We start from the raw sequence: 54,782 nt of genomic DNA, 5'->3' as shown, positions 1-54,782 counted from the left end.
CGGCGGACTGATGGAGCTTCTTGTCCTTTTCGGCGCGCTTTTTGTTCTCCTGTTCATCGGGGTGCCGGTGGCGTTCTCGCTGCTGACCGCGTCGCTTGCCTGTTTCGCCGTCATGGGCATCCCCCCCATCGTCGCGGTTCAACGGGTCGCATCCGGCATCAGCGTCTTTACGCTGATGGCGATCCCCTTTTTCATCTTTGCGGGCGATCTGATGTATCGCGCGGGCATCGCGGACAGGCTCGTTCGCGTCGCGGATGCGGCGATCGGCCGGGTGACGGGCGGGCTTGGCATCGTCAATGTCGGTGCCTCGATGATGTTCGGTGCCGTGTCGGGGTCTGCCATCGCGAGCGCATCCGCAATCGGTTCCAGCATGGTACCCTTGATGAAGGACAAGGGTTATCCCGGCGATTACGCCGTGAATGTCACCGTGACCGCCGCGATCGTCGGCCTGCTCATTCCGCCGTCGCACAACATGATCATCTATTCGGCGGCATCGGGCATCGGCGTGTCGATCGGCGAACTTTTCCTCGCCGGGGTCGTGCCGGGGGTTCTGACCGGGCTGATGCTGATGCTCGTCGCCTGGATTGTGGCGAAACGGCGCAAGCTGCCGACGGGGCGCTTTCCCGGATGGCGCGAATTCATCCGCGCGGCCGCATTCGCCATCCCGGGGCTGATGACCGCGATCATCATCATGGGCGGGATATTGAGCGGGTTTTTCACCCCGACCGAAAGTTCGGCCATTGCGGTCATCTATACGATGCTGATCGGGACATTGGTCTATCGCGGCCTGGGGTGGCGCGGGACGTGGGACGCGGCGCAGAAATCGGTGCGCACCGCCGCCATGGTGCTTTTCATTATCGCGGCGGCGACCGCATTCGGTTTCGCGCTCGCATTGCTGGAGGTGCCGGCCGCGCTTGCCGCGCTTATCGGCGTGCTGACGCAGGATCCCATCGTCACCTTGCTGATCATCAACGTGATGCTGCTCGCGCTGGGCACGTTCATGGACATGGCGCCGTTGATCGTCATCACGACGCCCATCTTCCTGCCGGTTGCGATGGGCATGGGCGTCGACCCCGTCCATTTCGGCATCATCATGATGCTGAATCTCGGGATCGGGCTGGTGACACCCCCTGTCGGTTCGGTGCTGTTCGTCGGTTCGGCGGTGGGGAAGATACCGGTGACGACGCTCGTAAAGACGATCTGGCCGTTCTATCTGACCTTGCTGGGTGCCTTGTTGCTGACGACCTATGTGCCGGCGCTTTCGCTGTGGTTGCCGGCGGTCTGGTCCTGATCCGTCAAAGCGTGACGCCGCGTTTCCATATCGCGATGACCCGCTGACCGGAATGTTCGGCGCGTGTTTGCTGTCCGCTTGCGACCTTCAGCAGATAATCTGCGAAATCATGCGTCGTCGTCTCGTCGCCCGCGTTCAGCATGCGGCTGGCGTCGAAATCGATCCAGCCCGATTTTTCACGGGCAAGCCGCGCATTGGACGCGACCTTGACCGTAGGGACCGGAAAGCCAAGCGGCGTCCCCCGTCCGGTGGTAAAGAGGATGAGCGTGGCACCAGCCGCGGCAAGGGCGGTCGACGACACCGCATCGTTCCCCGGTGCCTCCAACAGGGTCAGGCCCGGCAACGTCGCCTGCCCACCATAATCGATCACATCGACAAGAGGTACATCCCCACCTTTCTGCACCGCGCCGAGCGATTTTTCCTCCAGCGTGGTGATCCCGCCTGCGATATTTCCGGGCGAGGGATTTTCGGACACGGGCTGACCTTGATCGAGGAAATATCGTTTGAAACGGTTGAGCAGGCCGGTCGCGCGTGCGTGGACGTCCACGGTCACGGCGCGTGCAATAAGCGCGTTTTCCGCACCGAAAATTTCGGGAATTTCGGTAAGGATAAGCTTTCCGCCACTTTGCCCGAGCCGGTCGCTGAACCGGCCGAGGAGCGGGTTTGCCGTCAATCCCGAAAGCGCGTCCGATCCGCCGCATTTCAATCCGACGGTAAGCGCGCTCGCAGGCGCTTTCGTTCGGGACGATGGCGCAAGCTCTTCGGCCAGTTCGCCGATCAACCCCATCAGACATTCGCGTTCATCACCTGGATCCTGCGCCAGCATCGCGCGTAACTTGTACCGGCTGCGTTCCGGAACCCGGTCGATCAACGCGTCGAGCTGATTGCTCTCACACCCAAGCCCGACCAGAACCACGCCGCCGGCATTGGGATTGTCGCACAGCGCCGCAAGAAGATCGCGCGTCCCATCGAGATCGTCACCCAGTTGCGAGCAGCCGTGCGGATGTCCGAACCCCACGACCGCATCCACGGCATTGCGATGCAGATCGTTCGCCTCGCGTGCGACCATCTCGACCAGCGGCGTAACGCAGCCGACCGTAGGCAGTATCCAGATTTCGTTGCGGGTTGCGAACCGTCCGTCCGGCCGGGCATATCCGTACCAGCTGTCGAGCGATGCGAGTGCGTCCTGCCCCGCGATATGCTCGTAATCGCCATAGTCGACTTCGCCACGCAGCGCGGTCGACAAATTGTGCGAATGGACATGTGCGCCGGCGCGAATCGCCTCGCTGGCAAACCCGATCCTTTCGCCATAACGAAGCACTGCGTCGCCCGCGCAATGGTCGCGCAGCGCGAATTTATGGCCGGCGGCGATTGGTTCCCGCAATCGCAAGCAGGTCTTGCCGACGGTGATTTCCTCATGCGCGGCAAGATCGCGAAGAGCCACGGCCACGGTATCCCGCGGATGGGATGCCCATGCGGGAGGCAGTGCCGCGGCATTGTCCGGTTGGGAAATTGCTTTCATGCAGATGTCATCCTGGCTCATCGCTGCCGCAGGGTTCACCCGCCTGAACAAGTGACCGGGGGTTATGACACCGGTTACCATATGGCGCTTGCGACGGGCAAGCATGTCGCGGCGAAAGAAGGGGGATGACCAAGCCGTCGATGCTGCACGAAGGCCGTCCTCTTTTTGTCCGATTGCGAGCATCGCCAGGGGGGAAGCGAAGGTCACGTGGGGCGAGACAGCGTTCGTTTGAGGCGGGTGAAAAGAGCGTGTGGTTGTGAGCCGTTCTTCCGACATAATGCCGAAGCGTCCCGCGGGGCTCGAAACATTCGCCCGTCATCGGGAATGATAAGGGCCAACAATCCCTATTATGAAACGAACGATCGGACGTTTAAGGATTTGGGCTCCGTCGATCGCGGGGCGGATCCGCACGGGGCATTCCGCTTCTCGTTTCATCCGATCGGGCATGTCGGCGCGTTCGGCGCCTTGCGATGGGGCCGGGCCATGTTGCCCTTTGCTGCGGCCCTGCTAGACAGCGCGGCACGCATTTTTGCCGATGATGATGAAAGATACGATGCCCGATATTGATCAGCTGCGCGCCGATGCAATGGCGCAGATTGCCGCGTCCCGGACTCTCGACACGCTGGACGGTGTACGGGTTGCGTTTCTGGGCAAGCAGGGCAGCATCTCGCTGCTGATGAAGACGCTGGGCAAGATGACGCCCGAGGAACGGCAGGTCGAAGGGCCGAAACTGAACGGCCTGCGCGCAGAGGTGACTGACGCGGTCGCGGCGCGCAAGGCCGCGTTGGAGCAGGAGGCGCTCGACGCGAAGCTTGCGGGCGAGACGATCGATCTGTCGCTGCCTGCCGCCGATGCGCCCGCCGGTTCGGTTCACCCGGTCAGCCAGGCGATGGACGAGCTGGCCGAGATTTTCGCCGACCTTGGCTTTGCCGTCGCGACCGGTCCGGAGATCGAGGACGACTGGCACAATTTCACCGCGCTCAACATGCCGGACACGCACCCCGCCCGCGCGATGCATGACACGTTCTATTTCCCGGACAAGGATGACGAAGGGCGCGCGATGCTGCTGCGCACCCATACCTCGCCGGTGCAGATCCGGTCCATGGTCGAAGGCGGCGCACCGGTGCGCATCATCGCGCCGGGCCGCACCTATCGGTCGGACAGCGATGCCACCCACACGCCCATGTTCCATCAGGTCGAGGGGCTGGTCATCGACCGGAACATTCACATGGGGCATTTGAAATGGACGCTGGAAACCTTTCTGAAAGCGTTTTTCGAACGGGACGATATCGTGCTGCGCCTGCGGCCGAGCTATTTTCCCTTCACCGAACCGTCGGCGGAGGTCGATGTCGGCTATAGCCACGAAAAGGGCCGCCGCATCATCGGCGGGTCGGGCGACGAGCCGGGTCATGGCTGGATGGAAGTGTTGGGCAGCGGGATGGTCAATCGCCGGGTGATTGCGGCCTGCGGGCTGGACCCAGACGAATGGCAGGGGTTCGCATTCGGCTGCGGAATCGACCGGCTGGCGATGCTGAAATACGGGATGGATGATTTGCGCGCGTTTTTCGATGGCGATCTGCGCTGGCTGAAGCATTACGGATTCGCGGCGCTCGACGTGCCGACGCTGTCCGGCGGCGTGGGAGTGGCGGCATGAAGTTCTCGCTTTCCTGGTTGAAGGATCACCTCGACACCGATGCGACCGTCGATGAAATCGCGGCGAAGCTGACCGCGATCGGGCTGGAGATCGAAGGCGTGGAAAACCCGGCCGAGGATCTGGCCGGCTTTCGCGTGGCGCGTGTTCTGACGGCGGAAAAACATCCCGATGCGGACAAGCTGCAGGTGCTTTCGGTCGACAGCGGCGATGGCCAGCCGCTCACCGTGGTCTGCGGCGCGCCGAACGCGCGGGCGGGGCTGGTCGGCGTGCTGGGTTTGCCCGGCGCCGTGGTGCCGTCGAACGGCATGGAAATGCGCAAGGCTGCGATTCGCGGCGTCGAATCGAACGGCATGATGTGTTCGGCGCGCGAACTCGACATGGGGCAGGATCACGACGGCATCATCGAATTGCCGTCCGACGCGCCCGTCGGCACGGACTATGCCGATTATGCGGGGCTCGACGATCCGGTCTTCGACGTGGCGATCACGCCCAACCGGCCCGACTGCATGGGCGTTTACGGCATCGCGCGCGACCTGGCCGCGGCGGGGCTGGGCACGTTGAAGCGGCTCGATGCCGCGCCGGTTGCGGGCGACGGGCCGTGTCCGGTGGACATCCGGATCGAGGATCGCGACGGCTGCCCCGCGTTTTACGCGCGTGCGATTCGCGGTGTAACCAATGGCGCCAGCCCGGACTGGATGCAGGCGCGGCTCAAATCCGCAGGGCAGCGGCCGATTTCGGCGCTGGTCGACATTACCAATTACGTGATGCTGACCTATGGCCGGCCCAGCCACGCCTATGATCTGGCGAAACTGTCGGGTGCGGTCACGGCGCGGCGGGCGAGGGATGGGGAAACCGTCACCGCGCTCAATGAAAAGGAATACACGCTCGACGATACGATGCTGGTCATCGCGGACGAGGCCGGCGTGCACGATATCGCGGGCATCATGGGGGGCGAGCATTCGTCCTGCACCGATGCGACGACGGACATATTGCTGGAGGTTGCCTATTTCGATCCGGTGTGCATCGCGCTCACGGGCCGCAAGCTCAATCTCAGCAGCGATGCGCGCAGCCGGTTCGAGCGCGGTATCGACCCTGGTTTCGTGAATGACGGGCTGGAGCTTCTGACCCGGCTGATCCTCGACATTTGTGGGGGGGAGGCGAGCGAGGTGCGCCATGTGGGGGCACCGCCCGCCGCGGACAAGACGGTCGCTTTCGATCCCGCACTGACCCGTTCGCTGGGCGGGATGGATGTTCCGGAACCGACACAACGGGACATTCTGGAGCGGCTGGGCTTTGTGGTGACCGAGACGCAGGACCACTGGATCGTGGCAGTGCCGGGATGGCGCCCCGACGTCGATGGAGCCCCCGATCTGGTCGAGGAGGTCATTCGCATTCACGGGCTGGACGCGATTCCCTCGGTCGCGCTCGACCGGGCCGAAGGCGTCGCGCAGCCCACGGTCACGCCCGAGCAGGCGCGCGAACGGCGCGTCCGGCGCGCGGCGGCGGCGCGAGGAAACCACGAAGCGGTGACCTGGTCCTTCCTCCCCATTCCGGCGGCGCAAGCCTTCGGGGACGGGGAACCGTGGATGCTCGCCAATCCGATCAGCGAGGACATGAAAGCGATGCGCCCCTCGCTCATCCCCGGCCTGTTGATGGCGGCGCAGCGGAACATGGCGCGCGGCGCGGACAGCGTGCGGCTGTTCGAGATCGGTCGCCGCTATCTTCGCGGCAAGGGCGGGGCGAGCGACGAACGGCTGACGCTCGGCCTCGTCATGGCGGGGGAGAAATCCCCGCGCGGCTGGCAAGCGGGCAAGGCGCAGCCGTTCGATGCCTTCGATGCAAAGGCGGAGGCGGTGGCCCTGCTCGACGCGGCGGGCGCGCCGGTCGAAAACCTGCAGGTCATGGGCGAGGCGGGCGAGCAATTCCATCCCGGGCAGTCGGCGACGCTGCGGCTCGGGCCGAAGAACGTGCTCGCCCGGTTCGGAACGCTGCATCCGCGGATTGCGAAGCAGTTCGATATGGGCGGTGCGGTCATGGCGGTGGAAATCTTCCTCGATGCGATCCCGGCGAAGAAGGGGGAGCGCCGCTTCACCCGCGCGTCCTATGCCCCGCCCGCGCTGCAATCGGTGATGCGCGATTTCGCGTTCCTGGTACCGGACGATGTCGCCGCCGGCGATCTGGTCAAGGCGGTCAGGGGGGCGGACAAGAGGCATATCGTCGATGCCCGCATTTTCGACGAATTTCGCGGGGCCGGAGTTGCCGAGGGACACAAATCGATCGCGGTCGAGGTCGTACTCCAGCCGCAACGCAGCAGTTTCACCGAAGACGATTTGAAAGCGATCAGCGATGCCATTGTTGCGGCGGCGGCAAAGCGCAGCGCGATATTGAGAGGCTGAGATGACGAAAACGGTTTTGATTACGGGTACGACGGCGGGCATCGGCGAGGCTGCGGCCCGAACCTTTGTCGGCGCAGGTTGGCAGGTCATCGCCACCGGGCGGCGGCAGGATCGGCTCGATGCGCTGGCCCGCGATCTGGGAGAGGCTGTTTTGCCGCTGGCCTTCGACATTCGCGATGCCAAGGCACGCGATGCGGCGATTGCCGGCTTGCCCGAACGGTTCGCAGGGGTCGATCTGCTCATCAACAATGCCGGGCTGGCGCTTGGGTCCGGACCGGCGGTCGAGGCGGATCTGTCCGACTGGCACACGATGATCGAGACGAACGTGACTGCGCTGGTCGGGTTGACGCATCGGTTGCTGCCGCTGCTGATCGAACGCAAGGGGGCGATCATCAACCTGTCGAGCGTGGCGGGCAATTATCCCTATCCCGGCGGCAACGTATATGGCGGGACGAAGGCGTTCGTGACGCAATTCTCGCTGGGTCTGCGGGCCGATCTGCACGGGACCGGGGTGCGCGTCACCAATATCGAGCCTGGCATGGTCGACACCGAATTCACTTTCGTGCGCAACGGCGGCGACAAGGAAGCGGCCGATGCATTCTATCGCGGTGCGGATCCGATGACCGGCGGCGATATTGCCGAAACCATGTTGTGGGTGGCGCAGTTGCCGCCGCATCTCAACATCAACCGGCTCGAACTGATGCCGGTCACGCAAAGCTTCAACGGTTTCAACATCGCCCGCGACGAAGGCTGAGACCCGCAAGCGCGATACGCGATATTGCTACCATGCGCCCGCGCCCCTAAGGCGCGGGGCATGACAGCCATTCCGCAGCGGCGCACATTCGCCATCATCTCCCACCCCGACGCGGGCAAGACCACGCTTACCGAAAAGCTGCTGCTCACTGGCGGCGCGATCCACTTGGCCGGTGAGGTCAAGGCGCGCGGGCAGGCACGGCGCGCCCGCTCCGACTGGATGAAGATCGAGCAGCAGCGCGGCATCTCCGTGACGAGCTCTGTCATGACGTTCGAGCGGAAGGATGCAGACGGCAACGTCATCACCTTCAACCTGCTCGACACGCCGGGGCACGAAGATTTTTCCGAGGATACCTATCGCACGCTGACCGCCGTCGATTCCGCCATCATGGTGATCGACGCCGCCAAGGGTATCGAGCCGCAGACCCGCAAGCTGTTCGAGGTGTGCCGGCTTCGATCGGTGCCCATCATCACCTTCGTCAACAAGGTCGATCGCGAAGGGCGCGAACCGTTCGAACTGCTCGATGAGGTGGCGGACATGCTCGCGCTCGACGTGTGTCCGATGAGCTGGCCCATCGGCACCGGCGGCCGGTTCGAGGGCGTGCTGGATTTCGCGAGCGGGGAAGCGGCGCGCCCCGAAGGACCGTCGAAGGAATTCCTCGGCAAGCGCGACGCCGATCCCGAAATGCCCGAGGAATTCGCAGAGCAGGCGGAGCTGGCGCAGATCGGCTATCCCGAATTCGATATCGACGCCTATCGCGGCGGCGACCTGACGCCGGTCTATTTCGGATCGGCGCTCAAGAATTTCGGCGTGACCGAACTGATCGAGGCGATCAGTGCCTTCGCCCCGCCGCCCCGGCCCCAGCCGACCGACGCGGGCGAGGTGGCCCCCACCCGCGACGAGGTTTCGGGCTTCATCTTCAAGGTGCAGGCGAACATGGATCCGCAGCATCGCGATCGCATCGCCTTCATGCGGATGGTGTCGGGCACGTTCAAACGCGGCATGAAACTGACGCCGAGCGGGCTGGGCAAGCCGATCGCGGTGCATTCGCCGATCATGTTCTTTGCGCAGGATCGCGAAATTGCCGATGCCGCCTTTCCCGGCGACATCATCGGCATTCCCAATCACGGCACGTTGCGCGTGGGCGATACGCTGTCGGAGAAGAACGACATCCGTTTTACCGGCCTGCCCAATTTCGCGCCCGAAATCCTGCGCCGCGTGATCCTGAAGGATCCGACCAAGACGAAGCAATTGCGAAAGGCGCTCGACGATCTGTCGGAGGAAGGCGTGATCCAGGTGTTCTACCCGGAGCTTGGCGGTCAGTGGATCATCGGCGTGGTCGGGCAATTGCAGCTCGAGGTGCTCGTGTCCCGGCTGGAGGCGGAATACAAGGTCGAGGCAATGCTGGAACCGGCGCCGTTCGACACCGCACGCTGGATCCGCGGCGATGAAAAGGCGCTCGACGAGTTTGAAAAATACAACCGCGCCAATCTGGCGAAGGACCGCGATGGCGACTTCGTGTTCATGGCGAAATCGGCATGGGATGTCGGCTATCAGCAGGAACGCAATCCAGATCTGACCTTTTCCGCTACGAAGGAGCGTTAGGCCAGCCGTGCAGTTGAAATTCGCCAGCTATAACATTCACAAGGCGGTCGGGCTGGATCGGCGCCGCGATCCGGATCGCATTCTGGCAGTGCTGCACGAAATCGACGCGGACATCGTCGCGCTTCAGGAATGCGACCGGCGTTTCGGCACGCGGGAGAGCGTTCTGCCGCGCGCGCGGGTGGAGGATTCGCCCTATCGCACGGTCCCGCTCGACACCCGGCCGCTGTCGATGGGCTGGCACGGGAATGGCTTTCTCGTGCGGAAGGGCGTGGAGGTGATAGAGGCGGCCACGATCGCGCTTCCCACGCTGGAGCCGCGCGGTGCGATCCGGCTCGATGCGGTGATCGACGGGCAGCGCGTTCGGGTGGTGGGCATGCATCTCGACCTGTCGGGCCTGCGCCGGAGGCATCAGGCAGAAGCGGTGCTCGCCCATCTCGGCGGGTGTGAGGAATGCCCGACCGTGTTGATGGGCGATACCAATGAATGGGCCGGGCGCGGCGGTGTATTCCGTGTGTTCGACGGCGACTGGACCGTGCTCGACAGCGGGCGCAGCTTTCCCGCGCGCCGCCCGCTTGCCCGGCTCGACCGGATCATCACCTCGCCCGAATGGGAGTGCGTGGAAACAGGGGTGCATCATTCCGCGCTCGCCTCGCGCGCGTCGGATCATCTGCCCGTATGGGCGCGACTGAATTGCAGGGATGACGCCAGCCCTGCCTAAAATCTGGGCAGGTGAGGCGCCATGCTCAAATGAGAGGCGCCTGATTTAACCATTCTTTTACCGCCGTTTCGCGCAACACCCTGTTTTCTCGGCATAGTCCGTTACTGGCACGCGCCTTGCTATGTGGAGGGGAGCCGGCGACGGGCCGGTCGAGCAATCGAGGGGGATAGGCGTGAAATTCATCATTGCCATCATCAAGCCGTTCAAGCTGGATGAGGTGCGCGAGGCGCTGAGCGGCATCGGCGTCGCCGGCATGACCGTGTCGGAGGTAAAGGGATTCGGCCGCCAGAAAGGGCAGACCGAAATTTACCGCGGTGCGGAATATTCGACCAACATGCTTCCGAAGGTGAAGCTGGAAATCGCGGCCGCCGATACGCTCGCGCCGCAGATCGTCGAAACGATTCAGCAGGTCGCAAGCACCGATTCCATCGGCGATGGCAAACTCTTCGTCCTCGATCTTGCCGCCGCCACGCGCATCCGCACGGGCGAATCCGGCGACACCGCGCTTTGAAACAGGGGGTTTCGAACATGTATCGGATCTATGCAAAACTGGGCGCAGCCGGGATCGCTGCGGCCGCCGTGGCCGCGCCGCTCGCCGCTTTCGCCCAACAGGGCAGCGCCGAGGCGGCCGAAGCCGTCGCCGTGGGCGGGGGCACCGCCTACATCCTCAACACCTTGCTGTTCCTGATTGGCGGGTTCCTCGTCATGTGGATGGCGGCGGGTTTCGCGATGCTGGAGGCCGGGCTCGTCCGCACGAAGAACGTGTCGATGCAGTGCCTCAAGAATATCGCGCTCTATGCCATTGCCGGGATCATGTTCTGGTTCATCGGTTACAACATCGCCTATCCGGGGGATTTCAACGGCTATTTCGGCCTTTCGGGGATTATCTATCCCATGCAGGGCGTCGGTGACGCCGATGTCGAAACAGGTTACTCGGTCGCGTCCGACTGGTTTTTCCAGATGGTGTTCTGCGCCACGACCGCCTCAATCGTTTCGGGCACGCTGGCCGAACGAATCAAGCTGTGGCCGTTCTTGCTGTTCACCGTAATCCTGACCGGGATCATCTATCCCACCGTCGTGAGCTGGGAATGGGGGGCAGGCTTCCTCGATCAGATGGGCTTCTCCGATTTCGCCGGCTCGACGCTGGTGCACTCAACCGGGGGCTGGGCGGCATTGACCGGGGCGTTGATCCTGGGTGCGCGGCTTGGCCGATATGGCGCTGATGGCAGGGTCATGGTCTTCCCCGGCACGAACATCCCGCTCGCCACGCTCGGCACTTTCATCCTCTGGCTCGGCTGGTTCGGTTTCAACGGCGCGTCGCAGCTTGCCATGGGAACGGTCGGCGACGTATCCGACGTGTCGAAAATCTTCGTGAACACCAACATGTCGGCCTGTGCCGGTGTGGTCACCGCGATTATCCTCACACAGGTACTGTACAAGAAAGTCGATGTGACCATGGCGCTCAACGGTGCGTTGGCCGGTCTGGTGTCGATTACGGCCGAGCCGCTCACGCCGAGCGTGCCAGCCGCGCTCTTCATCGGTGCCATTGGCGGCGCGCTCGTGGTGGCGGTGGTTCCGCTTCTCGACAAGCTGAAGATCGACGATGTCGTCGGTGCCATTCCCGTCCACCTGTGTGCGGGCATCTGGGGCACGCTGATCGTGCCGCTGACCAATGGCGATGTGCCGTTCATGGCGCAGCTCATCGGGGTGGCCGCCACCGGCGTGTTCGTCTCGATTGCCAGCGCCATCGTGTGGTTCGCGCTGAAGTTCACGGTTGGCCTGCGCCCGACCGAAGAGGAAGAGATGCTCGGCCTCGACCGTGTCGAGGTGGGCGTCGATGCCTATCCGGAATTCGTCAATCGCTAAGGCGCTGACATCCTTCTTGGCGGGGCGGGGCTTTCTCCTCTCCTCACCCCTCTCCGCCTCCACGCGTTCCTCCTGTGAACGCAACTCGGGCCGGAAGCATTGCGCTTCCGGCCTCTTTTTTGCACATCGTGCAGGGCTTGCGATATTGTCGCCGCGCGGTCAGAACCGGTGTCCCGCATCCAAGGCCAGGCAAAAGGCGCAGACCATGAAATATATCATCGCCATCATAAAGCCGCACAAGCTGGAGGAGGTGCGGTCCGCGCTTGCCGACCTGGGCATCGCGGGCATGACCGTGAGTGAGGTTAAGGGCTTCGGCAGGCAGAAGGGCCAGACCGAAATCTATCGCGGGGCGGAATATGCGGTGAACATGGTGCCAAAGGTCAAGCTTGAGATCGCGACCGACGATATGCTTGGCGAGCGGGTGGTCGAGACGATACAGTCCGTCGCCAGCACGCAGGCGATCGGAGACGGCAAAATCTTTGTCCTCGATCTGGCTGAGGCAGTTCGGATCCGTACGAACGAGACTGGCAGCAACGCCCTTTAGATCAGGTCACCCTTCTGTACGACCGGCGGAGAGCATGTCGATCATCTGACGGATTGGCGACACGTCATAGCCGGCCTGTGCGGCCTTCGATGCGATTACCGCCGGCGGATCGCCGCGTTTCGCGGCGGCAAGCGCCCACAGCATCGTCGAACGCGTGCCCGACCGACAATAGGCCAGCACCGGCCCCTCGGCATCCGCGAGAGCGGTCAGCATGGCATCCACCTGACCCTGTCCGATGCCCGCATGCGTGACGGGGATCGCGACATAGTTCAGACCGCTGGAGCGGGCTTCGCTGGCGATGGCATCGCCTTCGGGCTGATCAGCATCCTCGCCGTCGGGGCGGTTGTTGACGATGGTGGTGATGCCAAGTTTTGCGGCAGCGGCGATTTCGTCCGCCGCAATCTGCGGACTGGCGTAGAAATTGTCGTCGATCTTGCGAAACTGATTCATGCGATTTCCTGTTCAGCGGTGCCGTTTTTGAGGCGGCGATTGCGTTGGACCATGTTCAGCACCTCGACCGCGACGGAAAAGCCCATGGCCGCATAGATATATCCCTTGGGCACATGAAACCCGAAACCATCGGCGATGAGCACCAACCCGATCATCACGAGGAAGGACAAGGCGAGCATCACAAGGGTCGGATTGTTCTCGATAAAGCGCGCGAGCGGATCTGCCGCGACCAGCATGATGCCGACGGTGATGACGACAGCTGTCACCATGATGGGGATTTCATCGGTCATGCCGACCGCGGTAAGGATCGAATCGATGGAAAACACCAAGTCGAGGGCAATGATTTGAACGATGGCGGCGGTGAAAGTGAGCTCCGCCGCGCCCTTCGTCTTGTCCAGCAGATCGCCCGAATTGTCTTCGGGCTCCATGTTGTGGTGAATTTCCTTGGTCGCTTTCCAGAGGAGGAAAAGCCCACCTGTCAGCAGGATAAGATCGCGGCCCGAGAACGCGGTTTCGAAGGTCGGCTGTCCATGCGGGCCGGGGGTGCCGCGCAGGCCGAGATCGAACAGCGGGGTTTGCAAGGTCACGAGCCAGCCGATGAGCATCAGCAAACCGATTCGCATGACCAGCGCCAGAATAAGGCCGATGCGGCGGGCCTTTTGCTGTTGTCCGGCCGGCAACTTATTGGACAGGATCGCGATGAAAACGAGGTTGTCGATACCGAGCACGACCTCGAGCACGACGAGCGTCAGCAGCGCGGCCCAGGCAGACGGATCGGAGAGAAGAGAAATAATATCCACTGCTTGTCCCTGCCAATATGCGATAATTTGCGCAAGGCGACGATGGCATGCGCGCATTGAAAATTTCGCGGGCGATCGCCGTGCTGCACAAGGATTGCCGATCTTATGCGCAAATCATTCGCTATTGGTTCCAAAATGCTTTATAAAAAGAAAGTCAGTGGAAATCCCTCATCAACGATGCGGGGTCCGATCGCATGGCGTGCCCCGTCCGCTCGTCATGCGATAATAGGCGTAGGGCGCGATTTGGGAATGTTTTCGGTTTATGGGTTTTGATAAAGGTCGGCGCGGCAGGGGTCGCGACAAGCGCGAAGGTTTTGGCGAAGACAGCTACGACCCGTTCTCGCAGGGCGGCGGTTTCGGGGGAGACCGCGGCGGCTTTGGCCATGATCGCGGGGGCGGTTTCGGTCAGGATCGCGGCTATGGCGATCGCGGCGGCTTTGGCAATGACCGCGGCGGCTTTGGCAATGACCGCGGGGGATTCGGCAATGACCGCGGCGGCGGCGGCGGCGGCGGCGGCGGCTTCCGCGGCGGTGGCGGCGGCGGCCGTATGCCCGCGCAAGTGGTCGGCACGGGCCGTGGCACCGTCAAGTTCTTCAATTCCCAGAAAGGTTTTGGCTTCATCCAGCGCGACGATGGCGGCGAAGATGTGTTCATCCACATCAGCGCGGTCGAGCGTGCCGGCCTCGAAGGGCTTGGCGAAGGGCAGGAGCTGGAATTCAACCTTGTCGATCGCGGCGGCAAGGTTTCGGCAGCCGATATTCAGGTCGTCGGCGACATCGTGCCTCCCAGTGCGGGCGGTCCTGCCAAGCGTGAAGCGCCGCAGCGCGAGCTGACCGGCGAAAAGGCGACGGGCACGGTCAAGTTCTTCAACTCGATGAAGGGCTTCGGCTTCATCACCCGCGACGATGGCGCGGCCGATGCTTTCGTTCACATCAGCGCAGTGGAGCGCTCGGGTCTTCGCGAACTGAACGAAGGTGATCGGGTGGAATTCGACCTCGAAGTCGACCGCCGCGGCAAGCATTCGGCCGTGAATCTGGTCCCCGTTCAGGGTTGATCGAAAGCGCTCGCGTGCAGGGTTTGACCCCGCGCTTGCGACAATCTAGAGAATTGCAAATGGCGGCGCCGGTAGGTGTCGCCATTTGTCGTTTCTGAAATTGCCGGGCCCGACGCGGGTCCCGGCATCGGAATACAAGCCAGAAGTGTCATACAAGGAAGCCAAGTCATGTCGATCACCCCGTTGATGCCCGTCTACCCGCGCTGTGACGTGCGTCCGGTACGTGGTGACAATTGCCATCTGGTTTCGGAGGATGGGCGGCGCTTCCTTGATTTCGCCAGCGGGATCGCCGTGAACCTGCTCGGTCACTCACACCCCGGACTGATCGGCGCGATTCAGAAGCAGGCCGATACCTTGATGCACGTGTCCAACCTGTATGGCAGCCCGCAGGGTGAACGCCTTGCAAAGCAGCTGGTCGACGCGACCTTTGCAGATACGGTGTTCTTCACCAATTCGGGTGCGGAGGCGGTCGAGACGGCCATGAAGACGGCACGCGCCTATCACCAGTCGGAAGGTTCCGCCGAAAAGTTCGAGATCGTTACTTTCAACATGGCGTTCCACGGGCGAACGATGGCCACGATCAGTGCGTCGAACCAGGAAAAGATGCACAATGGGTTTCATCCCCTCCTGCCCGGTTTCCGCTATGTCGAATTCAACGATCTCGATGCGGCCAGGGCGGCAGTCGGGCCGCATACTGCCGGTTTCCTGGTCGAGCCGGTGCAGGGAGAAGGCGGCATTCGCGTTGCCGACCAGGCGTTCCTGAAAGGGCTTCGCGACATTGCGGATGAGAACGACCTGATGCTCATTCTCGACGAGGTGCAGTGCGGCGTCGCGCGGACCGGATCGATGTATGCTTACGAGCAATTCGGTATCGAGCCGGACATCCTCGCCACCGCGAAAGGTATTGGCGGCGGTTTCCCTCTGGGCGCATGTCTCGCGACAGAGAAGGCAGCCCGCGGGATGGTCTTCGGCACGCACGGCAGCACCTATGGCGGCAATCCGCTTGCCATGGCGGCGGGAAGCGCGGTGATGGATGCCGTGACTGACGACGCATTTCTTGGCCACGTTCGCGAGATGGGCCAAAAGCTACGCGGACGGTTGGAGCAGTTCATCGGCAATTACCCCGAGCTGTTCTGCGAAGTGCGCGGTCTGGGTCTTATGCTCGGTGTGCGCATGACGGTCGAGAGCCGTCCGTTCGTCGCGCATCTACGCGACAATCACGGCTTGCTGACCGTGGCGGCGGGAGAGAACGTCGTTCGGATCTTGCCTCCGCTGGTGATCGAAGACGCGCATATCAATGAATTCATGGATAAGCTGTCTGCTGGCGCTTCGGATTACAAGCCATGAGCGTTCGGCATTTTCTCGATCTTTCCGACGCCGGGGCGGACGCGATCAAACGTATGATCGACGAGGCGAGGGCAAGGAAATCCGCCCGGACCGATTGGCCAAAGGGGCGTCCCGACGCGGATGCTCCTTTGGCCGGGCACACGCTCGCCATGATTTTCGAAAAGAATTCGACCCGGACCCGCGTTTCCTTCGATATGGCGATGCGCCAGCTTGGCGGCACATCGCTGATCATGGAGGCAGGAAGCATGCAATTGGGCCGCGGCGAAAGTATCGCCGATACGGCACGCGTATTGTCGCGAATGGTCGATGCAATCATGATCCGCACCGATGATCATGCAAAGGTCGAGGAAATGGCGCGGCACGCCACGGTGCCGGTGATCAACGGCCTCACGGATCGTTCGCACCCGTGCCAGATCGTCGCGGATCTGCTTACCATCATGGAGCATGGAAAACCGCTGGAAGGGTTGGAGCTCGCCTGGTTCGGAGACGGCAACAACGTGTTGCACTCCATTCTCGAAGCGGCGGGGCTTATGCGCTTCAATGTTCGGTGCGCCGTTCCGGAGGGGTTCGCACCGTCGGATGAGTTCCTCGCCTTCGCCAGGGAACATGGTGCGCGTATCGATGTCGTGACGGATGCCCGCGCCGCGGCTCAGGATGCAGATATTCTCGTCACGGACACCTGGGTATCCATGGGACAGACAGAGGCCGATGAAAAGATCGCGGCGATGCAGCCCTATCAGGTCAATGCCGGACTCATCGCCTACGCAAAAAGCGACGCGGGTTTCCTGCACTGTTTGCCCGCACATGTCGGAGACGAGGTGACCAAGGACATTTTCGAAAGCGAGCAGTCCTGGGTATGGGACGAGGCCGAAAACAGACTTCACGCCCAGAAGTCGATCTTGTTGTGGGCGCTGGGGCAGCTGTGACCAAGGTTGATATGCCGGAATCCGTTTTCGATTCGCTCGTCGCGTTTTCGATTCCCGATCGCGACGCCCGCGGGCGTTGTGTTCGGATGGGCCCGGTCCTCGACACTATCCTGTCGGCGCACGACTATCCGCCGCCAATTCGCCACCTTCTTGCAGAAGCACTCGTGCTGACGGCCCTCATGGGCTCGCTTCTGAAAGGGGAAGGTGGACAGCTGACCATGCAGGCGCAGTCGGCTTCGGGACTGATCGACCTGCTGGTATGCGATTACCGTGATGGTGCCGTGCGTGGCTACGTCAAATACGATGCGGAGCGGCTCGTGGCGCATGGGTCGAACACGTCACTTTGCGATCTTTTCGGCGAGGGCGCGCATCTGGCGATGACGTTCGACTTGGCCGAAAAGAAGCAGCGCTACCAGGGTATCGTACCGCTGGACGGCTCCGACCTTGCCCAGGCGTGCGAGAGCTATTTTCGTCAGTCCGAGCAAGTGCCGACGATCTTGCGCGTGGCGGTCCGTTTCGATGGTACGCATTGTTTTGCCGGCGGACTGCTGATTCAGCATTTGCCGCAGGGCGAAGAAGGCCGCGAGAGACTCCATGTGAAGATGGACCATCCGGACTGGGAGCATATCGCCGTCATGGGCGGGAGCGTTCGGCATTTCGAACTCGTCGATCCATCGCTGACGATCGAGCAGATATTATGGCGTCTGTTCCACGAAGAAAACGAGATACGCATCGAGCCTATGCCTGCTCTGATGCGCGGATGCCGATGCACGGCCGAACACTACATCGACGTGCTCTCTCGCTTCCCCCCCGAAGAACGGATCGAGATGCGGGCCGACGATGGCCTGGTCCACGTCGATTGCGCGTTTTGTTCGAAGGTGTTCCGGATCGAAGTTTGACGCCCCCGCTTGCATGCGGTGGTGCCGAACGGTAGCGATTCGGAATGACTGAAAACAATCAAAGCCAGAAGCCGGCGGTCGTCCTGCTATCAGGCGGGCTAGATTCCATGGTGTCGGCGGGCATCGCGAAAGAGCATGGCTATACCATCAATGCTCTCACTATAGACTATAATCAACGGCACAGGCGCGAACTGCAAAGTGCTGCCCGGATTGCCCAGGCACTGGGCGCGACGCGCCATTGTATCCTGCCATTGGATTTAAGTGTTTTCGGCGGCTCAGCGCTCACCGATGACATTGCGGTGCCGAAGGGTGGATTGGGCGATACGATCCCCGTGACCTATGTGCCCGCGCGAAACCTTGTCTTCCTGTCGCTTACCCTTGCCTGGGCAGAAACGATTGGAGCGGAGGATATTTTCATCGGGGTGAACGCACTCGATTATTCCGGATATCCTGATTGTCGTCCGGAATTCGTCGCTGCTTTTCAGAACATAGCCAATCTCGCGACGAAGGCTGGCGCGCAGGGCAGCCGTTTTCGTATCCGAGCGCCGCTTCAGCATATGGGAAAGGATGAGATCGCAGCGGAAGCGCTGCGCCTCGGGCTCGACCCGGCGATGAGTTGGTCCTGTTATGATCCGCGTCCCGATGGTCGGCCTTGTGGGCTATGCGACAGCTGTCGGTTGCGGAGAGATGGGTTTCGCAAAATAGGAGAAAACGACCCTCTCGATTATCCTGACTAAAGACACAAAAAAGGGGCCGGATTTCTCCGGCCCCTTTCTCTTACCGATGGTGATCGGCTGCTTACATGCCCGAACCCGGACCGTAGGTGATTTCCACCCGACGGTTCTGCAGTTCGCGAACACCGTCCGCAGTCGGAACACGCGGGTTGGCCTCACCAAACGCCTGGCTGGTGATGGCGGTACCCGGAATGCTGCGAGCCGTAAGGTACGAGCGAACCGACTGGTTACGACGCTCGGACAGGCCTTGGTTATACTGCACCGTACCCGAACGGTCGGTGTAGCCAGCCAGCATGATCGGAACGCGGTTGCAATTGCCGTAGGCATTGATCGCGCTGTCTAGAATGGTTGCTGCTTCCGGCGTAACCTCGGCCGAATCCCAATCGAAGAACACGATATAGGGGCCGGTGTTGCATTCCGCGACCGGAGCCGGCGGCGGCGGGGGCGGCGGGGGCGGCGGGGGCGGCGGGGGCGGCGGCGGTGCGACCGGAGCCGGCGGCGGTGCCATGCCGAAGTTGAAGGTCAACGTACCGAGCAGCGAGTGCGAGGTGAAATCACCCGAAGCGTCGCGGCCGACGCTGTCGATGAAATCAGCGCCATCCAGGTTAAAGTAACGATACTTCAGGCCAACGTCGACCGTGTCGGTCAACGCTGCACGCACGCCGGCAATCGCCTGCCACGCAAAACGGGTGTCGGAATCGTCGAGGAAGCCGGGGCCGTTGCTGTTGAGAGTGGTGTCCACATCCAGACGACCCACGCCAGCACCGCCGCCGACGAAGCCCTGAATGCCATCGTCATCGCCGAAATCGACCATGCCGTTCAGCATGAAGGAAAGCACGTCAACCGAACCGTTGGCGTCGAAAACGCCATTCACGAAATCGTCATTGCCAAAGCTCGGGATCGAGGAATTCGATTCCAGCTCGTCGATGTCGGCCTTCTTGTAGGCACCTTCTGCTTCGAGACGGAACATGCCGAAGTCGTAACCGACCGCACCACCGAAATCACCGCCATATTCGAAGTCGGCGCTTGCCGCGTTGCCGACGGCGTCAACGTCAAAGTCCATGTCTTCGACGATCATCGGACCGGCATTCAGTTCGACATACCATGCATTGTCGCGGGCAAAAGCCGGCGAGGCGATGACTGTCGAGGCCATTGCCATGCCTATTACGAGTTTACGCATAAGCGTTTCCCCTTATTATCCAAACTATTGATAGAGGCCACGGTGCAGCTTCTACCGTCCATTATAAACGCACGCAAGCGCCGAAGAATTGTAATGCGTTGCATTTGCGCATCACCAAATTCTCAGAGCGGTCACTTCGACAATAGGCTTAAATTCTACCCTCACGTTACCGGGCAAAACCAACGATCTGTCGCTTCGTTCCCGTCACGATGCAATTTCTTCCCCGCCCGCGAAAATGCCCGCGCGGACCAATGCTTCGCGAAGCGCGGCGACGGCGGCCCTGGCCTCGGTGTCGATGTTGGAGCCTCCGGCCGGGAGTTCGACTTCCTGCGCATAAACCCTTCGCCATCGAACCGACGCTGCTTGCCAAGTGTGCGATCGAACACGAGCATTGAAGGCTTCGGCGCGGCGAAAAGCCACTGCCCCTGCTGACGGCATGCGATCTTGTTGTCCTGTCCGTGAAACGCTCCGCTTGCTGCATTGGCTACGATCCAGTTCTGACCGTTCTGGGGGTTAACGGGTTCGCTGGACGCAATCCCCTCCACAACGCATTGAATCAATGCATCGATACGAGAAAGCGCTTCGTTGACGAAATATTCTTTCTGCGCTTGCGCGGCATAGAGCATGGGCAAGGCAAAGCTTGGCGTGCTGTCGTCGAACGTCACCGGTGCGGTCATGGGATATTCCTTTCAAATCTAATGGGCGGCGGGCAGCGTGAGAACGAGAGGTAGCGACAGGGAAACGCGCCCGCGCTGTCGAATTTCGACCTTTGCAAGGGGCGCAAGCCGCGCAGCGTCGACCGGCGAGATCAGAAGGCTGGAGGTGCTGGTTTCCCAGAAAAGGGTTTCGCCATCTGTCGTTCGCGCCGAAATTTCGTAGGCCTCGCTCGCTTCGTTCAAGGGTGTTTCGACCTGATTGAGCCATTGCCATCCGCCGCGCGACCGGCGGACCCAATTCACCGAGATCGATCCATCAGCTAGTGTTTGGACGCGGCCATGAACAGGGACGAGCGACCGCAACGACAGGCCCGCGCTTTCGAACAGGGCTGCCACCGGCTCCGGATCCGCATTGCCAAGCGCTACGATGGTGTCTGGTACCGGGTTGTCTATTGCCGCTGGCGGAAGCGGGGTGAGCCGGTCATCGAGAAGCACGAATTGGGTCCCTGGTTCATGATCGGCAATGTCAGCTTCCGTACCGCCGCGACCCCGAAGAAGCTGTTCGATCCGCCAACGCCCATCGCCAAGAGCGATAGCGTTTGCGAACTGGACGATTTCCGAACCGATCCGGGCTCGATTCGTACCGTTGGCAAGCGACGCCATATCGCAGTCGACAAGTGCCTGGTCGCTCGGCAGCAATTCGATGATGACGCTGCCGTCTCGGTCGATGATGTGGGGAGAGGCGGCGCGAAGCCGCGTCGTTAGCGTTCCAATGACCGCACGGGTGCGTAGCGCCGGCCGGATGTATGCAAGCCCGCCATCACCCGTTTTTTTATAGAGTGCAGCGCCGGTCCACCCAGCCGCATCGGACGATACCGCAGCGTATCCAGTCGGTACGTCGGACGGTCCCACCCCGTCCCAGGGCAGTTCGAAGGCGGCCAGGGCCGTCGATCCTCCAATCCGGTCGACTGGCGGATTTCCCTGTCCGGTCGCGCCCGTCGGCATATGTCCAATCTGCCCGAGCGAGCGGAGAGCTTCAAGCTCCAGTTCGATGCCGCTCTCCCGCCATTCCCATGACAGAACCTGCCAGAGCCCACGCTCACCCGGCACGATGACATGCGCGCCGGGACGAATGTCGGGATGTATCGTCGCAATGCTGTAGGCCATCGCATCGCGGCGTGCATCGCTGCGCGCCGCGATGCGATCGGCAAGCCTTCGCGCATCGTCTGCGTGCATCGTGGCGGGAAATTCGATGGTTTGCGGCCCCTGGACCACTGCTCGGCCTCCGCTGCGTTGCAGGCCCGGCTGGTAATCGCGGTCCTTGTCGTAATAGCGAAGAGCGATTTCGGTCCGGTCCGACTTTGCAGCACGCTGACGCGAGATACCGGTGCGCCCCCCGAAATCGTCGCCCGCGCCCATAGCGGTCGGCGGCAGAACAACCGGCGTTCGTACCGCATCGGGCGTCGCGTCCACGAGAGCGAGCGTTTCATTGCGGCTATCGCAGGCGAGGGGGTAGGCGGTCGATAGTTCCTCAAGAAGTGCCGCGTAGGAGCCAGCTTCGTGGCTAAACCCGCGCAATCCCGGCAATGCCACGTCCACCTCAGCCGAAGCGCCGTCGATCATGTCAATCAGCCGGATGTCGCCGTCACGTTCGATGATTTCGAACGTAAGGGCCGGAATACGGTTTCCGAATTCGGAAAGGTCGAGATCCTCGAACACGACATAGGCCACATCGCGAAAGCCTGGCGTTCGATCACTTCCTCGGTCGCTCGCGATAAGCGGGTCGAGCGGCTGATCCCCAAATCCGCGATAGAGTCGCATCCTGCCGCCGACTTTCAGATCGCCCGCGCTGCCGCGTAGAAGATTGCCGTCTGCCCAGATCCGGCCGATCGCTTTGATCGGCGCGCTCGACAGGGCGACGGCGAGAGATACCGAGTAGGAATAGCTCGTGACCCCCGGTTGGCCCTTGCTGCCGCCGGTGCTTTCCTTGCGTTCGACGAGGTCGGTCGCCCATATGATCGTTCCTGCGGTGCGCACCGTGCCGAAAATGCGCGACAGCGGCTGCCCATAGCTCGACATCGTAACCGACAGGTCCTTGAGCCGCGGCCCTTCTCGCGAAGGCGTGCCGATGATCGCCTGATCGACGGACCGTCCGGCCAATGCCCCAAGCGCCCCACCGAGCGGACCGCCAAGAGCCGTGCCGACGGCCGTCAGTACCAATGTAGCCATCTTTCGTTCTCCTTCGTTATAGGGAAAGGCGCCAACGATGGGCTATGCTCCACCCCCGATCGATCGGCCCGGCAACGATCTTGCGCAAACCTGCATGTGCGTGAATGAAATCGGGGCCGAAGCCGCGGATTGCCAGGTGGGGCTGCATGCGATGAACCCAGGCCACAACGACGTCGCCCGGCGCGTCTCCATCTGCGGGCCATAGTCCGCATTTCTGCGCATAGCCGAGATAGCGTTCGACATCGTCGTTTCTCAGCCTGTAACCCACCGGCAGTTGCGCCACCCTTCCGATTTTCGAGAGCGAGGCATGGAGCAGGCCAATACAATCAAGGCCGGTGGCCGGATCGCGGCCGTGAATACGAAACGGGGCTTCCAAGAACTGCATCGCGGCATGCGCAAGCTGTTCGCCGATCACGATCCGGGGACCGGATAGCGCGTGAGCAGATCGTTACCCGGAAGAAACGGCTCGCCTCGAAAATTGATGGCGTTGCTAAATCTTTCCGCGCAGGTTCGAAGCCGGTGATCGCACCCTTCGCGCAAAAGCGCGCGCGCACCTGGACCGATGTCTTCCGGGATGTCAGGATCAAGTAGAAGCCTCGCGCCGTCGACGGCGATGACACGATGAACCGCTCCGGCGGCATCGCCATCGAGCCATCGCAGCGTGCCATCGAGAAAGTCCGTGGCGGCCATCTGGCCGGATATGGAAACGGAGTTCTGACTGCTGTCGACCGCGACGATCTTCGTTTCATGGCTATGGCGCGCACTCGAAAGATTGCATCCAGGACCGCAGAAGAGCGCACGACACGTCGGACTTGTCCGCGGGATGGGATCAATCGACAAGCTAACCTTGCTCGATGTCAGTTCGGCCTCGAACGCCTCCCCATCGCGGGCAACCCGCCCGATCGTCCCGGAAAAGAGAATCTCGTTTTCCAGATTTTCCCAATCGACAATCCCGATTTCGACCCTGGCATCATCGTAACGGCCAGCGACGAGATCGTCGCCAGTGATCGCTTCGTGATTGAGTGCACCTTGGACTTCGGCACTGTCCGGGTCGAGTTGGGCGGTCATTCGGATCGCCGACGGCACCATGCCGGGGGCGCTGCGATGTCGAATATCGTCGATAAGAAGATCCCGGTCATGCGAGGTAAAGCCAAGCGTCACCCCGTCACGACGGTAGACACGCCAGTAGCTCGCAACTGTTTCCAGTTCGCCGGAAAACCAGTGGCGGGTCATACGGCCTCCCGCAATTCGATGAGCGGTACGCTTGGTGCTTCGCCGGCTGCGAAGACCGCGCTATTTACCTCTATGCGATCTTCGGCGAACCGAACCGGAACGTCGAAGAGAAAGCCGGCACGGACATCCGCATTCCGCGGCGCGGGCCTGTTCAGGTGTATGACGCCCAGATGATCGAGCGTCCACGCATCGGTCTCGACCCCGTCCACGCTGACCATGACAGTGCCCGGCTCCGGCCTGGTGATACGGCGGATCTGCGCATCACTTCCCACACCGTAATGCTTCACCAGTTCGAAACGCGTGCGAACGCCATCGCCAATTCCCAGAAGCTGATCATACGGTGTCGGCGCACCCGACATTGCCATGGAGCTGAAATCATTGGGATCGCGCAGGCGAAATCCGCGCGCGGCACCGCGCCGCGCCCGGAAGAACGAAAGCAGGACGCCGAGTTCATCTTCGGAGCGAATGCCCGGACCCACATCGAATTTCAAACGCGCATCTGACCACAATGTATTGCGGTGCTCGTGTCCCGAAGCGGTCACGACGATGCTGGTCGAAAACTCCGGCATCACCGCCGTGCCGTTGCCCAGTGCGAGCGGGTACGGAATATCGTCGAAGGCTTTCATGTCATTATCCCCTTCGTCATCGTGAGGCCCGCTCTTTGGCAGGCGAACGTAACCATCGCGCATCACTTGCGGCGATGCCCATACGAAGCGGCGCGGCACGCCGCGTTTGGCCGCCTCGTCCAGCCCCTCGTCGATGAGAGGCCACATGCGCGACGCATCGCGTGCGAGGAGGACGAAGCCCGACAGGTAATCCTGCAAGGCCTTCGGATATTTCAGGCGTGCATCCGTTTCGGCGTATGCTACTTCCCGCAAATTGGCACGGCCGGCGGTGAGCCAGTCGTAATCCTCAAGCTGGAGCCGGTCGAAGGCCGGGTAGGCCCACCCGACGGGGAGGTTCGCGCGGCGGGCTTCGGGCATTGCGGGGTCCAGCACGGTCGGCAAGAACGCCAGAAGGCGCAGATCCACTACGCCCCCCGCCTCGTCGCTTACGGCCTCTCCCAACGCTTTCGTGGATGCGGAAAGCAGTGCACCAGCGGTGTCGAGAAGCTGTTTCTGCGCTTGATTCAGCGGGGCCGTCAGCGTGTCGATGCGGGGGGGATTCCCCCCGAAACGAGCCACCGCCGCATCATCATATAGGCAAATGCGTCCGTCCGAAAACATCCACCACCACGGTTCGCCGATCTGAAATCGCACGGGAACTCTGGCCCGGTTCATCAAAGCTGCAGCCGCGCGGCCGACCCGCTGAAGATAGTTCATCGCCTCTTCGTTTGCTGGCGACAAAAGCGATGATGGGGGATCCCACCCGGTCTGCGCAGGATTGCCATCCGCGTCGCGCTGCTGCCATTCCGGCGGGCAATGCATGGCCAGAAGTTCGTAAGACAGCGATGCGATAGGTTCAAAGCCGGTCCGCCGGCATTCGGAGAAAAAAGCAAGATGCCAGACGGCGGCCGCGTTGTTGAGCGCCGGAGCCTGATCATCCACCCGATATTGCTCATTTCCGATCGCAACGAGCCGGAAATAATGGCTCATTCCCATATAGTGAACGATTTCCCCGCGGTAGCCGAGAGCCCTGATATTCCGGATCAGACGTGCCGGCGTCTGCGTGCCGCTATCGTCAAAGGCGGTGCACATGCCGATGCCATGCGGCGGGACCATCACATCGCCAATCTCCAGAACGGCGTTCGCGCCATCCACGGCAATATCGCTGATTTCGACAAAGCTCTCGACCGCGGCGGGCAGATCACCGCCAACGGGATCGTATTCGGGCGGAACCAGCGAAAGAAACAACCTGTCGATATCGGCGCAATGTACCGGATCCGCCTCCTCAGGAAGCAGAAAACCTCCGTCCAGATCGGAAAAATCAAGCGTGATGCGCGCGTCCTGCGGCGTGCCCTGCGCATAGTTCCAGAGGCGCACATACCAGGCACGGGGCCGGCCATCGGCATCGCGCCCTTCAATGGTCAGCGTCGGCCCGTTTATCGCGTCCAGCGGCATGATCCCTGTCGAGCGCCAGCGAAACGAAAGTTTCAGCCGCCGGTAATCCCGGTTCGTGGCATAGGCGGTCAGCGGATGATCAATCGTGTCCAGACTGTCCCAGATCAGCCCGGCAAGGTCGTCGGCCCGGTAGAAAGTGCAATCCACGCGCAGGGCGTCCACAGCGGTCGTCGTTACCGCCGCCATCATCGGGCGCGGAAAGTTTACCGTCCAGAAACGGGGATCGAAACGCTGAATATAGTCGGTTTCCTGCCCTTTGCGGTTCTTCGCGAGCCAATAAGCCACGATGGCCCCCTTTCTTTCATTGTGTCAGCAAAGCCCGGCGCACTGCGCTTGCGACCTGGCGGCTGGAGCGCTGCAGGCTTTGTGCAGAGTTACTTCCGGGCGGCGTCACGAGATTGATCGATACGCGCACATCTCGCGCCGGCGCGGAGACAGGCCCGGTTTCAACCCGCCCTGCGTTGGTGGGTACGAAGAGTTCCGGACCGCGCTCGCCCACGAGATAAGGCATGTTGGGCGACACGTTGCCCCCTGTCGCCCGCCCCGGCAGGCCGAGCACGGCACCCAGAAGGCCCGTGCCGATCCCGAGCAATCCGCCGGCGCCACCGCTTGAGATCTGGTCGAGCCCTGTCCGCAGTGCACGCCCGGCAATCTCGTCGAGAACCCGCATCGCGGTACGCTTCAGATCCTCAAAACCGAGATTGCCGGTCCGTATCGCACCCAGAAGGCTACGTTCGAGCACGCTGCCTGCCCGATCGAAACCTGCGGTCAGCGTGTTGTCGAAATCGGCGCGCATCTTGGCAATGTCGCTGGCGAAACCTTGCGTGCTGGCCCGCACGTCGATCAGCATCGTGTCGAGTTCTTCATCCATTGTCGCGCTCCATCATTCGCTGCATCTCACCGCGGGCGAGCGGTGCTACCGCGCCCGTCTCGGGGCTGCGCATCGCCGTCAGGATGCAGGCCAGTTCGGCCGGCGTCGTTTCCCAGAATTCCTCCGGTCGCCATCCGAGCAACATGGCCGAATGACCGCACAGGCGTTCGGCGACCGAGGTGAATGTCCCCTCCCGCGCGCTGCTCATCCGCTGCCCTGGAGGATCTGGGCGAGTATCGCGCGAAGCGGCGCGGCGCTCGCGGCCAGCCCCTGCGCGGCGATCGCCTCGCCGACGTCCTCGCGCCCGATATCGCCGCGATCGGCGAGGCAATGCCAGAACAAGGCGGTCATCTCGGTCAGCTTGAGCCGGCCATCGCCAGCACGTTCGACCAGTTCGAACAGCGGGCCAAGCTCGTCCTCGGCTGCGACAAGAGCGCTGAAGCTGGGGCGCAGGCGACGTTTGCGACCGGCTATCGCGATCGCTGCCTCACCGCGTGCGGGATTGGCCGTATCGCCGGGCATCATGCCGGCACCGCGACAACGGGTCCGCTGCTTTCGAGCGAGACGGTATAGTTACGTTCACCATTGAAATCGCCGGCGTAATCGAGCCGCTGGACAAGGAACCGGCCCTGCATGCGCGCGCCATCCTCGAAGCTCAATTCATAATCGTCGATGGTACCGGCGAGAACGTGGTCGCGCATGGCGTTTTCCGCCTCGCTTCCCAGGAAGATGCCGGCGGCGCTGACGGAAACCTGCCGCACCCCTGCACCCGAAAGCAATTCGCGCCATCCGCCGGACAGCTTGCTGGTGATGACAACTGCGTCGCTGGTGATCGACATCTGCGTCGTGCGCAGGCCGGCGACGGTACGATAGCTTCCCGGACTTTCGGCATTGCGGATCTTGAGCAGGAATGCGCTGCCTTTTTGTGCGGTCATGGGGTGTTCTCCGTTGGGAAAGGGTCAGTGCGCCAGAAGGCGGAAACGATATTCGAACAGAATGGCGCGGACAGCGGGGCGACGCTGCTCCGTTCGGGCGCGAAGGAAATGCGCGCTCACGATGGTGAAGCCGTCCTGTTCTTCGGAAAGATCCTCGATCGCCTTTTCGATGCGCCGGACGAGCAGCGCCGCCGTCGCGGGATCGTCGCCGCGACATTGCAATTCGACGGCGACGCGAACCTCGCGGCCGCGCCCGGTCTTGTGACTCCAGTCGGTGCTGGCGCTCGTCGTGATAGCGAGCCAGGGAAGGCTTGCGCGTGCCGGCGCCTCTTCCGTGATCGCGTTCAGCTCACTCGACAGAACCGGATTGTCGGCAAAGGCGTTGAGCATCACGCTGCGCAATTCAATTTCCATCGGATTTCTCCCGATCATGGAACGCAAGGTCCGGCCACAACCAGTCAGCGCGGCGCCAGCGCTCCTCAGGCGGCACGTGGCGGCCCGTCTTGCGGCGCACGCGCGCCCGGTTGAGGCCCGCCGAAACAAGGCGCGCCGTCTCGAAGATGACGTCGGCGCGGATCATATGAGGCGCATCCGGCGCCACGGTTGCCACAAAGCGGTCACCGCCATTGGCGGAGCCGGCGTCCCGTCGCCTGTGTCGCGGGCGCGATGGTGATGCGCCGCGAGCCGCAACACACCCTGACGCAGTGCATCCGGAAGTGCGTTCCACCCCGGGGCCATCCCGGCGGTGAAATGCACGGCCACCCTGCGCGCGCCATGAGGATTGATGATACGGAAACGCCCTGTTCCGTCGGCATCCAGCTCCATGGCGAAGGAATCGGATGGAAGAAGGGCGCGAACCCCGTCGGGAGAGACGGTCTCGATGGATGCAATCCGCTGCACCGGCCGGGTGGACAATGTTTGCCACTGTCCGGGCGCGGTTTCTGTTCGGGTCGGCCAGATTTCTTCGCAATAGGCCTCAATCGGGCGCAAGCCGGTGTAGCTTTCGCAAATATCGAGCGCAGAATGGAGCAGGGCGGTCAGCAGCGCATCCTCGCGCGTGGTGTTGATGCCCAGCCATTGCTTCAGTTCGGCAAGGGCCGAGGCCGGCAATGGCACGGGCGCGATGATGGCGCGCTTCATGATGGGCAGCCTTTCGTGTCGGTTGGGGCAAAAAAATGCGCCCGTGCATCGGCGTTAGGGCCATGCACGGGCGCATCAGTTCGGAATGCGCGAAGGGGACACACACGCATCCCTGCAGAAGCGAAAGCTTCCGAAAGGTTCCGGATCAGGCCTCGATGCGAAGCAGCTTGATCGCTTCGGAATCGAGTACCTGCCCGCCGATCCGCTTCGTCGCGTAGAAGTGGACGAAGGGCTTGTGCGTGAACGGGTCTCGCAGGATCGCGGTCGCCGAGCGTTCGGCGATCAGATATCCGGCGCGGAAATTTCCGAACGCGATCGGGCATTCACCGGTCGTGATATCGGGCATGTCTTCTGCTTCCACGATCGGATAGCCCAGCAGACGATCCGGCTGGCCTTCGACCATGCCGGGCTGCCACAGGAATGCGCCATCGGTCGTCTTCAGCTTGCGCACCGCCGCCAAGGTCGACGAATTCATGACCCAGCTCGCCCCCTGGCGATGCGAAGCCTTGAGCGTATGCACGAGATCGATGAGCCGTGCTTCGGGCTCCGAATCGAACCCGATCTCGTCACCCGATCCGATATATTGCAGCGCGCCGAACCCACGCGCCGCATCGTCGAGCGTGGAGAGCGGAGAGTTGAGGAAGCCCGAAGGCTGATCGACGCCGGTGCCCGAAACGAAGGCGCTGCCCTCGGCCCGTGCGAATTCCGCGGCGATCTCGCCTGCAAGCCACATTTCGAGGTCGAACCCTGCATCGTCCAGCATTGCCTGGCTCGCGGCAGGGTTGGCGAAAAGCTCGCCGGTCGGTGGGGCGATTTCGTGGAACGCAGGGGTCGAAGTTTCGGGCCGGGCCGCTGTTTCGCTGACCCAGCCGGAGGCGGTGCCGCCCGCCGTGATCAGCTTGCGATAGCCGGCGGTGCCGGTCTGTACGACCTGTGCGATCTGACGGATCGGGCTGATGTTGGAGAGCGTGCGGGCGATCATGGCGTCGATTTCGCGCGGAACGGCATAGCCGCCATCGCCTGGCACCATGCCCGACATGCTTTTGAGCTCGGTTTCGCGGCCGCTGCGCAGATAGCCGTCCACGAACCCTTCGACCTCTGCGGTCCGGGTGGGCTGGCCGCCGTCGAGCACAGGGCGTGCCGCCGCCCGGCTGACCTTGTCGAGCCTGTTGCGGATTTCGTCGACATCGCCGCGCAATGCCTTGATCTTGTCATCGGCGGCATCCTGACGGGCAACGATGTCGAAGGAAGCGTCGAGGCTCTCCGTCTTGTATTCCATATCCATGGGGAAAATAACCTTTCGCACGTGAAAAAGGCCGCCTTTTGGGGGCGGCCGTTCGGGGTGCCGCTCGCAGGCGGGCGGCATGGGCATCGCTTGCTTGGCGAAGCGAATGGGAAAAAGCGGGCTGCGTTCGCAGCGGTTTGTCAGGTCACGAAATGGGCGCGGGCGCCATGCTGCATGGGCCGGGTGACGAGGCTGACTTCGAAAAGGTCGACCACCTGCAACTCGCGTCCTTCACCGCCGTCCTCGAGCCGCGTGGACGATGAAGCACCGGTCCGATAACCGAAGGACAGCCCCGAAAGGGAACCCTTTCGAAGGAGTTTGGCCGCCATGCTGTTGGGATGGTCGATGCGCGCCACGATCCTCAGGCCGCGATCATCCTCGGTAATCCTTTCGACCCAGCCGATACGCTGATCGGGCCGATGCTGCCAAAGCAGGGGCACGGCCTCGCCGCTCAGCCTTCGCTGCGCCAGACTGCGCGCAAAGGCACCTTTCCGGATGACATCACGCCCGGCGTCGGGCGTATCGAACAACGCGGCATAGCCGGCAAAGCGAATCGCGCCGAAATCATCCGTCGGCATGCGGGTCAGCGCCGGCGGGAGCGCCGAGCCATCGATCGTGGTTTCCAGTCTCATCGAAAAATCCCCCCCGCGCCGAGGCGCATCGCAATGGCGAACAGCAGCAGGGCAAGAATACCGCGCACCGTCCAATCGATCACGGCCTTCCACGCGCTGCGCTTCGCATCGCGCCAGGCCCGCAGCAATTCACGCAATTCGGCAAGGTCGCCATGCGCGGTCGCATCGTCGAGACCCATGCGGGTCAACACGCGCGCCGCGCCAAGCTCGCTCGCTTCTTCCACCACAGCGCGCATGGTCACCAGATCGCCGCCCGTGTCCTCTGCCTGCGCGATGAGCCGGGCAAGCATGTCTTCACGGTTCATTTGGTACCGTCCTTTCCGGGCGTGCCCCTCTCTTCCGCCGATGCGCGCGGCGGCAGGCCCAGCATCGCGCGCTTTTCATCCTCGCTCAGGAAATCGGCGTCGTTGACCTGGCTCCACAGCTTCTCCCGATCTTCGGAAAGCGCCGGCACCCGGTCGAGATCGACCCGGAGCGAAACGTCCGGCCACCAGGCGACCAGGGCCTCGTTCAAGGCATCGAGAATCTTCTTCGCCAGCGGCAACAGGGTCAGCCGCCATAGCGCGCGATTGGCCTCGCGATAGTTGGAGTATGTGTTGTCCCCCGGAAGCCCAAGCAGCATCGGAGGCACGCCGAATGCCAGCGCAATGTCGCGCGCGGCCGAAGATTTCAGCGTGGCGAAATCCATGTCCGCGGGCGACATCGACAGGCTCTGCCATTTCAGCCCGCCTTCGAGCAGCATGGGCCGTCCGGCATTGCCGCTGCCCTGGAATGCACTGGCGAGTTCCGCCTTCAACCGCTCGAACTGTTCCGAGGTCAGCGTCGACCCGTCTCCCGCATCGTACACCATCGCCCCGGACGGCCTTGCCGCGTTTTCGAGCAGCATCCGGTTCCAGCGTGCCGCCGCATTGTGAATGGCAACCGATTGATGCGCCGCCGAAAGGCTGCCTGCGCCGTAATGATCGTCGCCGGGGTGGAACGTGCGGATATGCACGACATTGGGATGCTGCGTGTCATCCTCCACCGGGAGCGTCACGAGGTTTTCGCCGACCCGATAGCGCCACGACCGCGGCCAGCCATCCGGGCCGGGATCGACCGTCATGCGTTCGGGGCGCAACGCGAACAGTTCGCAAGGCGTGCCGGTGGCATCCTTGATGATCTGCACGTAGCCATTGCCATGCAGCAGAACCTGCGCCGCCAGCGTTTCGAGCAGGGACTGCCCCGCGCTGGTCGCGGCGACGAGTTTCATCACCGTCTCGTCTGTCTGCACCAGCGGGGTGCTCGCGACACCTTCGGCCACCATGCGCACGGCGCGCTGCGCGACCGGATTGTCCAGAAACGCCGAGCTTACCGAGTTGCGGTATTCGTAGGGCGCGGCCCCCGGACCCGCATCGGCAAAAAGCCAAGGCGAGGCGAAGGGCGGCGCCAATGGCGGACGCGCGGCCGGGGCGGCCTTGAAGGCCGCGCCCAGCGTTTCGAGAAATGACATAAAAGGCTCCTATTGCACCCAGATCCGCGGGCGTCCGGATGGATTCAGCATCAATTCGGTCAGCGCCCAGACCAACGCATCCGCCCTGTCGGGCGACCGGCCCGGGCCGTGATATTCGCCCCCGGACACCAGCGCGCACATTTCGTCTTCGACTTCGGCGAACACGCCCTGGTGCCGGACCCGCCCCGCTTCGTAGAGCGCGGCAACAGGTTCGGCGCGGGCGACCTTGCCGCGGCTGGCATGGACCAGCTTGATCGGCAGGTTCACATCGGCGGCGCGCATGACGCTTTCCACCATCGCGCCGCCCTGATTGGCTTCGGCGACGACGCGGTCCGCGTTCCACATGCGCGCCGCCCCCGCCGCCGCCCGCGCCCATTGTTCGGGCGTGGGCTTGACGACGGAACAATCGGCCAGGATGCGTGCGATGCCGTCGGTGCCCAATCCGGCAACGACAATACCGCACGCATCGCCTTTCGCACTCGCCGGCGGATCGACGCCGACGACCACGCGCTCCATGGCGGCTCCCGCCGTCTCGCGGCAGTTTTCGAGCATGTCGCGGGTCCACAAGGCGCCCTCGACATCCTCGAGCAACACACCTTCGAGCTCTTGCCGCCCGATGGCGCTGCGCCCGAAATCGGCGCGAATATCCTTGAGAAAGCGGGCCGGAAGATTGGCCGCGTTCTCATAGCTCGTGCCCCGCGTGACGATGGTTTCGCCCGTCGTCTCGCCGGCCATCAAGCGTTTTAGCAATTCGACGGATTTGGGCGTGGTCGTCGCCAGCACCTGCGGACATTCGCCAAGGCGAAGACCGAGCATCAGATTGTCCCACGCCCGCGTCGCACGCTCGCCAGCAATTTCCCACTTCGCGATCTCGTCGCACCATGCATGGCTGTGTTGCGGACCGCGCAAACCTTCGGGTTCCGCGGCGGAATAGAGCCACGCCTGCGCCCCTGTCGGCCAGGTCAGCCGGCGGAGCGAGGGTTCGAAAACGGGGCGGCTATGGGGAGGGGATGTGGCCAGTATTCCACTTTCCCCTTCCACCATCACCGCCCGCGTCTCCGCCAGCGACGCCCCCACAAGCGCGATACGCGCCTCCGGGTTGCGGCGGACGACCATGCGGACCAATTCCGCCCCCGCGCGGGTCTTTCCGAACCCGCGCCCCGCGCAGATGAGCCACGTCCGCCAGTCTCCCGGCGGCGGCAATTGTTCGGGTCTCGCCCAAAGTTCCCAGTGCCAGCGCAGCTCCTCCCGCTCCGCATCGTCGAACAGGTCGAGGACGGCGAGCCGGTCCTTCGCGGGAAGTGTGAGCAGCCAGTTGAGCCTGTCGGCGAGCCTCATCCGTGATCGGACGGCGAAATGTTGCCACTTTGTTCGCCATCATTTCCCAGCAGTTCGTTGGCGGCGCGCATCCGTTCGCGCATCCGGTCCAGCTTGGCGTTGATCGAGGCCAGCGTCGCTTCCTCGTCCTTCTGATCGCGAAGGGCGCGAGCCTTGCCGACCGATTGGCGATGCGCGGCGAGCAGGCGCAGCGCATTGGCGTTGTCGAACCGGCGTTTCTTGCGCGTCTTGGCGTCGCCACCTTCGAGTTCGCCCGCCCGAAGCCGGTGCAGCAGATCCATTTCCATGGCATCGTATCCATCGCACAAGGCATCGAACCATTCGCGGGCGAAGGCGGCTTCGGTGCGGCGAACGCGATAGACGGTGCTGACATCGACACCTGCGGCGCGGGCAGACAGTGCCACATTCGACGATTGCGACAGCTTTTCGAGAAAAGCCGGGCGCCAGTCCTTTGCCGGACCCGACGCGTTGTCCTGGTTTGCCTTGGGCATGGCGTTCTCCGATGTTGCTGACATCGCTTGAACGTCGACGCCATCCCCTCGGCGCCGACTCGGTCTATCGCGATGTTCCTCTTACCTAACCAAAAAGCGTGACGATGTCAATACAAAAGTGCCATATAGGTTACAAATGGTTGTATTCGCTCTGTCGCTCACGCTTGATATTGCCTAAGGCAACGCGTCACTGGGGAGATTGACGAACGATGCGCCTGCTCCGCGATCTTTATGAATGGACGGTTGAAAGGGCCCGACATCGCCATGCCGAGCGCTGGCTCGCGCTGATCTCCTTCATGGAATCGAGCTTTTTTCCGATTCCGCCGCACCCCTTGCTGGGCCTGATGTGCCTTTCCCGGCCTGAGCGGGCCATCCGCTATGCCGCGATTACGACGGCGGCTTCGGTGATCGGGGCGCTGTTCGGCTATGCGATCGGCTATTTTCTCTACGAGCTGATCGGGCAGGCGTTGCTCGGCGCGCTGGGTCTTGCCGACAAGTTTCCGATCGCGGCGTGCTATCTTCGCGAAAAGGACTGGGAGATCATTCTTGTCGCCGGATCAACGCCGGTGCCCTTCAAACTGCTGACGATCACCGCGGGCTTCATCGAAATGGCGCTCGTTCCCTTCGTGCTGGCAAGCATCGCGGGAAGGGCGCTGATCTTCATGACGGTCGGTGTGCTGTTCCGCGTCTTTGGTGCACCGATCAAGCGGTTCATCGACAAATATCTGGGGCTGCTCACCACCGTATTCATCGTGCTTCTGGTCGGCGGCTTCGCCATGCTGTCCTTCATTGGCGGGGACGGGGAAAACCCGGCCGATGCCTGCGAAGCGGCGACCAGCGTACAGCGCAGCGACGCTCCATGAACGCCGCCGGGCGGGCCGGGATCAGAGGATCCCGACCGCCTTGCCCGCCGCTTCGAACATGGCGAGGATCTGCTCTACCTGTTCCTCGGAATGTTCCGCACACAGCGAGCAGCGCAGCAATGTCATGTTCGCCGGCGTTGCCGGGGGCCGGGCAAGATTGACGTAAAGCCCTTCGCGCAACAGCGCCTCCCACATGGCCGCGCCCTGCTCCAGATCGGGCATGATCACCGCGATGATCGCGCTTTGCGGTGCATCGGTGCCGAGGGTAAAGCCAAGCTTTTGCAGACCGAGGTGCAGACGCCGCGAATTGGTCCACAGATGCTCGCGCTTCTCGCCCGCATGCATGAGCTTGCGGATCGAGGTCGTGGCCGTAGCGACCACGGACGGAGGCAGGCTCGCGGTGAAGACATAGGGCCGGCAGACGAGGCGCATGATCTCGAACTTGGGATGGTTGGAGACACAAAAACCGCCAACCGTGCCCACGCTTTTTGAAAACGTGCCGATGATGAAATCGACATCGTCGATGACGCCCGCCGCCTCCGCGACCCCGCGCCCATTCGCACCGATGAACCCCATCGAATGCGCTTCGTCGACCAGTACCATCGCGCCGTGTTTCTTCGCGACGGCGACCATTTCCTGAAGCGGCGCGACGTCGCCCAGCATGGAATAGACCCCCTCGAGAATGACGAGCTTGCCCGCGTCTTCGGGAATACGCCTCAACCGCTTTTCCATGGCGTCGATGTCATTGTGCTTGAACGGCACCACCTCGGCCTGTCCCATCGCGCACCCGTCCCAGATCGACGCATGCGAATCGATATCGAGCACGACGTAATCGCCCTTGCCCGCGATGGTCGAAATAATACCGAGATTCGCCTGATACCCGGTGGAGAACACCATGGCATGATCCATGGCGTAGAATTCGCGCAGCGCATCCTCGCACTCGCGATGCCCGCTATATGTGCCGTTCAAAACGCGGCTGCCGGTGGTGCCCGACCCGAAATCGTCCAGCGCGGTCTTGCCCGCCTCGATCACGTCGGGATCGAAGGTCATGCCCATGTAATTATAGGTGCCGAGCAGGATCGTTTCCCGCCCGTTGCAGATCGCCGTCACCGGCGAAAGCACACGCTCCATCACCAGGCTGAACGGATCAGTCACCCCGGTATCGAGCAGTTCGCGACGCTGCTTCATCAACGGATCGAACTTGCTGAACAGGTCGGCGACCGCGCCCTCCGGCTCCGCGGGGGGCTGGGGCTTGTGCGGCTGTGCACTCGCTTCGGTCATGGGATTACCCTTCGCGCAGCTTGGCCACGGCATCGACCAGCTGGCCGTAATTCTCGATCTCGGCCTGCTGGTTCATGCTGATGATGATGTCGAATTCATCCTCCACCGCGGCGACGAAATCCATGACGGTCAGGCTGTCCCATTCCAGATCGTTGGCAAAGCTGGTGCTCTCGGTGATCTCGACGTTCTTCTTGTTGAACGGCTCGATCAGCGTATCGATGCGGGCCTTGGTATCTTCGCGGTCCATGGCGTGGACAATCTCCGGCAAACTGCGTCTGGCCGATGGGCAAAGCGGGGCGCGGCGCCGCTGTCAAGCTTCGCGGCGATCCAGAACGCGTGCGGACAGGGTTCAGAATCTCCTTCGGGTGCGGCCGGGACGCGGCTTCAGGCTACGACACACCCCTGCAACAAGCGGGTGACGGCCGCCATGAACGCCGCGATCGAAACGGGCTTCGCCAGATATCCTTCCGCGCCCGCGACACGGATCCGCTCCTCGTCACCCTTTCCGGCATAGGCGGTCACCGCCAAGACCGGCACAGCCGCGAGCCGCGTATCGCTGCGCATCGCCTCGATAAGTGAAATACCCGATAATTCGGGAAGCTGTATGTCCATGACGACCAGATCGGGTGCGAAGGCGGCGGCGCGCTCGATGAAATCATTGCCGTCCGCATTGGGTTCGACGACAAAGCCATGCGCGACCAGAAGATCGCAGAAAAGCTTGCGATTTAGATCGTTGTCCTCGACAACGAACACCCTTTTCGTCACATCGGTCCCCCTTGCGTGGTATGCGCCGATCGCGATGATCGTTCGCACCGAAAATGAACCACAGATGAACCTTTGGCAATGATTGATCCGAATTTAAACCAAGACAATGCCGAAACGACGGCGCTGCTCGCGCTTTCGTGGGTTCTTTCGGACGATGGGCGGGCGGAACGGCTGCTTTCGCTCACCGGCCTGACGCCGGATTCCCTGCGCGAGGGGTTGCGGGAACCCGGCGTGCAGCTCGCCGTTCTCGATTTTCTTGCCAATCACGAAAGCGATCTTCTGGCCGCGGCGGATGCGTTGCAATGCGAACCGGGGCGCATCATCGCGGCACGCCATGCCTTGGGTGGAAGGAATTACGAATGAGCAAGCCGCTGGTCATCACCGATTGCGACGAGGTGCTGCTGCGCATGGTCGTGCATTTTCGTGACTGGCTGGACGAGGCGCACGATGTCGAATTCGACCTGTCGCGCGGATTTCTGGACGGCATGCGGCGGCGTGGCAGCGACCTCGCGCTGGAGCAGGAAGAGATGTGGCGCTTGCTGAACGGGTTTTTCGACACCGAAATGCACCGGCAGGACGAGGTGCCCGGCGCCATCGCCGCCATGCACGCCCTGGCCGAGCAGGCGGAGGTCGTCGTGCTGACCAATCTCAACGATTTTCGCGCCGATGCCCGGACGCGGCAATTGCGCGATCTCGGTCTCGACGTTCCGGTTTACACCAATCAGGGGCCCAAAGGTCCGGCGCTCATGAGGATCATGGCCGAGCACGGCGAGCACCGGCGCGCATTCTTCATCGACGACCTGTCGGTCCACCACAACTCGGTGGCCAAACTTGCGCCGAACGTGACGCGCCTGCATTTCGTGGGCGAACCGGGTGTCGCCGCCCATGTCGATTGCGCGTTCGAGGCGGGCGACGCCCATGCGCGGATCGACGAATGGGATGCGGCGCTGCCCTGGCTACTCGATCGTTTTGAAAAGGAAAACGCATGACCGAAACTGAAATCGAGGCACGGCTGGCCAAGCTCGGCATCGTCCTTCCCGAAGCGGCCGCCGCCGTCGCAAGCTATGTTCCGGCGGTCGAGGCCGCTGGCATGCTGCATATTTCGGGACAGCTTCCCTTCGTGAACGGCGAAATCGTCAAGGGGCGGCTCGGCGAATCGCTTTCTCTCGACGAAGGCGTGGCCGCGGCGCGTGCGTGCGGCATCATGATCCTTGCGCAGGCGAAAAAGGCGCTGGGCGCGCTCGACAGGATCGAACGCGTCGTCAAACTCGGCGCTTTCGTCAATTCCACGCCCGATTTCGCGGATCAGCCGAAGGTCGCCAACGGCGCGTCCGAATTGATGTTCGACGTTCTGGGTGAAGCCGGGCGCCATGCCCGCAGCGCGGTGGGCGTACCCGTCCTGCCGCTGGGCGCCGGGGTCGAAATCGACGCTATTCTGCAGATACGCGCCGGCTGAACCCATGGCGACGCGGGCGGATTTTCGCTGGCTCGGCGAATGGCGCTATGCCCATCGCGGCCTGCATGGGGACGGCTGTCCCGAAAACTCCCGCGCCGCGATCGAGGCGGCCGTCGCACGCGGCTATGGCATCGAATGCGATGTACAGGCGAGCCGCGACGGCCACGCCATGGTCTTTCACGACTGGACGCTGGAGCGACTGACCGAAAGCGTCGGTGCCTTGCGCGATTTCGACGCCGCGGGGCTGGAGCCGATCGGCCTGCGCGGTGGCGGCACGTTATGGCGCTTGGAAACATTGCTGCGCCGGGTCGCGGGGCGCGTTCCAGTGCTGATCGAGATCAAGTCGCACCGGACCATGCCGTCGCAAGGCCTGTGCCGATCGGTAGCGAAGGCGCTGCGCCATTATCGAGGGAAAGCCGCCATCATGAGCTTCGATCGCGATATCGTCCGCTGGTTCGCGGATGTCGTACCGAATCGTCCGCGGGGGCTTGTGACGGGGCGCCGTGAATATCGCGAATCGGGCGGCGTATTTGCCTTTCGCACCGCACGGTCGCTTGCAATCACGCGGTCGAGACCCGACTTCCTTGCCTGTGACATTCGCGACCTTCCCGACCCCTTCATCGCCCGGCAAAGGGCGCGCGGCATGATTGCGCTCACCTGGACGGTTCGCACGAAGAAGCAGCGTAAGCTCGCAAAACGCAGTTGCGACGCGCCCATCGCGGAAGGCAAGGGCATCGCGTGAGTGGGAGCGCGACCATACGATTGAACGGTTCGGTAGGGGCGCTCGATGCAGCGGCGTGGGATGCGCTGAACCATGATGGCAATCCGTTCACCAGCCATCGCTTCCTCACCCTGCTCGAACAATCGGGCAGCGTCGGCGGCCATAGCGGCTGGACCCCCTTGCCATTGACACTTCATGCAGGAGAAGCGTCCGATGCCCCGATATTGGGCGCCGCACCCGCCTATCTGAAGACGCATAGCCAGGGCGAATATGTGTTCGATCACGGATGGGCCGATGCATGGGAACGCGCAGGCGGATCCTACTATCCCAAGTTGCAGATCGCCGTCCCGTTCACGCCCGCCACCGGGCCGCGTGTCCTTGCCGCGGACGACGATGTCGCCTTCACGCTCCTCGCTGCGGTCGAACGGCTTTGCGAGAGCGAAGGGCTGTCATCCGCGCATGCGACCTTCGTCGCTCCTGCGCAGCATGCGCTTTTCGAACGGGCCGGCTGGCTGCTGCGTCACGATATTCAGTTTCACTGGACCAATCGCGGTTACGCCGATTTCGACGCGTTTCTCGATTCGCTCGCCTCCCGAAAACGCAAGGCGATCCGCAAGGAACGCGCACGCGCTGTCGAAGGGCTCGAAATACGCGACCTGACGGGTGATGACATCCGACCGGAGCATTGGGACGCGTTCTGGCAATTTTACCAGGATACGGGGGCGCGGAAATGGGGCACGCCCTATCTCACGCGGGAGGCGTTCGACCTGATCGGCGCCTACATGGCAGAGGAGGTGCTCCTGCTGCTGGCATTCGAGGATGGGACGCCGGTGGCCGGTGCGCTCAATTTCATCGGGCCGGACGCGTTGTACGGCCGCTACTGGGGCGCGCTCGTCGACAAGCCCTTCCTGCATTTCGAGCTTTGCTATTACCGCGCGATCGATGCCGCCATCGCACGCGGGCTTTCCCGGGTCGAGGCAGGCGCGCAAGGCTCGCACAAGCTGGCGCGGGGATACGAACCGGTACGCACCACATCGGCGCATTTCATACCGAACCCCGATTTTCGGCGCGCCGTCGCGGATTTTCTGCGCCGGGAAAGCGAAGGCATCGACGCGAGCAAATCCGCCCTTCAGGACCTCGCCCCGTTCAGGCGCGGCTAGCCGGTCGGAGCCTTACGCGGCGCGTTTCATCATCGTGGCCATATGCGCGCGGGCCCGGCGTTGTGCTTCGCCGATTTCACGGCTGCTCATTTCCTCGGCGATCTCGGAACGGCTTATCGCCGCTTCTTCATGGCCAGTTGCCGCCGCGATGTTGAACCATTTGTGCGCCTCGACCAGGTCGCGCGGTGCACCGTTGGAGCCGGTCGAAAACACGACGCCCAGATCGAACAAGGCATTGTTGTCGCCCGCCCAATAGGCGGTCAGACATTGGTCCACCACCACGGCGACACCCGGGCCGCGGCCGCCGATGTGCGAAACGACAGCCGTATCGTCCGGTTCGAATTGATTGCAATATGCCATGCCGTCAGCCCCTTGTAAAACAGCTCCAAACCTTCCCGCCACCCCGTGGGCGGCGATAGGGACAAGCTTGCGCATGCGCATCAAGAATAGGTTAACGCGGGCTCGTTGCATGGGCTCTACTCCGGCAAAACGCTTTGTTACGCCCTGCGATTTAGGCGGCTGGCATTGCCGCGGCGTGACGGTATTTCACTTTCGCGACCGAAATGGATGGATTTCTCGGCGTTCGGGAAAGCTTAAGGCATACTGGGCTAGGCGCTCGGCCATCAGCGTGCTTGTGCGCGGTATTGCTTGTAACTATAGCGCCGCGCCATGGGGAAGGCCGGGGCCACGCGCCCGGCCGGTGTCGCGATGGCGAGGAATGTGAAATGGACGGGGTTGGATCGGAACTGGACGTATTGGCCAAGGCGCGCCGCAAGGTTGAGGGCGATTACGTCCCGAGCGCGGACGAGCCATACATGAACGAGGATCAGCAGGAATTTTTTCGCAGCCTGCTGACCGAATGGAAAAATTCGATTTTCAGCGCATCGGCCGGCACGTTGCAGCAATTGCAGGACGGTCCCTTGCGCGAACCCGATCTTAACGATCGCGCGTCGAGCGAGACCGATTGGGGCATCGAATTGCGCACCCGCGACCGGCAGCGAAAGCTGATCGCCAAGATCGATTCGGCCCTGCGCCGCATCGACGAGGGCGAATACGGTTATTGCGAGGTGACGGGCGATCCCATCGGCATAGGCCGTCTGATCGCGCGCCCGGTCGCGACCATGACGGTGGAGGCGCAGGAAGCGCACGAGCGGCGCGAGAAGATTTCCCGCGACGACTGAACCGGCGTGGTCATATGGGCGCGGCGGCGACTGTGCCTGTTTGGGACAGCGGGAAGGCAGGATGCGCTGTGCACTGGTTTCCCGCTGCTTTAAATTTACCTTAACCTTTTCGCGTGAGTGTCGTGAGCGGCACCTCTTTTCAAGCCGCGGGCACGGACGGCTGCATTCGGGATAGGTACATGACACAAGGTGACAGCACCCAGATGACCGCCAAGGGCGTCAATTCCCGGCGTCATGAGCGCGAATCGCTGTTCCTCGTGACGGAGGTGCGGCTTGAACGCGACGGTGCACCCTATCGCGTGAAACTGCGCAATATCTCCGATGCGGGCACCCTTGCCGAAGGGGCGATGCGCGTGACGCGCGGACAGGCGATCTGGGTGACGCTGCCGCGGATCGGCTGGGTCGCGGGACAGGTTGCGTGGTCCGCCGGAGATCGCTGCGGCATTGCGTTCGATACTGAAATCGATTCGTCGCTTGTGCAGTTTCCCATCGGCGAAAGCGAACCCGCCCCGCGCGAAGGCGCGCTCGGCAACGTCTCGCCAAGCTGACCCTTTCAACTCGGCGCGTGCATCGCATGCGTGCATTTGGCTGCTGACCGGTGGGGGGCGTGCTGTTACGATGGCGCGATGAATCTTCCCTCCGCACGCATTCCCGCGTTTCTTTTCCATGCCGTGCCCGCGATGGTTCTTTGCACCGCGCTGGCCGCGTGCGGGGCCGACAGGGACGGCATGCTCGACATCGCGATCGTGGGCGGGCGCGATGCGACATTGTCCGACACGCGCGGCCTGACCGCGGCGGGCGGGATGATACGCGCCGCCACGCACGACGGTCTTGTCAGCTTTGACGCAGAGGGGTTGATACAGCCCGGTCTTGCCGAACGCTGGATCGTGACGGATGACGGGCTGAGCTATATTTTCCGGCTCGGGGAACGGCCCGGCCCGGGGGGAGCCGACACCGAACGCGCCCGCGACGCCGAAGCCGTGGCCGATGCGCTGCGCAAGGCCATCGCCGCGCAGGACGGCACGGCTTTCGGTCTCGACCTTGCCATCATCGAGGAGGTCGTCGCACGCACCGGCCGCGTTATCGAGATTCGCCTGACCGCGCCTAATCCCGAATTCTTGAATCTCATGGCACAGCCGCAATTGTCGCTCGCCGATATTTCCGCCACGGACAAAGGGCTGTCGCTGGACGAAAAGCGGGACATGCTCGTGCTCGATGGGGCGCGCCGCCGTGCGGAGGACGGTACCGAGGAGCAGGCGCGCCCGCTCAATCTCCTCATCGCCGAGCCGGAGCGGGCGGTTTCCATCTTTCAGGCGGGGCGCGCCAATGTCATGCTCGGCGGGGCCATCGATGCCTTGCCGCATGTCGAACTTGGCGGCCTGCTTCAAGGCGCCATCCGGCTCGACCCGGTGGTCGGCCTGTTCGGGCTGTCCATCGCGCGGCGGGAGGACGGCTTTCTCTCGCTCTCCGCCAATCGCGAGGCTCTCGCCATGGCGATCGATCGCAACGGATTGATCCTGCCCTTCGGAATCGCGGGCGGCTGGGTGCCGACCACGCGGCTCGTCCCGCCCGGTCTGCCCGGCGATACCGGCATGGTGACCGAGCGGTGGGACGGGATCGCGTTCGAGGAAAGGCAGGCCGTCGCCGCAGGCCAGGTCGCGCGCTGGCGTGCATCGGGACAGCCGCGGCCGGCCGTGAGCGTGGCGCTGCCGCCGGGGCGGGGCGGAGAGATCCTGTTTGAACAATTGCGAAGCGATCTTGCCGATGTGGGGATCGCCTTGCGCATGGCAGATGATGCGGATGCCGACCTCCGCCTGATCGATGAGGTCGCCGATTACGACCGTGCGGACTGGTATCTCAACCGCTTCAACTGCACGGTGACCGACGCGTTGTGTTCTAAGGAGGCCGATGCGCTCGTCGCCGCGTCACGAACGGAACCGGATCCGGCCATCCGCGCTCTCCTGCTCGCCAATGCGGAGGCGTTGCTAAGCGCGCAGAATGTTTTCGTGCCGTTCGGCCCGCCGGTGCGTTTCTCGCTTGTGCGCGGCGGCCTCGAAGGGTTTGCCGTCAATCGCTGGGGCGTGCACCCCTTGTCGGCGCTGTCGCGCGGCCCCAGTTAACACCCATGACCGACGATCGCCCGATGCCGCCCCATGATCCGCCCGCCGTCGGGAGGCCCACTCCCTATGACGAGGGCACCGGTGCCGACCGGCCCGGACGGGCGGAGCGCATGCGGATGGAGATGCCGGGGCTCGGCACCGATGCAGCCTCGGTGCTGAAACGCGTGGAGGCTTTGGAGCGCATTCTCGAGCGTAGCTTTACCGTGCCGGGGATGAACCGGCCGGTCGGACTGGACGCCATTCTCGGGCTCATCCCGGTGTTCGGCGATCTGATGGCCGCCGCGATGGGCAGCTATATCCTTTGGGAGGCGCGCAATCTCGGCATTCCGAAATGGAAGATATGGCGCATGGCGGGTAATATCGGGATCGATACGGCGCTGGGCGCGGTGCCGCTGGTCGGCGACGCATTCGATTTCTTCTACCGTTCGAATACGAAGAACCTGCGCATCATCCGCCGCCACCTCGAAAAGCATCATCCCGAGCTGAAGACGATCGACGGTTGAGGCGGGCAAGCCGCGATCAGAAATCGATCGCGACGCCATCCTTTTCCCAGTCGCCGAAACGCGTCGGGTCGGGGCGCTCCGCATCCTCGTGGCGCGAACCGGGGCCAGGTTCCGGCGCGGGTTCGTCGGTCCAGTAATCGGGCTTGCGAAATGGTTCGGGCGGCCGGGCCGCTTTTGTCTTGCGATCGGTCATTCCGGCAATATGGGCATGGGCGGGCCTGCGTGCAATGCGCGGTTAAAGCGAAAGATCATTGCCAGCCTTGCCGCGCACGGCGATAGGCAACGGCCATGACCGATACCACCGGATTGCCCGCCCGCCGCGCCGCGTTGCGCATGCTCGACGCCGTGTTCCGCCGCGGGGAGACGCTCGACAATGCTGCGTTTTCGGCAACGCGCAACCTGCGCAATGCCGATGCGGGGCTGGCGCTTGCCATCGCGGCGGAGGTCTTGCGCTGGACCGCCGATCTCGACGCCGCCATCGACAGCGCCACGCGGCAGCCTCTCCCCGAGGATGCGAAGGCGCGCATGGTGCTGCGCATGATGCTGGCTCAGGCATGGCGGCTGGACAGCGCGCCCCATGCGGTGATCGCAACCGGTCTGCCCCTGCTCGAAGGTGGGCCGCGGCGGCTGGCGCATGGTGTGTTTTCGGCCCTGTTGAAGGGGGAGGGACGCCTGCCCGAATCGCCCACCCTGCCGGAACGGGTGCGGGCGCGCTGGACCGCGGCGTGGCCGGACCGGGTGGGGGCGATCGGTGCCGCATTGTCGGAGCCGCCGCCGCTCGATCTTACCCTCGCCGCTGCCGACGATACGCAGATATGGGCCGAACGGCTGGACGCCGCCGTGCTGGCGCCGGGGCGGCTGCGGCTTGCCCGCGGGCAGGCGGTCGAGACATTGCCGGGATACGGCGATGGCGCGTGGTGGGTGCAGGATTTCGCCGCATCGCTGCCCGCGCATCTGCTCGGAGCCGGGGAGGGGCGGCGCGTGCTCGACCTGTGTGCGGCGCCGGGGGGCAAGACCATGCAGCTTGCCGCCAATGGCTGGCAGGTCACGGCGCTCGACATTTCGGACCGGCGCTTGAAACGGCTGGAGCGCAATCTGGCGCGCACGGGGCTTGGCGCCGATGTGGTGAAGGCCAATGCGCTCGACTGGGAGCCTGATGCCCGTTTCGATGCGATACTGCTCGACGCGCCATGCAGTGCGACGGGCACGTGCCGCCGTCATCCCGACGTGCTGCACCGCGTGGGCGCGAATCAGATCGCGGACCTTGCCGAATTGCAGGCGGCTCTTCTCACCCGCGCGACTGGCTGGCTCAAACCTGCGGGACGGATGATCTACGCCGTCTGCTCGCTCGAACCGGAGGAAGGCGAGGCGCAGGCCCATGCCTCGACCCTCCCGACCGATGCCATCGCGCCCGGCGAATTGCCCGCCGGATTACGGCCGACCGCAGAAGGCTGGCTCCGTACCGATCCGGGCATGATGGCGGGAACCGGCGCGATGGGGGGCGGCATGGACGGGTTTTTCATCGCCCGCTTCGCCGCCCCCTGATCACAGGCCCGACCCCGGTGGCTCAGGCTGGGCTCTTCGCCTTCACGCTATTGGCGTAGCTCTTGCGCAATTTGGCGAGCTTGGGCGGGATGGTCGCCATGCAATAGGGATTGCGCTGCCCTTCGCCTTCCCAGTATTCCTGATGGTAATCTTCCGCCGGGTACCATTTGGTCGGTTCCTCGATCGTGGTTACGATCTTCTCCGAATGATCGGCCTGCGCGCGTTCGATGGCGGCGCGCGCCTCGGTTTCCTGCTCGTCATCCAGCGGGAATATGGCGGAGCGATATTGCGTGCCGACATCGTTGCCCTGCCGGTTGAGCTGCGTCGGGTCATGCGTGCCGAGGAAGATGTCGTAGATTTGCGCAAGGCCGATCGTGTCGGTGTCGAATGTCACGCGGATCGCCTCGGCATGGCCGGTCTTGCCCGAACACACTTCGCGATAGGTCGGGTCGGCGGTGTCGCCCCCGATATACCCGCTTTCCACCTCGCTCACGCCGATGACATCGTTGAACACCGCCTCCGTGCACCAGAAGCACCCGCCCGCGATGATTGCCTGTTGTTCTGCCATATCGTCAGTCTCCTTTGACCGCAGAGATAGGAACGCGCGCGCACGAATGCCAGCATGCACGAAGGATGGCGCTTGCCTTGCCGCATGGCGGGCCTACTCTGCGCCATCGCAACGATTGCCGAACCATTGAGGGAAGGGAAACCCGATGAAGAGCCTGTCCACGACAATGCTGCTTGCCGCCGCGCCGCTCGCGCTGCTGACGGCGCCCGCGATGGCGGACCATCATGGGAAGGGCACGATGGCTGCCGCCGCCGCCGACCCCGCGATGAAGGCGGCCTTGTCCGCCCCCGTCCGGGCGGAGGACAGCGCGCGCGACCCCTATCGCCATCACGCCCAAACGCTCGCGTTCTTTGACGTAAAGCCGGGGATGACGGTGATCGATTACATGCCTGCCGGCGGATGGTACACGCGGGTGCTGGCCCCATATCTGGGAGCGGAGGGGCGCTATATCGGCCTCACCCCCTATGCGAGCAATTCCGATAACGAACGCTTTGCCGAATATTTCGCCGGCCTGCCGGGCAAGTTTGCCGAAAGCGCGCCGGGATGGAATCTTTCAGGTGCGCCGATGACGGCCATGGCATCGGATGACGAGGCGCTCGATGCTTATGAAGGCAAGGTGGATCGCGCGCTGATCTTCCGCGAAATGCACAATCTGCACCGGTCGGGCGTCCTTCATGGGGAGCTGGTCCGGATCCGCGAATTGCTCGCCGACGATGGGATGCTGGGTATCGTGCAGCACCGGGCAAAGCCGTGGGCGCCTGCGTCCTACACCGACGGCAACATGGGCTATCTGCGGCAGCAGGACGTGATCGCGCTGGTCGAGGCGCATGGTTTCGACCTTGTCGCGACGAGCGAGATCAACGCCAACGCGCGCGATACGGCCGATCATCCCAAGGGGGTCTGGGAACTGGCCCCAAGCTTTGCGTCAGAGCGTCAGGCAGAGCTTGGCCCCATTGGGGAGAGCGACCGCATGACCTTGCTGTTCCGCAAGCGTCCGTGATGCAATCGCGGCGGTGGTGGACTTCGCCCGCGCGGGTTCATATTTGAGGGCGCATGACACAGATCACCGTCGCCGCATTGCAATGCACGCTCGCCTCCCATGACGAGCAGGACAATATCGCCAGGATTTCCGCGCTGGTTGAGGATGCCGCCACCAAGGGGGCGCAAATCGTCCTGCCGCCCGAACTGTTTTCCGGCCCCTACTTTTGCCGGGAGGAGGACGAGGCGCTTTTCGCGCTCGCCCGCCCCACGGCGGAGCACCCCTCGGTCATCGCCATGCGCGCGCTCGCCCGGACGCTGAAAATCGCGATCCCGACCAGCTTTTTCGAGCGGGATGGCCACCATTATTACAATACGCTGGCCATGATCGACGCCGATGGCGACATCATGGGCACCTATCGCAAGAGCCATATTCCCGACGGACCGGGGTACGAGGAAAAATACTATTTCCGGCCCGGCAATAGCGGGTTCAAGGTATGGGACCTGTTCGGCACGCGCATCGGTGTCGGCATATGCTGGGACCAGTGGTATCCGGAAACCGCGCGGGCCATGGCGTTGATGGGGGCGGAAATCCTGTTCTACCCGACCGCTATCGGGTCCGAACCCTATGACGCCGATCTCGACACCAGCCGCATGTGGCGCCGCGCGATGATCGGCCATGCGGTGTCCAATTGCATGCCGGTCATCGCCGCCAACCGCATCGGCCGCGAAGGCGAGCAGCAGACGTTCTACGGCCACAGCTTCATCTGCGACGAATGGGGCGACATGCTGGCCGATTTCGGGCGCGAGGAAAGCGGCGCGCTGACCGCCACGCTCGACCTTTCGCGGGCGGCACGGCACCGGGCCGGCATGGGATTTTTCCGCGACCGCCGGCCCGAGCTTTACCGGCGGCTTGCCGAGGATGTCTGAGCCGCCCTGGCGCTATCTCGTGGCGCTGGGCAGCAATGTGAGGCATCCCGCCATGGGCGCACCGCCGCGCGTCGTCGTGGCCGCGATGGCGCGGCTGGACACGGGCGGGACGCGGGTGATCGCGCGGTCCCGTATCATGGCTAGCGATCCGGTCGGCCCTTCGCTGCGCCGCTATGCCAATGCCGCGGTGGTGGTGGAAACCGCGCTCGACCCGCCGGCATTGCTGAGCCTGTTGCATGGGATCGAACGGGATTTCGGACGGCGCAGGGTCGGGCAAAAATGGCGCGCACGCACGCTCGACCTCGATATCGTGCTGTGGTCCGGGGGGCGTTGGAACGACCGGCGGCTGACCATTCCGCATGCGCAATTCCGGGGGCGTGATTTCGTGCTGCGGCCCGCCTGCGCTATTGCGCGGGACTGGCGCGATCCGGTGTCGGGGTTGTCGGTCGGCCATCTTTGCGCAAGAGTTTTGAAGCAAGCGTCTTGACCCACGCGCCGCGCCTGCGTAACTGCGCCGCATGGTCGGGCCCTTAGCTCAGTCGGTAGAGCAACTGACTTTTAATCAGTAGGTCGCTGGTTCGAACCCAGCAGGGCTCACCATCCTCTCTATCGCTATCGTTCACGGATCGTTGGTAATAGCGCCGTTGACCAAGCCGCGCGCGGCCTTTTGTCCGGCACGTTGTGGAGGTAAAGCCGGCCCATGCCCTGCCCAAACCCTGAAACGAGCGAACCGGCCGTGAAAGCGTTGTGAGATGCAGGACGACGACTGTTACATCGCGATCGACTGGGGAACGACCAATCGTCGCATCTATCTGATCGATCAGGGCGGTCATGTTCTTCGCACCCGGCAGGACGACAAGGGCGTATTGTCCATGGGCGCGGAATGGGACGACGAAATCCTCGCGATCCGTGCCGAGTTCGGAGATCTGCCCATCCTGGCAGGTGGCATGGTCGGATCGACCAAGGGGTGGTGCGACGTACCCTATGTCGGCGTGCCGGCCGGGCTGGACACCCTTGCATACGGGGTGGTGAGCCCGATTTCCGGCGTCGTGCTCATACCGGGTATCGCGGTTGACGGTCGCGACCGGGTGGATGTGATGCGGGGCGAGGAGATTCAGCTTCTGGGCGCGATCGGTGCCGGATATGCCCCGTTCGATGCCTATTTCTGCCAGCCGGGCACGCATTGCAAATGGGTCCATGCGCAAGAGGGGCGCATTGTCGATTTCACGACCGCCATGACGGGGGAGTTGTTTGCCTTGCTGCAGGCAGAGGGTATCCTCTCCGATACCCTGCGCGCTCCGGTAACGGCTGGCGAAGCGTTTCGCGACGGTGTACGACGGGGCCTGGGCGCCTGCGATCTTGCGGCTGCCCTGTTCGAAGTACGCTCCCGGCAACTTTTCGGCCGCCTTGAACAAGAGGACGCCGCATCCTTTGCCAGCGGGATCCTGATCGGCGCCGACGTCGGATCGCGCACACTCGCCGCAGGCCAGGACATTCATGTCATAGCGGAGGGCGCGCTCGCAAAACTCTATGGCATGGCGATCAAGGTGACGGGCGCGCGCGCCAAGGCGGTCGATGGCGATGCCGCCTTCGTCGCCGGTATCCGCGAAATGAGGAAAAGACTGGCATGAACGTTCCGGCATTCGCAGATGCATTCGAACAATGCCCGCTGGTCGCGATCCTGCGCGGTGTGACCCCGGCGGATGCGCCGCTCATCGGCGAAGCCCTGATCGAGGCGGGGATCACGATCCTCGAAGTTCCGCTTAATTCGCCGGACCCTCTTCAGAGCATTGCGCTTCTTGCGCGCCAGCTGAAAGGCAGCGCGGTGGTAGGCGCGGGCACCGTGCTACGGCGCGACGATGTAAAGGCGGTGGCCGATGCGGGCGGCACGCTGATCGTTTCGCCCAATACCGATCCCGAGGTGATCCGCGCGAGCGTGGCCTTGGGGCTTGTGTCCGCGCCAGGCTATTTCACCATGAGCGAGGGTTTCGCCGCGTTGCAAGCAGGCGCGCATGCGCTCAAGCTGTTTCCCGCGGAACCGGCAGGTCCGGCCATGCTGAAGGCCCACCGCGCCGTTCTGCCCGACACCGCCTGCATAATCGCGGTCGGCGGTATTGAGGCGGATAATCTGCCGGCCTGGCAGGCTGCGGGCGCGGACGGCTTCGGTCTCGGCTCCGGGCTCTATAAACCCGGAAAAAGCGCAGAGGCGGTGCATTCGGACGCGCGGCGGTACGTGCGCGCCCTTGCAAAGCCGACCTGATCGGCGGTCGAGGCGTTTGCAAAAAGAGTGGCTTTGCTGAAATGCGGCGGGAGGATCAGGGTAAATCGGCGTCTGGTTTCGACAATTTTCTATCGAGGCCGGGATGATGGAGAGCTTGGCGGAGATGGCGCATTCCAGGCCCCGCATTGGGAATGGCTATGGCGGTGCAATTACTGTCGAGCGCGATGGCAATGTGCTCGTAAAACGTACGCCAAAGAAATCATCGGCGGGCGATGCAACCTTAACGGCGAGTGCTTGCCGCTCCACGCCTATCACGAGATCCACGCCGCGCCGCTCGATACACATTGATTGGCGAGCAATATCGGCATTCTGCCGATTGTCTCCGGGATGAACACAGGCCTGCTGCGTATGGTAGCTGCTTTCGCAAAAGCGGATGCAACGTGCTTTAAAAATTAAAGCACGGCAATTTGAACGAAAACTATGCCAGAATATACGCACCGAACGGCGAAGACCGTTGATCGAACTCTGATATTATCGGGCTAATTTTACATTCAGGAAACGTTGGATGCATTCCATGCAATGAATTTTTCCGCCCGGCTTTCATCTTGAAAGCATGCGATCCTGCTTTCGCTCATTAATCATGGTTCGACCCGACCCGGTCGCCGTAACCAAGAATTCCGATCCGGCTGGCAGCTGCGAAGCTGGGGAGGAAAGCGTAGACCCGGTTGCGCGCTCTGAAATGACGAGTTCGACGACCCAATTTTCGTCGGATAGGTTGATAAGAGGACATGCAAAAAGCGGTAGCCACCCGCTTCGCTAAGGAAGATCGATACCCATTGAACTGACTACAGCACAAATCTTCTTGCGCCGATGTCGCTGTTTATGGTCGTGGACGTTCGCCCAAATCTTTCGTGTGCGTTGGGAAAAGCACACCATCTCTTCCAAGTCACTGAAAAGATGGTGGGCGCGGCAAGGATTGAACTTGCGACCCCACCCGTGTGAAGGGTGGGATTAACGGGAATCTGCGCTTTCTTGAAAATAGAAAAGGCAATAAAAACAAGGCTTGATGCCCGTCGGTGTTCGCCGCTGCCCGCCTATCTTTTTCATGTTTTTTCATGGATTTTGCGATACCGATGGTGGATGCCAGATTTGAGCCGTATCGGAGAGCGTGAGAAGCTGAAGCCAAGAGCGGGCGATGAACCGCATTGGCATCGTTTGCGCCAAGGCGTTTACCTGGGCTATCGACCGTCGAGGAAGACGGCAGGTGGCACGTGGTTCGCCCGGTTCTACGACGCCGATACCAATCGCAACAAGCGTAAGCGGTTGGACGATTACGGCACGCTGTCAGGTCACGATGTCTTCAAGCAGGCCAAGATCGACGCGGAGGCATGGGCTGCAACTGTCGAGTCCGGCGGTGAACTTGCCCGCGACATGGTGACTGTGAAGGATGCCTGCGAAGCCTATCTGAAGGAAAAGCCCAATTCGATCGCAGAGGGTGTTTTCCGCCGTCATGTCTATGACGATCCCATTGCCAAAGTGAAACTCGACAAGTTGCGGAACCATCATCTTCGCAGCTGGCGCGCGCGGCTTGAGAAGGCGCCAGCGATGCTATCCCGTAGCAAGTCGGGAGAAAAGCGCTGGAAGGATCGCGCGAAGTCGACCGTCAATCGAGATATGTCTCCTTTGCGCGCTGCTTTAGGCCGAGTTCTGACATTAGGACCGCCGAACACAGATGCTGCATGGCAGGAGGCGCTTACCCCCTATAAGGGTGCCGACAAGCTTCGCGGGCTGTATCTCGATAAAGCCGAGCGGAAGCGATTGATTGATGCGACGGGAGATGAGGCAAAGCCTTTCGTGAAGGGTCTTTGCATGCTGCCACTTCGGCCCGGCGCGCTCGCAAAGCTCACCGGGGGTGACTTCGATGAACGCACCCGGTCCTTGATCATCGGCTACGACAAGAACGACAACCCGCGACAAATATCACTCCCACCCATAATCGCTGGCTTCTTCGCTGAGCAGGTGAAAAACAAACGACCGACCGCATACATTTTCTCTCAGCCCGGAAATGAACCTTGGCATAAGGATGCGTGGAAACACCCGATCAAGGAAGCTGTCGTGGCCGCTGGACTGCCGGGCGCTGCATCTGCCTATACGATCCGGCATAGCGTTATCACGGACCTCGTGCGTGCTCGATTGCCGATCCTTACAGTCGCCCAATTGGCAGGCACCGGCGTGACTATGATTGAGAAGCACTATGGGCATCTGGTTCGAGACGACGCCGAGGATGCTCTGGCAACATTAGCCCTCTAAATTGCAAGTGGGGGATGAGCGATGCCATTGGCAATCTAGAATGGACGGGGAGAGATAATTCGAACCTCCAAGCCTTGCCTCCTAGCATACTTGGCTCTGCAGAAAATGACGTGCCCCCGGCTTTCCTTGCTGGGATTAGATCCCGGTCGCTTTGTTGCGCATGAGCCCGGTTGAAGCAACGGGGCTGCGTTGCGGGGCCCATAGGGCGTATCGAGGCAGGCCATTGCTTGTCCAGTTTGGCGGCGAACGCCGCCGGGTTCTCGTAGTCGGCGTAGCCAATTCCCAGTCATTTCTCCCAGAGCGATTCATTCGCCAGTTCGTTCTTCGCTTACTTCAGGCATCGACGCTAACTGCTCGGCGGCAACGCCTTCGGACAGCGACAGAACAGAGTGAAGGAACAGCGCGTTCAGCGAGCAAATGGTCTCTGGCCATCCAACATCGACTTTGGCCGATAAGCGGTGATATCACTGCGGATTGCTCGTCTGATTTTCAATGAAGTGCGACGTCGAACCCCAAGCTGTGGTGTGTCAAATGAAGGGTGAAGGATACCGCATTAGTGTCTAGAATGGATGGATAGAGCGGCGGTAAGGGGGCCCGATTGCGGACCTCCACCAAGGTGAAAAGCACGAGAACGAGGCCGCCGCCTAACGGTCGGACCTCAAATATGTGATCGAGTTCTCGTGGATGTAAGCTTCGTTCGAGCGTCCTCGATATTTTGGTGATGCCGATCCGATTCAGTCACATTTCTCGCGGCAATACGATTTGACACGACCATGTCAAGAAGGCCTCCCCCATAGGAACTCTAATCCAGGTTAGAGCGGATACCTCGGTGTCGGGCAACTAACTCCTACTGCCGATTGCCAAGGGCGTCCGGCCAACTCACCAGGGGGGTAAAAGAATTGGGCGAGTCCTACGAATATAGCTGTGTTTCACTGGAAAAGGACGCTATTCCACTCGTCGTAGATCTTGACGGTAGCCTTGTCCAAACAGACCTCCTCTACGAGTCCTTCTTCGGAACAGTAGCAATCGGTCTCAGAGGCATTTTGGAAACTATCGGATCTTTAAGGAAGGGTAAGGCAGCTTTAAAGAGATCTCTAGCGAATAGTTGTGAGATCGACTATTCGACCTTGCCTTACAATAAAGACATTCTGGCGCTCGTGCGCGAAGCGCGTCATGCGGGGCGCCCGACTTGTCTCGCAACCGCCGCCGATCATAAGCACGCTCATGGTATTGCAAGCCATCTCGAATTATTCGATAGCGTTCTTGCCTCCGATGGAAAATCTAACCTTAGCGCATCGCAAAAAGCGGAGGCGCTTTCAAGCAAGTTCGGAGAAGGCAACTTCGACTACGTTGGTAATAGCGCGGACGATCTCCATGTCTGGCGCAAAGCGCGCCATGCATACATCGTTGGTCAATCTGCAGGCCTTTCACGGAAACTATCACCTCGTCGTGGTAAAACGCATATTGTGGGAAGCAAAGTTCGGCGGTTCCCGTCGTGGATCAAAGCTCTTCGGGTCCATCAGTATTCGAAGAATTTGCTCATATTCGTTCCACTATTTGCCGCCCAGCTATGGACATTGAGTGCGTTCGTAAATGCGACGCTAGCATTTGTCTCATTCTCTTTGTGCGCGTCTGCGATTTATATATTTAACGATTTGCTTGATTTGAAATCTGATCGGTCTCATCCCAGTAAGAAGTCACGTCCCTTGGCTTCTGGCGCAGTTCCGATAGCACAAGCACCGGTAGTCGCTTTCTGCTTACTGATGGCTGGGATGGCTATTGGCGCTTTTCTAGGATGGCAGTTCATTGTCGTTCTTGCCGGATACATATTTTTAACGACTGCCTATTCGCTATATCTCAAACGTCGCATGCTGGTTGACGTCGTCGCTTTAGCGCTTCTTTACACGACACGGATCTTTGCTGGAGCCGCAGCCGTGGATGTGACGATCTCCCAATGGCTTCTCGGTTTCTCCATGTTCGTCTTTGTCTCCCTTGCTTTAACCCGTCCTATTCATGAGGCTACCGCTTCGTGTTGTTCGGACGGCGATGTGGCGGTGCCTGATTGATCAAGGCGCACGCCT

The 54,782-nt window shown here is 62.3% G+C and carries 61 protein-coding genes, 1 tRNA gene and 1 pseudogene (1 of these 63 running past the window's edge); 34 read left to right on the top strand and 29 right to left on the bottom strand.

Features of this window, described 5'->3' with window-relative positions:
* Both K4G67_RS14500 and K4G67_RS14495 read left to right on the top strand, forming a co-directional pair.
* Positions 1 to 11 carry the 3' end of a TRAP transporter small permease gene (locus K4G67_RS14500; RefSeq protein WP_239807037.1) on the top strand. Its footprint begins 469 nt before the window's first position, so 11 of the gene's 480 nt are visible here — the last part of the coding sequence; its start codon lies off the left edge, out of view; it ends in the stop codon at positions 9 to 11.
* Positions 11 to 1,291: a TRAP transporter large permease gene (locus tag K4G67_RS14495; protein ID WP_239807036.1), complete on the top strand. Its 1,281-nt coding sequence runs from the start codon at positions 11 to 13 to the stop codon at positions 1,289 to 1,291. Before K4G67_RS14500 ends, K4G67_RS14495 begins: the two co-directional genes overlap by 1 nt.
* Before the next feature lie 4 nt (positions 1,292 to 1,295).
* On the opposite strand, the gene K4G67_RS14490 is transcribed toward K4G67_RS14495, so the two are convergent.
* Positions 1,296 to 2,813, bottom strand: coding sequence for a UxaA family hydrolase (locus tag K4G67_RS14490; RefSeq protein WP_239807035.1), 1,518 nt, complete (start codon positions 2,811 to 2,813; stop codon positions 1,296 to 1,298).
* Positions 2,814 to 3,366: 553 nt separating this feature from the next.
* On the opposite strand from K4G67_RS14490, the gene pheS reads away from it, so the two are divergent.
* The 8 genes from pheS to K4G67_RS14450 all read left to right on the top strand — a co-directional run bounded on the left by pheS (position 3,367) and on the right by K4G67_RS14450 (position 12,350).
* Complete coding sequence (gene pheS, locus K4G67_RS14485; protein ID WP_239807034.1) at positions 3,367 to 4,467, top strand: phenylalanine--tRNA ligase subunit alpha; 1,101 nt, start codon at positions 3,367 to 3,369, stop codon at positions 4,465 to 4,467.
* Entirely contained in the window at positions 4,464 to 6,863 is a 2,400-nt protein-coding gene (pheT, locus tag K4G67_RS14480) for a phenylalanine--tRNA ligase subunit beta (protein ID WP_239807033.1), read from the top strand. Before pheS ends, pheT begins: the two co-directional genes overlap by 4 nt.
* A gap of 1 nt (position 6,864) precedes the next feature.
* Positions 6,865 to 7,617 carry an SDR family NAD(P)-dependent oxidoreductase gene (locus K4G67_RS14475; RefSeq protein ID WP_239807032.1) on the top strand — a complete coding sequence of 251 codons (753 nt, stop codon included), beginning with the start codon at positions 6,865 to 6,867 and terminating at the stop codon, positions 7,615 to 7,617.
* A 60-nt stretch (positions 7,618 to 7,677) separates the two neighbouring features.
* Entirely contained in the window at positions 7,678 to 9,222 is a 1,545-nt protein-coding gene (locus tag K4G67_RS14470; protein WP_239807031.1) for a peptide chain release factor 3, read from the top strand.
* 7 nt (positions 9,223 to 9,229) lie between these two features.
* On the top strand, positions 9,230 to 9,940 hold the full coding sequence (locus tag K4G67_RS14465) for an endonuclease/exonuclease/phosphatase family protein (protein ID WP_239807030.1): 711 nt from the start codon (positions 9,230 to 9,232) through the stop codon (positions 9,938 to 9,940).
* A gap of 172 nt (positions 9,941 to 10,112) precedes the next feature.
* Complete coding sequence (locus K4G67_RS14460) at positions 10,113 to 10,451, top strand: P-II family nitrogen regulator (protein ID WP_239807029.1); 339 nt, start codon at positions 10,113 to 10,115, stop codon at positions 10,449 to 10,451.
* A 17-nt stretch (positions 10,452 to 10,468) separates the two neighbouring features.
* On the top strand, positions 10,469 to 11,806 hold the full coding sequence (locus tag K4G67_RS14455; RefSeq protein ID WP_239807028.1) for an ammonium transporter: 1,338 nt from the start codon (positions 10,469 to 10,471) through the stop codon (positions 11,804 to 11,806).
* A gap of 205 nt (positions 11,807 to 12,011) precedes the next feature.
* Positions 12,012 to 12,350 carry a P-II family nitrogen regulator gene (locus K4G67_RS14450; protein ID WP_239807027.1) on the top strand — a complete coding sequence of 113 codons (339 nt, stop codon included), beginning with the start codon at positions 12,012 to 12,014 and terminating at the stop codon, positions 12,348 to 12,350.
* A 6-nt stretch (positions 12,351 to 12,356) separates the two neighbouring features.
* On the opposite strand, the gene K4G67_RS14445 is transcribed toward K4G67_RS14450, so the two are convergent.
* A complete protein-coding gene (locus tag K4G67_RS14445; RefSeq protein WP_239807026.1) occupies positions 12,357 to 12,800 on the bottom strand; it encodes a protein tyrosine phosphatase family protein in 444 nt (147 codons plus the stop codon).
* Positions 12,797 to 13,600, bottom strand: coding sequence for a TerC family protein (locus K4G67_RS14440; RefSeq protein ID WP_239807025.1), 804 nt, complete (start codon positions 13,598 to 13,600; stop codon positions 12,797 to 12,799). The genes K4G67_RS14445 and K4G67_RS14440 overlap by 4 nt, the downstream gene beginning before the upstream one ends.
* A 262-nt stretch (positions 13,601 to 13,862) precedes the next feature.
* Here K4G67_RS14440 and K4G67_RS17585 point away from each other — a divergent pair, with 262 nt between their 5' ends.
* From K4G67_RS17585 to queC, 5 genes are all read left to right on the top strand, one after another.
* A complete protein-coding gene (locus K4G67_RS17585) occupies positions 13,863 to 14,654 on the top strand; it encodes a cold-shock protein (protein WP_275588913.1) in 792 nt (263 codons plus the stop codon).
* 168 nt (positions 14,655 to 14,822) lie between these two features.
* On the top strand, positions 14,823 to 16,001 hold the full coding sequence (locus K4G67_RS14425) for an aspartate aminotransferase family protein (protein ID WP_239807024.1): 1,179 nt from the start codon (positions 14,823 to 14,825) through the stop codon (positions 15,999 to 16,001).
* A complete protein-coding gene (gene argF, locus K4G67_RS14420) occupies positions 15,998 to 16,927 on the top strand; it encodes an ornithine carbamoyltransferase (protein ID WP_239807023.1) in 930 nt (309 codons plus the stop codon). The genes K4G67_RS14425 and argF overlap by 4 nt, the downstream gene beginning before the upstream one ends.
* Before the next feature lie 11 nt (positions 16,928 to 16,938).
* Positions 16,939 to 17,826: an Hsp33 family molecular chaperone HslO gene (gene hslO / locus K4G67_RS14415; protein WP_239807041.1), complete on the top strand. Its 888-nt coding sequence runs from the start codon at positions 16,939 to 16,941 to the stop codon at positions 17,824 to 17,826.
* A gap of 44 nt (positions 17,827 to 17,870) precedes the next feature.
* Positions 17,871 to 18,563, top strand: coding sequence for a 7-cyano-7-deazaguanine synthase QueC (gene queC, locus K4G67_RS14410; RefSeq protein WP_239807022.1), 693 nt, complete (start codon positions 17,871 to 17,873; stop codon positions 18,561 to 18,563).
* A 61-nt stretch (positions 18,564 to 18,624) separates the two neighbouring features.
* On the opposite strand, the gene K4G67_RS14405 is transcribed toward queC, so the two are convergent.
* The 19 genes from K4G67_RS14405 to K4G67_RS14315 form a co-directional block, all read right to left on the bottom strand.
* A complete protein-coding gene (locus tag K4G67_RS14405) occupies positions 18,625 to 19,740 on the bottom strand; it encodes an OmpA family protein (RefSeq protein WP_239807021.1) in 1,116 nt (371 codons plus the stop codon).
* A 161-nt stretch (positions 19,741 to 19,901) separates the two neighbouring features.
* Positions 19,902 to 20,417, bottom strand: a complete 516-nt coding sequence (locus K4G67_RS14400; protein WP_239807020.1) for a DUF2793 domain-containing protein — start codon at positions 20,415 to 20,417, stop codon at positions 19,902 to 19,904.
* Between the two features lie 18 nt (positions 20,418 to 20,435).
* Positions 20,436 to 22,625, bottom strand: a complete 2,190-nt coding sequence (locus tag K4G67_RS14395; protein WP_239807019.1) for a phage tail protein — start codon at positions 22,623 to 22,625, stop codon at positions 20,436 to 20,438.
* Between the two features lie 16 nt (positions 22,626 to 22,641).
* Complete coding sequence (locus K4G67_RS14390; protein ID WP_239807018.1) at positions 22,642 to 23,040, bottom strand: hypothetical protein; 399 nt, start codon at positions 23,038 to 23,040, stop codon at positions 22,642 to 22,644.
* On the bottom strand, positions 23,037 to 23,858 hold the full coding sequence (locus tag K4G67_RS14385) for a DUF2163 domain-containing protein (protein WP_239807017.1): 822 nt from the start codon (positions 23,856 to 23,858) through the stop codon (positions 23,037 to 23,039). Before K4G67_RS14385 ends, K4G67_RS14390 begins: the two co-directional genes overlap by 4 nt.
* On the bottom strand, positions 23,855 to 26,203 hold the full coding sequence (locus K4G67_RS14380) for a phage distal tail protein, Rcc01695 family (RefSeq protein WP_239807016.1): 2,349 nt from the start codon (positions 26,201 to 26,203) through the stop codon (positions 23,855 to 23,857). The genes K4G67_RS14385 and K4G67_RS14380 overlap by 4 nt, the downstream gene beginning before the upstream one ends.
* Positions 26,204 to 26,219: 16 nt before the next feature.
* Positions 26,220 to 26,789 carry a tail tape measure protein gene (locus K4G67_RS14375; RefSeq protein WP_239807015.1) on the bottom strand — a complete coding sequence of 190 codons (570 nt, stop codon included), beginning with the start codon at positions 26,787 to 26,789 and terminating at the stop codon, positions 26,220 to 26,222.
* Positions 26,782 to 26,997, bottom strand: coding sequence for a phage tail assembly chaperone (locus K4G67_RS14370; protein WP_239807014.1), 216 nt, complete (start codon positions 26,995 to 26,997; stop codon positions 26,782 to 26,784). Before K4G67_RS14370 ends, K4G67_RS14375 begins: the two co-directional genes overlap by 8 nt.
* Entirely contained in the window at positions 26,994 to 27,311 is a 318-nt protein-coding gene (locus tag K4G67_RS14365) for a gene transfer agent family protein (RefSeq protein ID WP_420830047.1), read from the bottom strand. The genes K4G67_RS14370 and K4G67_RS14365 overlap by 4 nt, the downstream gene beginning before the upstream one ends.
* Positions 27,311 to 27,724 (bottom strand): phage tail tube protein, encoded by a 414-nt coding sequence (locus K4G67_RS14360; RefSeq protein ID WP_202086266.1) that lies wholly within the window; start codon positions 27,722 to 27,724, stop codon positions 27,311 to 27,313. The genes K4G67_RS14365 and K4G67_RS14360 overlap by 1 nt, the downstream gene beginning before the upstream one ends.
* 24 nt (positions 27,725 to 27,748) lie before the next feature.
* Positions 27,749 to 28,138, bottom strand: coding sequence for a DUF3168 domain-containing protein (locus K4G67_RS14355; RefSeq protein ID WP_239807012.1), 390 nt, complete (start codon positions 28,136 to 28,138; stop codon positions 27,749 to 27,751).
* Positions 28,128 to 28,304, bottom strand: a complete 177-nt coding sequence (locus K4G67_RS14350; RefSeq protein WP_239807011.1) for a hypothetical protein — start codon at positions 28,302 to 28,304, stop codon at positions 28,128 to 28,130. Before K4G67_RS14350 ends, K4G67_RS14355 begins: the two co-directional genes overlap by 11 nt.
* Positions 28,301 to 28,864 carry a head-tail connector protein gene (locus tag K4G67_RS14345; protein WP_239807010.1) on the bottom strand — a complete coding sequence of 188 codons (564 nt, stop codon included), beginning with the start codon at positions 28,862 to 28,864 and terminating at the stop codon, positions 28,301 to 28,303. The genes K4G67_RS14350 and K4G67_RS14345 overlap by 4 nt, the downstream gene beginning before the upstream one ends.
* A 145-nt stretch (positions 28,865 to 29,009) precedes the next feature.
* Positions 29,010 to 30,149, bottom strand: coding sequence for a phage major capsid protein (locus K4G67_RS14340; RefSeq protein WP_239807009.1), 1,140 nt, complete (start codon positions 30,147 to 30,149; stop codon positions 29,010 to 29,012).
* 140 nt (positions 30,150 to 30,289) lie between these two features.
* Entirely contained in the window at positions 30,290 to 30,727 is a 438-nt protein-coding gene (locus K4G67_RS14335; RefSeq protein ID WP_239807040.1) for an HK97 family phage prohead protease, read from the bottom strand.
* A gap of 50 nt (positions 30,728 to 30,777) precedes the next feature.
* Positions 30,778 to 31,086, bottom strand: a complete 309-nt coding sequence (locus tag K4G67_RS14330) for a DUF6127 family protein (protein WP_239807008.1) — start codon at positions 31,084 to 31,086, stop codon at positions 30,778 to 30,780.
* On the bottom strand, positions 31,083 to 32,270 hold the full coding sequence (locus K4G67_RS14325; protein WP_239807007.1) for a phage portal protein: 1,188 nt from the start codon (positions 32,268 to 32,270) through the stop codon (positions 31,083 to 31,085). The genes K4G67_RS14330 and K4G67_RS14325 overlap by 4 nt, the downstream gene beginning before the upstream one ends.
* A 9-nt stretch (positions 32,271 to 32,279) precedes the next feature.
* Positions 32,280 to 33,608 (bottom strand): DNA-packaging protein, encoded by a 1,329-nt coding sequence (locus K4G67_RS14320; protein ID WP_239807006.1) that lies wholly within the window; start codon positions 33,606 to 33,608, stop codon positions 32,280 to 32,282.
* Positions 33,605 to 34,099 carry a hypothetical protein gene (locus K4G67_RS14315; RefSeq protein WP_239807005.1) on the bottom strand — a complete coding sequence of 165 codons (495 nt, stop codon included), beginning with the start codon at positions 34,097 to 34,099 and terminating at the stop codon, positions 33,605 to 33,607. Before K4G67_RS14315 ends, K4G67_RS14320 begins: the two co-directional genes overlap by 4 nt.
* A 215-nt stretch (positions 34,100 to 34,314) precedes the next feature.
* Here K4G67_RS14315 and K4G67_RS14310 point away from each other — a divergent pair, with 215 nt between their 5' ends.
* Complete coding sequence (locus K4G67_RS14310; protein WP_239807039.1) at positions 34,315 to 34,962, top strand: YqaA family protein; 648 nt, start codon at positions 34,315 to 34,317, stop codon at positions 34,960 to 34,962.
* 21 nt (positions 34,963 to 34,983) lie between these two features.
* Here K4G67_RS14310 and spt read toward each other — a convergent pair whose 3' ends face one another.
* The 3 genes from spt to K4G67_RS14295 all read right to left on the bottom strand — a co-directional run bounded on the left by spt (position 34,984) and on the right by K4G67_RS14295 (position 37,008).
* Positions 34,984 to 36,243, bottom strand: coding sequence for a serine palmitoyltransferase (gene spt / locus K4G67_RS14305; RefSeq protein WP_239807004.1), 1,260 nt, complete (start codon positions 36,241 to 36,243; stop codon positions 34,984 to 34,986).
* A 4-nt stretch (positions 36,244 to 36,247) separates the two neighbouring features.
* On the bottom strand, positions 36,248 to 36,490 hold the full coding sequence (locus K4G67_RS14300; RefSeq protein WP_202086253.1) for an acyl carrier protein: 243 nt from the start codon (positions 36,488 to 36,490) through the stop codon (positions 36,248 to 36,250).
* A gap of 137 nt (positions 36,491 to 36,627) precedes the next feature.
* Entirely contained in the window at positions 36,628 to 37,008 is a 381-nt protein-coding gene (locus K4G67_RS14295) for a response regulator (RefSeq protein WP_239807003.1), read from the bottom strand.
* Positions 37,009 to 37,086: 78 nt separating this feature from the next.
* On the opposite strand from K4G67_RS14295, the gene K4G67_RS14290 reads away from it, so the two are divergent.
* From K4G67_RS14290 to K4G67_RS14270, 5 genes are read left to right on the top strand one after another with little or no spacing between them, the layout of a single operon-like run.
* Positions 37,087 to 37,371 (top strand): DUF3572 domain-containing protein, encoded by a 285-nt coding sequence (locus tag K4G67_RS14290; protein WP_239807002.1) that lies wholly within the window; start codon positions 37,087 to 37,089, stop codon positions 37,369 to 37,371.
* A complete protein-coding gene (locus K4G67_RS14285) occupies positions 37,368 to 37,997 on the top strand; it encodes an HAD family hydrolase (protein ID WP_239807001.1) in 630 nt (209 codons plus the stop codon). Before K4G67_RS14290 ends, K4G67_RS14285 begins: the two co-directional genes overlap by 4 nt.
* Positions 37,994 to 38,464, top strand: a complete 471-nt coding sequence (locus K4G67_RS14280) for a RidA family protein (RefSeq protein WP_239807000.1) — start codon at positions 37,994 to 37,996, stop codon at positions 38,462 to 38,464. Before K4G67_RS14285 ends, K4G67_RS14280 begins: the two co-directional genes overlap by 4 nt.
* A gap of 4 nt (positions 38,465 to 38,468) precedes the next feature.
* Positions 38,469 to 39,206 carry a glycerophosphodiester phosphodiesterase family protein gene (locus tag K4G67_RS14275; RefSeq protein ID WP_239806999.1) on the top strand — a complete coding sequence of 246 codons (738 nt, stop codon included), beginning with the start codon at positions 38,469 to 38,471 and terminating at the stop codon, positions 39,204 to 39,206.
* A gap of 20 nt (positions 39,207 to 39,226) precedes the next feature.
* Positions 39,227 to 40,345 carry a GNAT family N-acetyltransferase gene (locus K4G67_RS14270; protein ID WP_275588912.1) on the top strand — a complete coding sequence of 373 codons (1,119 nt, stop codon included), beginning with the start codon at positions 39,227 to 39,229 and terminating at the stop codon, positions 40,343 to 40,345.
* Between the two features lie 12 nt (positions 40,346 to 40,357).
* Here the strand turns inward: K4G67_RS14270 and K4G67_RS14265 are convergent, their stop codons facing one another.
* Positions 40,358 to 40,705 carry an SEL1-like repeat protein gene (locus tag K4G67_RS14265; RefSeq protein WP_239806997.1) on the bottom strand — a complete coding sequence of 116 codons (348 nt, stop codon included), beginning with the start codon at positions 40,703 to 40,705 and terminating at the stop codon, positions 40,358 to 40,360.
* 365 nt (positions 40,706 to 41,070) lie between these two features.
* Here K4G67_RS14265 and dksA point away from each other — a divergent pair, with 365 nt between their 5' ends.
* From dksA to K4G67_RS14245, 4 genes are all read left to right on the top strand, one after another.
* Positions 41,071 to 41,526, top strand: a complete 456-nt coding sequence (gene dksA / locus K4G67_RS14260; RefSeq protein ID WP_239806996.1) for an RNA polymerase-binding protein DksA — start codon at positions 41,071 to 41,073, stop codon at positions 41,524 to 41,526.
* A 179-nt stretch (positions 41,527 to 41,705) separates the two neighbouring features.
* Positions 41,706 to 42,074, top strand: coding sequence for a PilZ domain-containing protein (locus K4G67_RS14255; protein ID WP_239806995.1), 369 nt, complete (start codon positions 41,706 to 41,708; stop codon positions 42,072 to 42,074).
* Between the two features lie 30 nt (positions 42,075 to 42,104).
* Entirely contained in the window at positions 42,105 to 43,646 is a 1,542-nt protein-coding gene (locus K4G67_RS14250; RefSeq protein ID WP_239806994.1) for an ABC transporter substrate-binding protein, read from the top strand.
* Between the two features lie 110 nt (positions 43,647 to 43,756).
* A complete protein-coding gene (locus tag K4G67_RS14245) occupies positions 43,757 to 44,149 on the top strand; it encodes a DUF4112 domain-containing protein (RefSeq protein WP_239807038.1) in 393 nt (130 codons plus the stop codon).
* 16 nt (positions 44,150 to 44,165) lie between these two features.
* Here the strand turns inward: K4G67_RS14245 and K4G67_RS14240 are convergent, their stop codons facing one another.
* Complete coding sequence (locus K4G67_RS14240) at positions 44,166 to 44,342, bottom strand: DUF1674 domain-containing protein (RefSeq protein WP_239806993.1); 177 nt, start codon at positions 44,340 to 44,342, stop codon at positions 44,166 to 44,168.
* Positions 44,343 to 44,437: 95 nt separating this feature from the next.
* On the opposite strand from K4G67_RS14240, the gene K4G67_RS14235 reads away from it, so the two are divergent.
* Entirely contained in the window at positions 44,438 to 45,694 is a 1,257-nt protein-coding gene (locus K4G67_RS14235) for an RsmB/NOP family class I SAM-dependent RNA methyltransferase (protein ID WP_239806992.1), read from the top strand.
* 22 nt (positions 45,695 to 45,716) lie between these two features.
* On the opposite strand, the gene msrA is transcribed toward K4G67_RS14235, so the two are convergent.
* On the bottom strand, positions 45,717 to 46,262 hold the full coding sequence (gene msrA / locus K4G67_RS14230) for a peptide-methionine (S)-S-oxide reductase MsrA (RefSeq protein WP_239806991.1): 546 nt from the start codon (positions 46,260 to 46,262) through the stop codon (positions 45,717 to 45,719).
* A gap of 145 nt (positions 46,263 to 46,407) precedes the next feature.
* On the opposite strand from msrA, the gene K4G67_RS14225 reads away from it, so the two are divergent.
* The 7 genes from K4G67_RS14225 to K4G67_RS14195 all read left to right on the top strand — a co-directional run bounded on the left by K4G67_RS14225 (position 46,408) and on the right by K4G67_RS14195 (position 52,701).
* The gene (locus tag K4G67_RS14225) at positions 46,408 to 47,262 is read left to right on the top strand and encodes a class I SAM-dependent methyltransferase (protein WP_239806990.1); all 855 of its coding nucleotides are present in this window, start codon (positions 46,408 to 46,410) and stop codon (positions 47,260 to 47,262) included.
* 53 nt (positions 47,263 to 47,315) lie between these two features.
* Positions 47,316 to 48,170 carry an N-carbamoylputrescine amidase gene (gene aguB, locus K4G67_RS14220; protein WP_239806989.1) on the top strand — a complete coding sequence of 285 codons (855 nt, stop codon included), beginning with the start codon at positions 47,316 to 47,318 and terminating at the stop codon, positions 48,168 to 48,170.
* Positions 48,163 to 48,657: a 2-amino-4-hydroxy-6-hydroxymethyldihydropteridine diphosphokinase gene (folK, locus tag K4G67_RS14215; protein ID WP_239806988.1), complete on the top strand. Its 495-nt coding sequence runs from the start codon at positions 48,163 to 48,165 to the stop codon at positions 48,655 to 48,657. The genes aguB and folK overlap by 8 nt, the downstream gene beginning before the upstream one ends.
* Positions 48,658 to 48,694: 37 nt before the next feature.
* Positions 48,695 to 48,770: transfer RNA gene (locus tag K4G67_RS14210), tRNA-Lys, on the top strand.
* 152 nt (positions 48,771 to 48,922) lie between these two features.
* The gene (locus K4G67_RS14205) at positions 48,923 to 49,801 is read left to right on the top strand and encodes a 2-dehydro-3-deoxygalactonokinase (protein ID WP_239806987.1); all 879 of its coding nucleotides are present in this window, start codon (positions 48,923 to 48,925) and stop codon (positions 49,799 to 49,801) included.
* Entirely contained in the window at positions 49,798 to 50,430 is a 633-nt protein-coding gene (locus K4G67_RS14200; protein WP_239806986.1) for a 2-dehydro-3-deoxy-6-phosphogalactonate aldolase, read from the top strand. Before K4G67_RS14205 ends, K4G67_RS14200 begins: the two co-directional genes overlap by 4 nt.
* 993 nt (positions 50,431 to 51,423) lie before the next feature.
* Positions 51,424 to 52,701: a tyrosine-type recombinase/integrase gene (locus tag K4G67_RS14195; protein WP_239806985.1), complete on the top strand. Its 1,278-nt coding sequence runs from the start codon at positions 51,424 to 51,426 to the stop codon at positions 52,699 to 52,701.
* Positions 52,702 to 52,836: 135 nt separating this feature from the next.
* Here the strand turns inward: K4G67_RS14195 and K4G67_RS17795 are convergent.
* Positions 52,837 to 52,966: pseudogene (locus K4G67_RS17795) on the bottom strand (IS3 family transposase); the annotation flags it as partial.
* A 634-nt stretch (positions 52,967 to 53,600) separates the two neighbouring features.
* Here K4G67_RS17795 and K4G67_RS14190 point away from each other — a divergent pair.
* On the top strand, positions 53,601 to 54,767 hold the full coding sequence (locus K4G67_RS14190) for a UbiA family prenyltransferase (protein ID WP_239806984.1): 1,167 nt from the start codon (positions 53,601 to 53,603) through the stop codon (positions 54,765 to 54,767).
* The last annotated feature ends 15 nt before the right edge of the window (positions 54,768 to 54,782 follow it).

Source organism: Croceicoccus hydrothermalis (assembly GCF_022378335.1).
Classification (GTDB): domain Bacteria; phylum Pseudomonadota; class Alphaproteobacteria; order Sphingomonadales; family Sphingomonadaceae; genus Croceicoccus; species Croceicoccus hydrothermalis.
Note: the sequence above shows the minus strand (reverse complement) of the source record. Positions and strands in the feature narration are given on the sequence as shown.

What these genes read in the sequence shown, in the direction of transcription:
- K4G67_RS14495 (WP_239807036.1), top strand. Translation starts at nt 11, where the DNA reads ATGGAGCTTCTTGTCCTTTTCGGCGCGCTTTTTGTTCTCCTGTTCATC.
- K4G67_RS14490 (WP_239807035.1), bottom strand. Translation starts at nt 2,813, where the DNA reads ATGAAAGCAATTTCCCAACCGGACAATGCCGCGGCACTGCCTCCCGCA.
- pheS (WP_239807034.1), top strand. Translation starts at nt 3,367, where the DNA reads ATGCCCGATATTGATCAGCTGCGCGCCGATGCAATGGCGCAGATTGCC.
- pheT (WP_239807033.1), top strand. Translation starts at nt 4,464, where the DNA reads ATGAAGTTCTCGCTTTCCTGGTTGAAGGATCACCTCGACACCGATGCG.
- K4G67_RS14475 (WP_239807032.1), top strand. Translation starts at nt 6,865, where the DNA reads ATGACGAAAACGGTTTTGATTACGGGTACGACGGCGGGCATCGGCGAG.
- K4G67_RS14470 (WP_239807031.1), top strand. Translation starts at nt 7,678, where the DNA reads ATGACAGCCATTCCGCAGCGGCGCACATTCGCCATCATCTCCCACCCC.
- K4G67_RS14455 (WP_239807028.1), top strand. Translation starts at nt 10,469, where the DNA reads ATGTATCGGATCTATGCAAAACTGGGCGCAGCCGGGATCGCTGCGGCC.
- K4G67_RS14450 (WP_239807027.1), top strand. Translation starts at nt 12,012, where the DNA reads ATGAAATATATCATCGCCATCATAAAGCCGCACAAGCTGGAGGAGGTG.
- K4G67_RS14445 (WP_239807026.1), bottom strand. Translation starts at nt 12,800, where the DNA reads ATGAATCAGTTTCGCAAGATCGACGACAATTTCTACGCCAGTCCGCAG.
- K4G67_RS17585 (WP_275588913.1), top strand. Translation starts at nt 13,863, where the DNA reads ATGGGTTTTGATAAAGGTCGGCGCGGCAGGGGTCGCGACAAGCGCGAA.
- K4G67_RS14425 (WP_239807024.1), top strand. Translation starts at nt 14,823, where the DNA reads ATGTCGATCACCCCGTTGATGCCCGTCTACCCGCGCTGTGACGTGCGT.
- argF (WP_239807023.1), top strand. Translation starts at nt 15,998, where the DNA reads ATGAGCGTTCGGCATTTTCTCGATCTTTCCGACGCCGGGGCGGACGCG.
- hslO (WP_239807041.1), top strand. Translation starts at nt 16,939, where the DNA reads ATGCCGGAATCCGTTTTCGATTCGCTCGTCGCGTTTTCGATTCCCGAT.
- queC (WP_239807022.1), top strand. Translation starts at nt 17,871, where the DNA reads ATGACTGAAAACAATCAAAGCCAGAAGCCGGCGGTCGTCCTGCTATCA.
- K4G67_RS14405 (WP_239807021.1), bottom strand. Translation starts at nt 19,740, where the DNA reads ATGCGTAAACTCGTAATAGGCATGGCAATGGCCTCGACAGTCATCGCC.
- K4G67_RS14400 (WP_239807020.1), bottom strand. Translation starts at nt 20,417, where the DNA reads ATGACCGCACCGGTGACGTTCGACGACAGCACGCCAAGCTTTGCCTTG.
- K4G67_RS14395 (WP_239807019.1), bottom strand. Translation starts at nt 22,625, where the DNA reads ATGGCTACATTGGTACTGACGGCCGTCGGCACGGCTCTTGGCGGTCCG.
- K4G67_RS14385 (WP_239807017.1), bottom strand. Translation starts at nt 23,858, where the DNA reads ATGACCCGCCACTGGTTTTCCGGCGAACTGGAAACAGTTGCGAGCTAC.
- K4G67_RS14375 (WP_239807015.1), bottom strand. Translation starts at nt 26,789, where the DNA reads ATGGATGAAGAACTCGACACGATGCTGATCGACGTGCGGGCCAGCACG.
- K4G67_RS14370 (WP_239807014.1), bottom strand. Translation starts at nt 26,997, where the DNA reads ATGAGCAGCGCGCGGGAGGGGACATTCACCTCGGTCGCCGAACGCCTG.
- K4G67_RS14365 (WP_420830047.1), bottom strand. Translation starts at nt 27,311, where the DNA reads ATGCCCGGCGATACGGCCAATCCCGCACGCGGTGAGGCAGCGATCGCG.
- K4G67_RS14360 (WP_202086266.1), bottom strand. Translation starts at nt 27,724, where the DNA reads ATGACCGCACAAAAAGGCAGCGCATTCCTGCTCAAGATCCGCAATGCC.
- K4G67_RS14355 (WP_239807012.1), bottom strand. Translation starts at nt 28,138, where the DNA reads ATGGAAATTGAATTGCGCAGCGTGATGCTCAACGCCTTTGCCGACAAT.
- K4G67_RS14350 (WP_239807011.1), bottom strand. Translation starts at nt 28,304, where the DNA reads ATGATCCGCGCCGACGTCATCTTCGAGACGGCGCGCCTTGTTTCGGCG.
- K4G67_RS14345 (WP_239807010.1), bottom strand. Translation starts at nt 28,864, where the DNA reads ATGAAGCGCGCCATCATCGCGCCCGTGCCATTGCCGGCCTCGGCCCTT.
- K4G67_RS14340 (WP_239807009.1), bottom strand. Translation starts at nt 30,149, where the DNA reads ATGGATATGGAATACAAGACGGAGAGCCTCGACGCTTCCTTCGACATC.
- K4G67_RS14335 (WP_239807040.1), bottom strand. Translation starts at nt 30,727, where the DNA reads ATGCCGACGGATGATTTCGGCGCGATTCGCTTTGCCGGCTATGCCGCG.
- K4G67_RS14330 (WP_239807008.1), bottom strand. Translation starts at nt 31,086, where the DNA reads ATGAACCGTGAAGACATGCTTGCCCGGCTCATCGCGCAGGCAGAGGAC.
- K4G67_RS14325 (WP_239807007.1), bottom strand. Translation starts at nt 32,270, where the DNA reads ATGTCATTTCTCGAAACGCTGGGCGCGGCCTTCAAGGCCGCCCCGGCC.
- K4G67_RS14320 (WP_239807006.1), bottom strand. Translation starts at nt 33,608, where the DNA reads ATGAGGCTCGCCGACAGGCTCAACTGGCTGCTCACACTTCCCGCGAAG.
- K4G67_RS14315 (WP_239807005.1), bottom strand. Translation starts at nt 34,099, where the DNA reads ATGCCCAAGGCAAACCAGGACAACGCGTCGGGTCCGGCAAAGGACTGG.
- spt (WP_239807004.1), bottom strand. Translation starts at nt 36,243, where the DNA reads ATGACCGAAGCGAGTGCACAGCCGCACAAGCCCCAGCCCCCCGCGGAG.
- K4G67_RS14300 (WP_202086253.1), bottom strand. Translation starts at nt 36,490, where the DNA reads ATGGACCGCGAAGATACCAAGGCCCGCATCGATACGCTGATCGAGCCG.
- K4G67_RS14290 (WP_239807002.1), top strand. Translation starts at nt 37,087, where the DNA reads ATGATTGATCCGAATTTAAACCAAGACAATGCCGAAACGACGGCGCTG.
- K4G67_RS14285 (WP_239807001.1), top strand. Translation starts at nt 37,368, where the DNA reads ATGAGCAAGCCGCTGGTCATCACCGATTGCGACGAGGTGCTGCTGCGC.
- K4G67_RS14280 (WP_239807000.1), top strand. Translation starts at nt 37,994, where the DNA reads ATGACCGAAACTGAAATCGAGGCACGGCTGGCCAAGCTCGGCATCGTC.
- K4G67_RS14275 (WP_239806999.1), top strand. Translation starts at nt 38,469, where the DNA reads ATGGCGACGCGGGCGGATTTTCGCTGGCTCGGCGAATGGCGCTATGCC.
- K4G67_RS14265 (WP_239806997.1), bottom strand. Translation starts at nt 40,705, where the DNA reads ATGGCATATTGCAATCAATTCGAACCGGACGATACGGCTGTCGTTTCG.
- dksA (WP_239806996.1), top strand. Translation starts at nt 41,071, where the DNA reads ATGGACGGGGTTGGATCGGAACTGGACGTATTGGCCAAGGCGCGCCGC.
- K4G67_RS14255 (WP_239806995.1), top strand. Translation starts at nt 41,706, where the DNA reads ATGACACAAGGTGACAGCACCCAGATGACCGCCAAGGGCGTCAATTCC.
- K4G67_RS14245 (WP_239807038.1), top strand. Translation starts at nt 43,757, where the DNA reads ATGCGGATGGAGATGCCGGGGCTCGGCACCGATGCAGCCTCGGTGCTG.
- K4G67_RS14240 (WP_239806993.1), bottom strand. Translation starts at nt 44,342, where the DNA reads ATGACCGATCGCAAGACAAAAGCGGCCCGGCCGCCCGAACCATTTCGC.
- K4G67_RS14235 (WP_239806992.1), top strand. Translation starts at nt 44,438, where the DNA reads ATGACCGATACCACCGGATTGCCCGCCCGCCGCGCCGCGTTGCGCATG.
- msrA (WP_239806991.1), bottom strand. Translation starts at nt 46,262, where the DNA reads ATGGCAGAACAACAGGCAATCATCGCGGGCGGGTGCTTCTGGTGCACG.
- K4G67_RS14225 (WP_239806990.1), top strand. Translation starts at nt 46,408, where the DNA reads ATGAAGAGCCTGTCCACGACAATGCTGCTTGCCGCCGCGCCGCTCGCG.
- aguB (WP_239806989.1), top strand. Translation starts at nt 47,316, where the DNA reads ATGACACAGATCACCGTCGCCGCATTGCAATGCACGCTCGCCTCCCAT.
- folK (WP_239806988.1), top strand. Translation starts at nt 48,163, where the DNA reads ATGTCTGAGCCGCCCTGGCGCTATCTCGTGGCGCTGGGCAGCAATGTG.
- K4G67_RS14205 (WP_239806987.1), top strand. Translation starts at nt 48,923, where the DNA reads ATGCAGGACGACGACTGTTACATCGCGATCGACTGGGGAACGACCAAT.
- K4G67_RS14200 (WP_239806986.1), top strand. Translation starts at nt 49,798, where the DNA reads ATGAACGTTCCGGCATTCGCAGATGCATTCGAACAATGCCCGCTGGTC.